The sequence below is a fragment of the Neobacillus sp. NRS-1170 genome, from assembly GCF_050468025.1.
Genome location: NZ_JBITPF010000019.1, coordinates 57,672 through 115,342 on the forward strand (window position 1 = coordinate 57,672; position 57,671 = coordinate 115,342).

Sequence of the window (57,671 nt, forward strand, 5' to 3'; positions counted from 1 at the left end):
CTTCCTGGGTTTGGAGGGGTGTTTACTAAGTGGGGTGGCTCGACAGTAAATCCATCGCCATCGCCATTCGCTGCGTACAGATGATCATCGTCAGACCAGCAGGACGCCCATAAATCACCTTGGCTTTGCGTGTTAATGGTACTTGATTCTTCTATTGCGGCCTTCTTGAAAAATCTGCTTTTTTCATTTTTAACCGGACTCCCTTTTTGATCACGAAGAAAAAAAGCAATAATGAATCCGACAACAATTATGAATGCCATGGCCAGCCATCTTTTTTTCATCTGTAATCTCCCTACGCTCATAAGAAAGATCCTTATAACTATCCTTCATATAAAACTAAAGATAATCAAAGGATCTCGGTTTTCTATTTACTTAATTCCAGTTGTCTTAATTCCATCAACCAAATATTTTTGCATGGAGAAGAAGACGATAAAGGTCGGGATCGCACTCATTAATGCCGCAGCGAGCACAATGCTCCATGATGTTTCATAGCCGCCTCCAACGATGTTTGCCAAGGCAACCTGTACCACCCAAAGCTCTTCTTTTTGGTTAATAATCAATGGCCATAAATAATTGTTCCAGTTTGCTGTAAAAAATCCGATTGTCAGCGGGATAATCATTGGTTTCGATAATGGGAGAACTAGTCGAAAGAAAGTGCCTGTAATCGATAAGCCTTCCATATAAGCTGCTTCTTCCAATTCTTTCGGAAAATCTTGATAGAACTGTTTGAATAAGAAGATTCCATAGGCGTTGAAGATCATTGGGATAATTAACCCGCCGTAGGAATTAGCCAGTCCTAAATTTTTTGTCACCATATAGAGTGGAATCATAATGACGGTAAAGGGAACCATTAGTGTACTGATCATCCATCCAAACACGATATTTTTGCCTGGAAAGTTTAAACGGGCTAATGCATATCCGCTCATGGAGTGGAAAAGCATCGCTACGACTGTTACGGTTATTGAAATAATTAAAGAGTTCCAAATAGCTCGTAAAATATTGGTTTCCAATACAGCCTTAAAATTGTCGAGCGTTAAATTTGCTAAGTTAAAATTAAGTTTAAATACATCTTCCGGAGTTCTAAATGAACTTAATACCAAGAAAACGATAGGAAGAATCATTAGAATTCCACAAGCGAGTGTAAATACAGTTAAAGACTTCTTAGTTTTCCCCACGCTGCTTGTGCACCTCCTAATCCTTTTTCGCATACAATCTTAGTTGCGCAAGTGATAGAACAAAAATAATTAAGAACAATACAACTGCTAATGCTGAAGCATAGCCCATATTTAAGAATTCGAATGCCTGCTTGTATATATAAAGAACACTCACCATTGTGGAATTGGCAGGTCCTCCCTTTGTCATAACCATGATTTGGTCAAATACCTGGAACGAACCAATTGTTGTAACGACCAAAATAAACACACTAGTGGGGCGCAAGAGCGGCAGCGTAATATGCCAAAAAGCTTTCCAGCCTGTTGCACCGTCAATGGAAGCTGCTTCATAATAATCGCCCGGGATTTCTTTAATAGCAGCCAAGAAAATCATCATATTGTATCCAAGATTTATCCAGAGAATAACGATAATAACGGAAATCAGCGCTTGAGAGGTCGATCCCAAAAATTGTTGGTGCTGAAGACCAAATAAATCAAGGAATTGGTTAATGAAACCGTTTCGTGGATCATATAGGAACATCCAAATTACTGCTGAAATAACAGACGTTATCGCGAAAGGCAATAAAAACATCGTTCTTGCAATACCTACAAACTTTTGCTTTATGCTGTTCATAATTACCGCTAAAAATAGCGATCCTGCAAAGAGCATAGGTACATAAATGATCGTGAAAATAAATGTTTTATATACCGAATTCCACCAATCTTTATCTGCTGCAAGTTTTTTATAATTATCAAAGCCGATATAAACTTTCGGACTTAATGCATTCCAATCGTGAAGGCTAACATAGAACGCATACACCATCGGTACAAATATAAATACGGTTAATCCCAGTAAATTTGGGAGTAAGAAACCATATGCCGTCAATGCTTCATTCCTTTTACTTCTTAAACCTTTTAGCTTCATTTGCGATCCTCCTCGTCAGTATCGAGGTAATAAGAATGTAAGTCCGAGAGACTTATAGAAAACCGCCCGGACTTACAATAAATTTACTTCTTCTTTAGAGCCTCTTCAATTTTCTTATCTGCTTCTTTCGCAGCATCTGCACCTTTTACTTTACCAAACATTACCTTCTGCATCGCTTCACCGACTGCGTCTACAACCTCTGGGCCGTAACGTGGTTCTGGAATAGCAGAATTGTAGATTTCATCTGTAAATACTTTACGTAATCCTTTGTCGTAGATGGCTTTCCCTTCTTCGATAACGGATTGTCTTGGAGAATAAGCAAACTTAACTTCAGTAGCCCATTTCAAGGGACGAGATTTGTCTTCAGCAAAGCACCACATGATAAATTTAGCAGCTTCTTCTACATTTTTACTCTTTGAATTAACGGCCATCTTCCAGCCGCCAGCATCTGTTGCAGCTTTTCCGCCATCTGGAGTCGGAATTGGTGCAAGACCAATATCAGTATCTTTAAATTGGTTTTCAAGCACTGGAATCGCCCATGTACCTACAATCGTCATCGCAGCCGTACCCGTTCCGATATTTGCTGCATCCCATGGTCCGTACTGTAATTTAGACGGTGATAGACCATTTTGGAAGAAAGATCCCCAATAGTCTAACGCTTTTACGACTTCTGGTGAATTAAAGGTAGATTTTGTTCCATCCTCGCTCAATACATTTCCACCTTGCTGCCATAGGAAAGGATACCAAATAAAGTTTAGGTATGGTCCTTTATCAGTAGGAAGAACTAGACCAGCCACTTTATCAGTTGTTAACTTTTTAGCGGCAGCTTGTAACTCATCCCAAGTTTTAGGCACTTCAACACCTTTATCGGCTAACATCTTTTTATTGTAGTATAAACCTAATAATTCTAATTCATATGGAAGGGCAAGAACTTTGTCCTTATACGTTACAGCATCGATGGCAGCAGGGAGGAAATCTTCCTTTGCACCTTTAGGAAAGTATGGATTTAAATCAGCCATAATTCCTGATTGCGCATACTTTGTGAAGTCACCAGGGCTTACCATGAAAATGTCTGGGCCTTCTTCGTTCGCAAACGCTACTGGTAATTTTGTTGTTGTGTAATCACTTTGGTTAAACGCTGTGTACTCAATTTTCACTTTGTCTTTATGTGCGGCGTTGTATTCCTTGACTAAGTCTTGGAAAAATTTCTTTTCAGCTTCGGAGTGGAAATCCCAAAATTTAAGTGTCACAACACCATCTTTTTTCCCATCTCCTGAAGAAGATGTTGAACTGCTGCAGCCTGCTTGAACAACTAGCAATAACACAATACTAAAAATCAAAAACGACTTCCAGAATTTCATATCAGTTGCCCCCTCTTTAAATTACATTTTAATAGATTTATGCAAACGTTTACAGACTAATTATGTTTTTTGTCGAAATTCCCTCCTTTCAATAGGTCTGAAAACTTCCAATCAATTAATCTTCTTAATTATTATTTGTCACTGAGTCATCAACATGATGCCTCAGAAATTCCACTACCTCTGATGCCCTTGGGAGCGATGGAATGGCTCCTTCTCTTGTTACCGTAATAGCGCCGACTGCATTGGCATATTCAACTGCATCCTTCAGCGGCCTTCCATTGATGATCCCTACTGCAAGTGCTCCGTTGAAGGAATCTCCTGCAGCTACCGTATCCACGGGCTGCACCTTTAAACTAGGTACATGGATGTTTCCTGCCGGATTTACAATTAATGCTCCTTTTTCTGCCAGTGTGATAATTACATTTTGGACTCCCTTTTCCAAAAGGACTTTTCCAGCGGCTTCTGCATCTTCTAGAGTAAGAACCTTTATTCCGGTTAGTAATTCCACCTCTGACTCATTTGGAGTTAAATACGTTACATTTCTTAGTAATTCATCACTTAGCCTTTGGGCAGGTGCTGGGTTTAGGATAACTGGTACTTGTACCTCAGCAGCAAGGGCAACAGCTTGTTCAATCATGTTAATATCCATTTCAAGCTGAACCATTAATAGCTCCGAACTTTGAATAAGGCTTTTAATACTATTCAATTCGCTGGAATAGTAATGTAAATTTGCCCCTGGAACGACTACAATGCGATTATTTCCATTTCCCTCCAAAGTTATCGACCCAACTCCAGTCGGATATTGAGTGTCACGCAAAATATTCGCCGTATCAATTCCCTCACTCTTTAAGGTCGATAGAAATTCATCCCCGAATGGATCGGAACCAACTTTTCCAACCATCGTCACATCTGCCCCAAGCCTTGCTGCTGCTACTGCTTGATTAGCCCCTTTTCCACCTGGAAATTTGGCAAAGCTCTGACCGATTACGGTTTCTCCGCTATGCGGAAAACGTTCTGTCCGAACGACTAAATCCATCATGAAACTTCCGATCACTAAAATCCCCATATCTTTCTCCATCCTTTAAGATTATTGACTCGATAATTTTTTCCCTAAGCTGCCACCGGGATGGTATAAATGAAAATCTTCTTTTTTGAAACTTTTTGACATAGACAGTGCAACGGCAAGCGCATCACCAATGACAAGGGTAACAGTTGAGCTAGTTGTAGGTGCTAACCCCAAATGGTCTGCTTCCGAAGTATATTGATAGGTCAGGGCTACATCACAGAATTGTGAAAGTGATGAATCAATCCTAGATGTAATGGCGATCGTTTTACAGCCAATTTTCAGTAATGAAGGCAAGAGTCCCAATACCTCGGATGTTTCACCGCTATTTGAAATTAGGATGACGACGTCTTCCTTTTGAATCATCCCTAAATCGCCGTGCAATCCTTCTGTACTATGAACAAAAAATGCCGGTGTTCCCGTGCTGGCTAGCGATGCGGCCATCTTTTTTCCAATATGTCCGGATTTTCCTACACCGCTGACAATCACCTTACCCTTACACTCTGCTAATAACGCTAATGCTTCGGTAAAACTCGGTCCAATTTGCTCGGACAATGCTTTTATCGATGCAGCCTCTACTTCTATTACTCTTTTAATTTCATTTAATAGATCCATACTCTGGCTCCTCTCAATTTTTTGTCAGAATATCAGATAATGTGTAATCGTTTACACATAGCTTAAAAAATTTTCCCCTGGACTAAAGGGAAGATAAAGACTTTAATCGAAACAATGTGTAATCGTTTACACATTGTGTAAAAAAATATACACCGGTCCATTCTAGATGTATTTCCATAGATTATAAGATTTTTCCGAAAATACATGTAATCGTTTACACATTCATCTTATAAAAATTTTTTAAAAATTTCAATACTTTTTTATAAATTTTTGCACATTCAAATTTTTCAAGTACAACGGTTTTTAAAACTCTAGAACATTCCTTTACTCGGAAGCGACAAAATCGCCTCCGAATTTAGCTGCCATTATTAAAAATTGGCGTTATCGTCTCAAACACTGGTGTTTCATCGTTATTTACCAACCTATCCAGTAAAATTTCGCCCGCTCGAATTCCCATTTCATAAGGAGATTGTTTAATACTAATGATTTTCGGCTTCTGGATAAGCTGCTCTGCGTCATTTTGGCCATAAGATGCAATAATGAGATCTTCAAAGTTGGCTATCCCCTGCTCTGCCAGCTTAAGAAGAACACCAAATGTCATGACGTTATTAAACGACAGGATGGCTGTAGGCATTTCTGGCAAGCTTAAAAAATATTCTGCGGCCTTAAATCCACCATCTGTGGTGAATTCCCCATCATAAATATACTCAGGTTGTGATGATATCCCATATTCCTCTATAGCCTTCATGTACCCTTCGAAACGTTCATAACCGGTGCTTACCTCCTGAGAACCATTTACTAATCCAATGCGCGTATGCCCTTGCTGAAGTAAATAGGCTGTTAATTGGTATGCCCCCTGAACGTTATCCTCAACAACATAATCGAGGTCTAAATCATTTTTTATCTTTCTATCTACTAAAATAATCGGTACACCAGTACTTTTTATTTTTCGAATCGTTTCTTCATTGCCGCCGGATGTAGCAATAACAATAGCATCTACTCTTTTTTCAAATAGGATCTGGAGCATTTTTTTCTCTTTTTGAGGATTTTCATCACCGCTTGCGAAAATTAAATTATATCCTTTCGGTAGAACGACATCTTCAATGCCTCTAGAAATTTTCATAAAGAAAGGGTTAGAAATATCAGGGATTACAATCCCGATGGTATTCGTTTGATGTTTCTTTAAACTTCTTGCGATGGCATTGGGACGATAATTCAATTTTTTGGCTGCTGCAAGTACCCTTTCTTTTACTTCTGGGCTTGCATAGCCGCTATTGTTTAATACTCGGGATACAGTTGCAATTGATATATTTAATTCTTTTGCGATGTCTTTAATTGTGGTGTTACTCAAAATATCTCACTTCCAATTTGTATTCCTAAAATAATATATGGGGGATCAGCACATTGTAATCTAATCTCTAAATACCGTAATTTTGACGGAATGTGTAATCGTTTACAGTAATTTTATAAAAAAATACCAGCACTTTCAATTCTTATATAAAAATATTTTAAGTATTTTCCACTTTTTGGGCTAATTTTTACTTTTACTTACTATCAAGTACTTGCTGAATTTTTTCATCAGCAATTTTCGCTGCTTCCTTACCGCTCATTTTACCAAAAATGACATTTTGTAATGCTTTTCCAATTGCATCCACAATTTCTGGACCATATTGTGGTTCAGGTGTTGCCGTATTGTAAATTTCGTCTGTAAAGATCTTTCGTAACCCTGTCTGATAGTAATCTTTACCTTCTTCAATTACTGATTTTCTTGCTGGATAGGCCGATTTTGTTTTTGCCCATTTCAATGGTCGGGATGTGTCTTCAGCAAATGCCCACATAATAAAGTCTGCTGCTTCCTTAACATGTTCACTCTTAGCATTTACGGCTAGTTTCCATCCGCCGCCATCCGAAGCGTGTTTTCCTCCATTTGGAATTGGGATGGGAACTAAACCTGCTTCAAAATCTGGAAATTTGTCTTCCAATGTAGCAATCGACCACGTACCGCTAATTTGCATCGCAGCTGATCCAGTCGCGATATTATCAATATCACCTGCACCATATTGTAATTTAGAAGGAGAATAACCCTTTTGGAAAAAGGATCCCCAATAATCTAAGGCCTTCACATTTTCTGGTGAATTAAATGTGGATTTGGTGCCGTCTTCATTTAATACACTGCCTCCCTGCTGCCATTGGAAAGGGTACCAGATGAAATTTAAGTAAGGGCCGATATCCGTTGGCAGAACAAGGCCAGCAACCTTATCAGTTGTAAGTTTACGGGCAGCATCGAATAACTCTTCCCAAGTTTCAGGAACCTTTACATTAGCATCTTTCAACATTTTCTTATTGTAATACAAACCTAATAATTCTAGCTCGAAGGGAAGCGCAAGGATTTTGTCCTTATAGGTTACTGCCTCAATAGTTGATGGAAGAAAATCATCAATGGAACCCTTTGGAAAATATGGTGTTAGATCTGCCATTATTCCGGCATCTGCATATTTTTTAAAGTCACCTGCACTTGTCATAAAAATATCTGGACCTTCATTATTTGCAAAAGCAACAGGTAATTTTGTATTAGAGTAATCATTGGCATTACCTGCAGATGAGTATTTTATTTTCACTTTATCTTGACTAGCATTATATTCATCCACTAGTTCTTTAAATAATTTTTGATGTATAGGATACTGGAAGTCGGTAAATTGTAGAGTTACAACTTTTTTAGATTTAGCTGAGGATTCTGATTTAGATACATTAGTAGAGTTGGATGAACAGCCAGCTACCATAATAATGAGCACAAGTGCTAAATTAATAGCAGCTATTATTTTTTTATTCCATTTCATTTTTTCTCCTCCTTTAATTTTCTTCTCCGTAAACGTTTTCAAACCCCGAAAAACCACCGGCAAGTCAAGGGCTATGTTCCCGCAAAAATGGTTTGTTCCCTCATCTTTTATCACCTCCCTAAATATGTAAACGTTTACACATTCTTCTAAAAAAAATAGTGGATATGTGATTGTCATTCAATCGTTTTACATGTTATGTAATCGTTTACACATCTTAATATATAACTTTTTCCATTTTATTTCAATACTTTTAAAAAAACTGATTCCCTTTTTGGGAATCAGTTTTCTTGTTTCATATTCATAATCATTTGAATCATACCTTCAACCAGTGCAGGTACTTCCTCAAAAGCACTTTTCATATGGAGACGTTCCGTACGTTTATGTGCGTCTTTTCCAAGTGGACCAACATTTAAAACGGGGGCTTGGAGCTGTGTCATCTCAGCGAATGGGATGCTGTAGCTGCTGCCCCATACCGGGGTGTTTGCTTTGAAGGTAGTCCATCCTTCTCCTTCATCCCTATAATTCACATAGCTTAAATCGCTAATCCCATTGAAATAATGGATTTGTTTTACCGGCAAATCAAATTTTGTCAGCCCTTCCTTCTTTACGTAATCCACACATTGTTTCACGAGTTCATCCTCCGATGAATTGACCGCTGGATAATATGGAGGTGCAAAAAGCAAGACGATGGCCGGTGCAAGTTCCTGGCATTGGATCATCAATGTATCGGCAATTCGGAAGGATTTTTCCCTGTCATCCCAATCTGGGTTTGCATGAATGCCAACCTTAATTGCCTCCACCACTTTTTCCCCAAACTTTTGGGTGGCATGCTTTAATAAATCTTCGTAACGTATTACACGCACGCTTCCAACCGGCTCTGCAGATAGTTCTTGGCAGACTCGCTTATATGCTGCGTTACAGGCATCAGCGGCATCTTTGGCGACCTTTTCAAAAATACTCATGATTTCATCGGCATTCCGCTTCATTAAAAACACATTGTATAAGGCTGATGCCCGGTAAGGTGTTTGCACTGAATATTCCAGTTTTAGATCCTTTTGCTGAAGGGTGACAGGAAGTGGAGTAGTTTCACCCATTTCCTTTTCTTGCAGCAACGGATTCCATTCCATTCGCTGGGTTAAAAAAGAGGCGATATACGGCGCTGTAATGCCGCTTAGCGGTTCTCCAACATGCGTCTCTTTCCCATAAAAAAGTGCGGACGGCATGATTTTGCCGATTGAACCTGAGTAGATATAATAATTACTATCACCCGGTTCTTGTGTAAATACTGGCTCCCCATTCAAGAAAAGTTTATAAGTAAGCTGATGCTCCTCCTTTAATTCCAAAAGCTTGGTCACAGCTGCACGCATTCCGGACGAATTGACTTCCTCGTCCGGTACGGTCAAAAGAAGAAGATTAATCGGCCATTCCTCGGCTGCAGCTTTTTCAATCATGCCCATATGCATGACAAGACCCATTTTCATGTCCATCGTGCCTCTGCCGAATAGATATTCACCTGATTGAAGATCGTTCCTTGCATCCTCCGGCAGTTCATTTTTTCTGGTCAGAAGGAGCTTGGTTAATTCTTCTGGCTTATAAGCGTATTCCTCAAGATCCCCATACTCTTCTGTATTCACGGTATCAAAGTGACTAATAAGGACGATGGTTTCCTTTGCACTTGTGTGTTTATATATTGCCGTTAAAAACCTCCGGCCGAGGTCGGCATCATGAAGTTCTAAATGATTAGGGTTCTCTCGAAAATAGGTTACTTCGGCGAGCTTTGCTTGTATTTTTGAAGGAAATTCTCGTTCTCCTTCCGTTAATGTCATGCTTTTCCAACTCACTACTTTGCATAGGAGCCTTCGAAGCGCATCCGGCGTCCCCCATCTAAGTTGTTCCATTATATTAATACCCCTTTTATTTTTGTAATAGTGTTAGTTAAAGACCTGATTTTATGTTCACTTCGGTGCTTCTCTTATTCTTAAAGTGATAGAAAATGAAGCAGACCGCCAAAAATCCTATCCCTACTAGTAAACCAACTAGCTGTGTGGGGTCGAAGGCCAGGAATAGTAGGATCGACACGCAGAATACGATACATACTATTGGGATTAATGGATAAAACGGGACCTTGTATTGTAAATCCTCTAATTTACCGCCATCTCGCAAATATTTCTTTCGAAACATCAACTGGGAAAGAGCAATCCCAATCCACGAAATGGTCACTGATATACCTGCAACCGACATAAGCAAGACAAACACCGTGTCTGCAGCAATTACGCTGGTTAACAAGGATAAAAGCGAAAATATCATCGTAAATACCAGGGATGTGAAAGGAACTTTACGTTTTGACAGCTTTCCAAATACCTTCGGTGCCATACCGTCATGCGCCATCGCCCACAGCAGGCGGGTCGATGCATAAATACAAGAGTTTCCAACTGAAAGAATGGCTGTCAGGATGACAAAATTCATAATATCTGGCGCGAATGGAATACCCGCTAAGTCCATCAGTGTGACGAATGGACTTTCCAATAATCCTAATTCCTTATTTGGAAAAATCGCTGATAAAATAACAATTGAGGCCAAATAAAAGACGATAATTCTAAATAGGACGTTCCTAATCGCACGAGGAATATTCTTTTGCGGATCCTCGCTTTCACCTGCTGCAATTCCAATCAATTCCGACCCTTGATAGGAAAAAATAACGTTCATCATGGTCACAAAAAGAATGACAAACCCCGCCGGAAACAATCCTGATGGAGCCAAGTTCTCTAAAAAGGGGGCCGGGCGGCCTTCCAATGGAATAATGCCAAAAATCGCGCCAAAACCAATAATGATAAAGAAAATGACTGCTACTACTTTAATACCCGCAAACCAATATTCTGCCTCAGCAAATCCCTTCGTCGTCAAGGCATTAAGCACGAATAGCAAGGCGATGAAAACGGCACACCACACCCAGACCGAAATATCTGGAAACCACCGTTTCATCAATATTCCCGCGGCGGTAAATTCTACCCCTGCTGTAGTAGCAGATCCAATGAAATACATCCAGCCGAGCGAAAATCCAGCAGATGGACTGATGAACTTACTGGCGTATGTTTGAAACGACCCCGTTACAGGCATATGGACTGCGAGTTCCCCTAGGCACACCATGACGAGGTATAAAATAATTCCTCCAAATAAATACCCGATTAATGCACCGCCCGCACCTGCCTGATTGATGGTATAACCAGCGTTTAAAAACAACCCCGTTCCAATGACTCCCCCTAACGAAAGCATAAACAAATGCCTGCGTTTCATGGATCGATTTAGCTGATTTTGCTGTTCCCCTTGTTCGACCATACCTCTCACACCCCTTGTATTTTAGCAGAACCTAAAATCCCCTTAAAAACGCAGTGACAAGCAGCTTAATCCGCCATCTAACTTGCGGAATTCCGACATTTCAAGTTCTATTGTTTGATAGCCCGCATCGTTCATCTTTTGTTTTGTGATTGGGTATCCGGCCGGGATGATCACATAGTCATTTACTCGAATACAGTTTGCCGCGTATTCCTCTTCCGGCGGGACAATAATTTTTTTATAGGAATTAAAATCTGGATGGTCGATAAATTCTCCTGCCACGACAACTGTTTGATTTCCTAAATAAGAGATTCCTGTCTTTAAATGAAAGAACTTTTCCAGCGGAACAATCGTTGCCTTGTAGTTTTCCAATTCTAATATTGTTTTTAATTGTTCGGCCCCTTCCTGATTTGTGCGTGTTGAAATCCCGATATAGAAATGGTCTTCAATTTGAAGAATATCCCCGCCTTCAAGTGTTCCAGGCGCTTTAATATAATAAATATTTTCATAGAAGGATTTGATAGAAGGCTCCATTGCATGGATTTCTCCATTCCTTGTTGGTGCGCCGGGATTGGAAATGACCGCGAATTTAGATGTCAAAACGGCTGTGTCCTCAACGAAGGTAGAATCCGGAAAATCCGCGTGACTCTGAAGGACTGTTACCTCTGTTCCGCACTTTTTCAAGGCTTCAATATAAGCTTCGTGCTGCTCTAGAACTTTTTCTAGTAAAGGTGTTCCTAAATTGGCTGTCGTTAAGCCGTTGATGTAGTTCTCTCCAGGTACTCTGACAATAGTATTTTTAAACATAATTATTTCCCCCTTTTTATTAATCACGGACCACTGGACATGTAAGGCATGTCGGTCCGCCCGTTCCTAAATAAGAAATTTCATTGCCCTCATATTCATAAACTGTTGCCCCGGCCTCTACTAATTTTTCCTTTGTATAAGGGTTTCCAGAAACCATCACACAAACGCGCGGCGCTAAAGCAAGAACATTGCAGCCGAGCCGATGATATTCCTCATCCGGCACTTCAATGAGCTGAAAGCCACGTTTGATGAGCAGCTGTCGTAAAAAGACCGGCATTAACCGCGAATAAACAACGGCTAAATTGTCGTCGACAATACTTATAAATGACATGAGATGAAGACATTCTTCTTCCCCTTGATCATGAGGGAGCTGCACGACGATACATTCATCGACTAAATCCCTAGTCATTTCCTTGATTTGTTCAATTGCCTCATCATTTGTTCGATAGCCGCGGCCAATTAATAGAGTGCGATCATCGAGCCAAACAATGTCTCCCCCGTCTGCCGCCGCCTCACCTGAGAGCTCACCTAATATAGGAATATTTTTTTCTAGCAAAAAATTTTTATAGGCTTCTGCCTCAGGCTGACGTAATTTTTTCCCTGATTTTAAAATAATCGCGCCATTTTTCGTAAATTTAACGGGATCATGGGTATAAAGCGAATCTAAACCTACACTTTCTGAAGCAGGTAAAAATTCAATGTTCTCCACATGTTTGTTCATAATTTCAAGAAATTGTTCATACTCTTGCTCTGCTTTGGTAAAATCAGGCTCACTGATATAATTGAATCTCTTCCATTCCTTATTTAAATGTTCCTGATTAAGAAAGGCGTCCTTTGGATGCTTTACGATGACTCGGTTAAGCTTTTTATGCATCGATGCTGTCATGAATTTTAAATTCCCCCTTCCATTTTTCCGCATAGTGGAATATAATTCTTATTAACGGAAAAACTTATATTTATGATATTAATGCAGCTTTTTTTGCCTGTCAATATATTTAGAATTAACTGAAAAATTAAATTATTCTTAGGAGATGAAGTGATGCAAACAATTGACCGTGCCATGCACGTAATTAAAGTTCTTTCTGAAAACGACACTAAGAAGTGGTATTCCATTACTGATTTATCCAAGGAGTGCGAGCTCCCAGTCAGTACTATACATCGTTTGTTACATTCGATGATTCAGCACGGATTAATTCAACAGGAAGCCGAAACAAAGCTTTATTCAATGGGGAATGCCTGGTTGGAGTATGGCTTGCAGATGTATGATACCTTTGATTTTGTCGGACTTATCCGCCCTGAAATGGAGGCATTGATGCACGAGTGCGAAGAAAGTGTTTATTTTAGTAAACCCATTGGCCTGGAATCGTTAATCGTGGAAAGAATTGACTGCCCACATAACCCAATCCGTATTTATGACCAGCTGGGAATACGCATCCCTATGAATATTGGTGCCGCCAATAAGGTCATGCTAGCCCATATGCCCAAAAATGAAGCTTTAAAAATCGTCAAAAAGTTGACTCCTTTGGAAGAAGAAAAAGATTCTCTTTTACAATTATTGATCAAGATTCGCAGCGATGGATTTGGAGAAAGTCACGGCGAGAGGACAAAAGGCACTTCATCTGTCGCTGCCCCAATCTTTGACCATTCCAATGAATTGATTGGTGCTATCAGCATCGGGTATGTCAGCTTTAATGTAACAGAAGATAGAGAAAACTTTTTAAGAAATAAAGTGATGGAATACGGAATGCGTATTTCTACTAAATTGGGAAGAAAAAGAAGTTAGTGGTTTGTCCACTAACTTCTTTTTATAAAATAGGAATTTGGATAGTTTTTCTTAATTATTTTTTTACAAAAAACAACAATTGCTGTCTCACATCTTTTTCTTTTATTATTTGAAATATTGTTGTATCTTTGATAGGAATGAATAGAATTTCGAAAGGCGAAACGTATGTGGAAAAACAGAAATGTATGGATTTTATTAACGGGAGAATTTATCGCTGGTTTAGGTTTGTGGTTTGGCATCATTGGTAATTTGGAATTCATGCAGGATATGCTCCCCTCAGACTTCTTAAAATCGCTCCTTCTAGCGGGTGGACTGCTTGCTGGAATTGCGGTTGGGCCATATGCCGGCAGACTTACTGATCAGTCGAGTAAGAAAAGGGTTATGCTTATCGCTGGTTTTGTAAGGGCAGTCAGTGTAATCTTTATGCTCATTGCCATTGCGACTGATTCTATATGGTGGATGGCCGTTTTTCTAGTCTTGCTTCAAATTTCAGCAGCTTTCTATTTTCCTGCCCTTCAAGCAGCCCTCCCGATGGTCGTTTCTGATAAGGAACTTCTCCGGTTAAATGGTGTTCATATGAATGTGTCGACTCTTTCCCGTATTATCGGAACAGCATTGGCCGGATTATTGCTTGTCATCATGCCGCTATCGATGCTTTATGTGAGTTCACTGGTTGCATATATCGGATTATTCATCCTTACTTGGTTCTTGAATATTGATGAAAGCAAGGGAATTCAGCAAGTTACGAAAAGCACTTTAGAAAAGACTAGTTTTAAAGATGTTTTTCCGATTATAACAAATCTGCCAATTGTCTATATGACCCTCATCATGACACTGGTCCCCGTACTGTTTCTCGGAGGATTTAATCTTATGGTGATTAATATCAGTGAAATTCAGGATAGTTCCGCCATTAAAGGGTGGATTTACACGGCGGAGGGTATCTCCTTTATGATTGGTGCTTTCTTCATCAAACAAATCAGTGATAGAATTACCCCCTATTTCATTCTATTTGCTTGTTCATTTTTGATTGGGCTATCGGAGGTAATGCTCTATTTAGCAAACCTTCCGGTGGTAACAATTGCTGCCTTTGTGTTATTTGGATTTTCTGTCGGCTGTTTTTTCCCAACAACAGCTACTATCTTCCAAACAAAGGTACCGAAGGATTTCCATGGACGATTCTTCTCTTTCCGAAACATGCTTGACCGAATTAGCTTCCAGATCGTTCTTCTTATTAGTGGATTTCTGTTAGATTTGATTGGTCTTCAACTCATGTGCGTCCTTTTCGGAAGCCTATCTCTTACCATGACCGCTATCTTTTATTTAAGGCACCAATACCTGCAAACCCGTACCCGCACAATCGAACAAGAAAAATAAAACAAACCGGCCCCATCCACTGTTTGTGGTTGGGGCCGGTTTAAACTTATACTGTCCATCCATGACGGACAAATACCATAGAATGTCTTTTTTTGGTGTCAGGCACCATTAATGACACTTTTAACTACTATCATCACTCTCTAAAAGTGATTGGTGGAGAAGATTGGTTTCAGTTCTTTTTCTGGTTCGATATAGGCTTTGGCGCTGTTGACGGCGGTGGGGCCTTCTGAGAAGCCGCCTGCGATTAGGTGCAGTTTGTTTTGATAGCTGGCGATATCCCCTGCAGCAAAGATTCCAGGTATATTCGTTTCCATGAAACTGTCCACTTTAATACTGCCATTTTCGAATTCCAGCCCCCACTCCTTGATCGGACCCAGGTCAATCGAAAATCCATGATTCACAAGAACTTCGTCAACAACGATGTCCTGTATTTCTCCCGTTTCAAGGTTCTTCACACGAACGCTGTTCAGCTGGTTCTCTTCCCCATGCAGTCCCTCCATTACAAACGGGGTCAGAATGGTCGCTGTTGAGTTCCGGAGGTTCGAAATATTCCTTTCCAGTCCTGAAAATTCATTACGGCGGTGAACAACCGTTATGTGCTTCGCAATCGGAAGCAGTTCGTTTGCCCAATCCACTGCTGAATTGCCGCCGCCAGAAATTAGTACATGTTTGCCGGTAAAATCCTTGAGTCGTTCCACCGTATAATGCAGGTTCCGACCCTCATATTCCTCTGCATCTGCAAGGTCAAGCCTGCCGCTCTTCAACGTACCGAAACCTGTCGCTAAAATAATGGTGCGGGTATGATGCTTTTCACCATTATGGCTGGTTAAAAGAAACGTTCCATCCGTTAATCTTTCTAACCCAACTACCTGCTGGTTCAGAACAATCGTCGGCTCAAAGGTTCTGGCCTGTTCCTCGAGCTGCCGGATCAATTCCTCCCCTTTAATGGCAGGAATGCCCCCGATATCGCGGATCATTTTTTCCGGATAGAAATAGGAAACCTTTCCGCCCAAATACGGCAAAAATTCAATAATCTTCGTTTCCATTTCTCTCATGCCACAATAAAAAGCGGTGAATAGGCCAGCAGGACCTCCGCCAATGATGGTTACGTCGAAAAGCTTCATCTCATTCCACATCCATTCCCACTGCTATATATTCACTACACTTTTTCTCCCGCTGGTGTTCCTTTTGAATTAAATCATAAGAAAGGCAGACAGGCTTCTTCGTCCGTGGATCCTTGACTATCTCGGCATTAATTTGAAAAACGATTTTTAAAACTTCATGGGTCATGACTTCGTCAGCTGTACCTTCTTTTACTAATCTCCCCTCACGCATAGCAACCATATGATGGGAAAAACGTGAGGCATGATTAAGATCGTGAATGACCATCACAATCGTCCGTCCTTCTTCCCGATTCAATTTTTCCAGCAGCTGCAAGATCTCCAGCTGATGCGCCATGTCCAGATAGGTAGTAGGCTCATCGAGAAGCAAAAGGTCCGTTTCCTGTGCAATGGCCATCGCAATCCATGCACGCTGACGCTGTCCCCCTGATAGTGCGTCAACAGGATGATCGGCGAATGTTGTTAATCCAGTGACATCCAACGCCCATTGAATCACCTTTTTATCCTCATTCGATAGTCTGCCAAAGCCGCTTTGATGCGGGGAACGGCCAAACGAAATCAATTCGTAGACAGTTAAACCGCTAGGTGCTTCCGGACTTTGCGGAAGCACGGCCATCTTTTTGGCGATTTCTTTGGTCGGGATTTTGTGAATCATTTTTCCGTCCAGGTAAACAACCCCCGATTTGGCTGGATGAACTCGAGCGATTGTTTTTAAAATAGTCGATTTCCCGCAGCCATTAGCGCCGATGATGGTGGTAATTTCCCCTTTCTTTATGTTCAAATTCAATTCTTCTACAATGATTTTATCTCCATATCCTATTTGAAGATTCTCTGTTGAAAGTGAGACCACGCTCAGCTCCCCCTTTATTTTGCTTTCATAAGCAGGTAAATAAAATACGGTGCACTAAACACTGCCACAACAATTCCAACCGGTATTTCGGTTGGAGCGAGCAGATTTTTGCCGATCGTATCTGCCAATAGCACAAGTAACGAGCCTAAGATGGCGGTCACCGGAAGAAACAGCTGATGCCTTGGACCGATTAATCGTTTCGCTATATGCGGCGCGACCATTCCAAGGAATACGATGCCGCCCCCTGCCGCCACACTAAAACCTGAAAGCGCCACGGCAATGACAAGGAGCAGACGCCTTTCCTTCTCTACCCTGACCCCGAGCCCTGTTGCGACCTGATCGCCTAAATTTAATAGATTTAAGATATGCCCTTTAAAAATCGCAAATGGCAGAAGCACTAATATTAACGGGGCTAGAACACCAACCATTTTCCAGTTTGCTCCCCAAATATCACCGGAGAGCCAGACCGCCGCCTGCATAAAGTTTTGCGGATTCATTTTTAATTGAAAAATCATAATCGCGGCCCCAAAGCCGGAATTCACACCGATACCAACTAATATCAACCGGACAGGATCAATTCCCCTTTTCCAGGCTAGAACGTAGATAAGCAGGGCCGCAATACATGCGCCGACAAAGGCGAAAAGCGGCATTAAAAAAGTTCCAAAAGTACTAATACTGTTCATGGAGCCTTGGAAAAAATAGATAAATAAAATTACAGCGAAACCAGCTCCGGTGTTAATTCCCAAAATCCCCGGGTCAGCCAAATCATTTTTGGAAACTCCTTGAAGAATCGCACCGGCAACGGCTAATCCGGCACCGATTAATAAGGCTAAAATCATCCTTGGAAGACGAAAATCTACCAAAACGAGCTGGTCACGTGCAGTTCCCATGCCAATCAATGTCTTAAACACATTGATTGGAGCAATTCGCACCACCCCTAAATTTAAGCTGATGATAAAAAGAATGATCGTAAGCAGCAATAGGATGCTGATGGTTGCGATAAATTTATTTTGCTTTGCTTTCAATACGTTCATTAAAACCCTCTCCTTTCTCCGCGTGCCAGATAAAGGAAAAAGGGAACTCCGATGATAGCGGTAATCGCACCAACCGGTGTTTCAAACGGTGCGTTCACCATTCTCGCAGCGATATCCGCCAATACGAGCAATAATCCTCCTAAAACAGCGGAAATCGGGATGATCCAGCGGTAATCCGAGCCGATAATAAAACGGGTAATATGCGGGATGACCAGCCCTATGAAGCCGATGGCCCCCGCTACTGATACCGCTGCCCCTGTCAGCACAAGGACAACGATGACTCCAAGTAATTTGACGAGAAGGGTATTTTGTCCAAGCCCTTTTGACACCTCTTCTCCCAGGCTCAGAATCGTAATCGATCGTGAAATATACATAGAAAGCAAGAGTCCGAGCCCGCCAGCGACAAGCAAAATCTTCACGGAGCCCCAATTCATTGAAGTTAACCCACCGGCATACCAAAAGCTCATGTCCTTCGCCACTTGAAAATGAAGTGCAATCGCGCTCGAGAAGGCGCTCAGCATCGCTCCGACCGCTACTCCAGCAAGTGCGAGCTTAACCGGTGTCAAACCTCCTTTTGAATAAGCGCCAATCATGAAGACGAGCATGACGCCCAGCCCCGCTCCCACAAACGAAGAAAAAGTAAGACTTAAAAGGGTCGCTGCAGGGAAAAATGCAAGTGTAATGACTAAGGCAAAGGCAGCTCCATCGGTCACCCCCATGATTGATGGTGAAGCGAGCGGATTCCGTGTCAGTCCTTGCATGACAGCTCCTGACACAGCAAGCAATGCCCCAACCATTACTGCTCCTATCGCTCTCGGCAAACGGATTTCTTGAATGATTTGATGAGAAGTAACATCAGGATTGAAGTGCAAGACTGCTTCCCACACTGTCGCAAATTTGATATCTGCCGCACCGTAAGCAATCGATAATCCGATGGAAAGGATAATTAAAATAAGCCCAAAAATGATAACACCAGTTCCTTTTAGGAATGTTCTTTTTTTCAGATAGGGTATAGAACTACCTTCTTGTTGTTTGGCATTTTCACGCAAAAATGAACACCCTTTCTCATATGAAAAAACAAATAATTATTGAGTCTATAAAAAGCTCCAGAAATAATGATAATCATTATCATTAAGTATAAAGAGCAACTACTAATATTTCAATATATTAATAGTAGAAATACCACTTCCATAAAAATCCTTCAGAATCTCTTCACAAGATTTAAGAAATCTTGTTATTTTAATTATTGACTATCAACTTGAAAATGATTATCATTTGCATTAACAGAAGATTTTCACTATCAGGAGGAAAAACAATGTTTAAGAATCGCCTTTATTTATCTATTACGTTCTTACTTTTGTTAGTATTTGCAACCGCGTGTGGTAATGCAGATAATAAGGATACTAGCAAGAAATCAGAAGACAAAAATGTGGAAGTGAAATTACAGGACGCCATGGGTGAAGTTACGATACCAGCGAATCCTAAGCGTATTCTTGCCCCTTATTTAGAGGACTCTTTAGTGGCTTTAGGGGTAAAACCAGCGGCTCAATGGTCGATTGGCGATACCGTATTAGACTATTTGCAGCCCGAATTAAAGGGTGTTCCAAAGATTGGCTGGGATCTTCCATTGGAACAAGCAATCAGCAACGACCCTGATTTAATCATTTTCAGTTCTCCTACTGCGATTCAAAAAGGACAATATGAGGAATATAAAAAGGTTGCTCCAACCTACGTGTTTAAGGACGAGATTAGTGCAGACTGGCGTAAACAGCTTACACAGATGGGCGAAATTTTAAATAAGCAAAAGGAAGCCAAGGATGCTTTAGCTAAGTATGATTCCAAGGTTTCTGAGGCAAAATCCAAAATCCAGAACGCTATTGGAGAGGAATCAGCCGCCATCATTTGGGTAATGGGCGACAAATTTTATCTGATGGAAAACAATCGTTTCAGTGCAAATGTTCTTTATAGTGATCTAGGCATTAAGCAGCCTGACTTCGTCGAAGGATTAGGAAAAGCTGCGGTCCAGTGGGACCCAATTGCGCTTGAAAAATTACCTGAAATTAATGCAAACCATATCTTCTTAGTCAGCAAAAAAGGGGAACCCGGATTAGACATCTTAGCGAAGAGCTCCATCTGGAATGGTCTTGATGCAGTGAAAAACGGACACGTTTATGAAATGAACGACCCAAGCAACTGGACCATCAACGGACTAATCGCCAGCGAAAAAACCATAGACGAAGTCGTTAAAGCTTTAACAAAATAACAACCGTGTAAAGATTACAAATGGTGTCAGGCACCACAAAAATACATTCGTCCTCTTGTGGAGGACACATAAAAATACCTGCCCTCTTTCTTATAGGGCAGGTATTTTTATGCTATTTTACTGGACAAAATACTTCGTAAACAAGTTGGGAAAATTAAAAAAGGGTGTCAGGCACCATCTGTGGACAAATGTCCACGGGTGGTGCCTGACACCCTAAAATACCATCTAGTATTCTTTTTTTTGTTTTGAGTTTATCCAGGCTTGGAAAGGGGAGTAGTTGTTGTCGGGGAGTACACGAATCATTGGGATACTTAGTTTTTCTACAGGCAGAGCTAATTGATCATAAATGAATTGGTCATCGAAGCCAATTTTTGCTGCATCGTCTTTTGTACAGCCATAATAAATTGTCTTTAGCCTGGACCAATAAATGGCACCGAAACACATCGGACATGGCTCGCAGCTTGTGTAAAGCTCGCAATCTGTCAATTGATAGCTATCTAAAAATTTACAGGCCTCTCGAATCGCTTGGATTTCGGCATGTGCTGTCGGATCATTCTTTGCAGTTACCTGATTACGGCCGACACCGATAATTTGGCCGTTTTTTACCACTACTGCACCAAATGGCCCGCCGTTATTAGTAATCACATTTTCATAAGCAATATCCACGGCCATCTTCATAAACATCTCTTCTCTCATAAACTACCCCCATCCTTTTTCAAATTCCCTTAACATAATTTATTATCCCTATGCAGGAAAAAGAATTGTAAATTTATTAGACCCAAACACTTTTAAAACTAAAAAAACTAGCTTTCTCATTTAAAGAAGCTAGTTTTTTCTCCTATTAGCATTATTTATTTCTCTTTACTTTTCTTTTTCTTTGGTACTTTTTCAGGCATAGTTTCAACCCAGGTTACGGACTGCTGAATCCATTCCTTTATTTTATCAGGCTCTTCCCTCCATTGTTCTGGCAGCGCGACATACTCTTTCATCGGCCTGCCTGGCATAGGTGAAAACTCCGTTGCCCCTTCTTCCTCTAAAAGACGAAGACGATCTTGTTCTTGTAGTCTTACGAAAATTTGCGGGCCAAATAATCCCGCGAACATATTGCCATTAATAAAGCTCGCTAGGTTGCCGAACATCGGTTTTATATTGATACGGGGATCCACGGGAATAACGGAAGAGAAAAATGCTTTTGAGTCTTCATCTGGGCGTGGAAATGACATACGTACTCACTCCTTTTTTCGTTCTTTAAAGTCACCACTTTTAGTCATTCTACCTTTCATTGTGCCCAATAAGTCTAAGCAATAGGCAGAAAAATTATCGGTGTTGCATAATATGTAAGATTTTATGCTAGGAAAATATGAAACAATATAATTGCTATAAATTCACACAAAAAAGTTGTTCGTATATATCTGAAATTTTGTACAATGGTATTATAGGTTAATTTTGCCCAAATATAATAAGTTTTTGGACAATAATTCTAGGGCTATATTTTTGATCACAGTTGTGAAAGGACTTGAACGATAATGCTGAAAGCTAGGGTTTACGACTTATCCTTATTTTTCATTTCATTGGCCATAGCTTTTGGTTCATCTGAAATTCTGACCGTTAATTCCTATTATATAAAAGCCCTGATTATTTTCTGGTTTTTTTCTGTTCTTTATTTTCGCCTCCGGGTATTTTATAAAAATGGCAGTACGAATATTGAATATGGCATTAGCTATGACTTATCCATGGTCTTGTTCGCTGGACCAATTGGTTTACTAATATTTGAAACGATTTATCGCTTTACAGTTTATTCATATCGGAAATGGACCAAAACAGCTGATCCTAGTGAATTATCTGATACTTTTTATAACATTGGTTGCTTTGTCATAACGAACTCGATTGCCTATTTCCTGTTCCAGCATTTTATTGAAAGGTTTCAAACCGTCCCTTTCGGCTTTTGGATTCTGATGTTTCTCTTAGTCTGTATTTCCTCTTATCTTTCAGGTACTTTTATGGTTATTGTTTTTGTAATATTGGGAGAATTAAAATCCTTCAAAGAAGGAATCGACTTTATTTTTAGGGGGATTAGCTTCTTCGACTATGGGAAAGTGGCTGTTTCAAATGGATTGCTGCTCTTTTTTCTCCAAAATAAAAGCTGGGAAATGTTAATTATCATGTTTATTTTGAATTATATCGTTAGCCGCTCCTTCTATTACAAATCCCAGAGTATACAAAACAAGGTTGAACGGGACCAATTCGAACAAATGGCTTATACGGACTTTTTGACCGGGGTATTTAATCGTACCTTTATGGACAAAAAAATGGCTGAGCTCAACCAAACGGGTGAAAGTATTGGGATTGTCGTGGCCGATATTGATAAATTTAAAGGCATTAATGACAGCTATAATCATGCGGTGGGCGATAAGGTCATACAGCACTTTGCTGCAACTTTAAAAAGCTATCTAGATGTTGATGATTTTCTGTTTCGAAGCGGCGGCGAGGAGTTTACTCTCTGCCTCAGAAAAAGAAATTTCGATGAATCGTTAAGTTTGGTAAATAGAATGCTTGGAGGGATTGCAAACAATTCCGTTGCAGTAGAATATAACGGAGAACAGCTTTTTATCTCCTATTCTGCTTCATTTGGACTCTATTACTACAAAGTAAACGAACACATCTCCATGGAAAAAGGCTATATCCTTGCCGATGAACTCATGCTCCAATCCAAACAACTAGGAAGAAACAAAGTATCCGTCATCAACGGCTTACTAAACGAAAAAGTGGTCTAACCTATGCAGCATGGGTAGACCACTTTTTTTGTTGTTGGTGGTGTCAGGCACCATTAAAAGACATTTTCACTTTTTTGTACGCCTGGAGTGGACATATAGTAACTTAGACTGCCATCAGGCTTTTTATGTATTGGTCAGCGCGTTGGATCATCATTTCATCGGTTAGTCCTGTGAATCCGAAGTCTGTCCAGCCTGTATATACTTGTGGAGGTCCAGGGAGTACTTCGATTAAGGAAAGGATATCCCAATATGGATCATATTTGAATCCTGTGGAACCGGCGTGCCTTTGATATGCTGATAAGAATGCATCCGCTATGTGACCGCCATATAAAAGAGTTAAATTCAACCGGCAGTGGCCAACATCAATCCCTGCAGGACCCCGGCAGGCATTTACCCAATCGACTACACCACTGACTGCATGTCCATCCCACAAGACGTTTGTCGGATGATAATCCCGATGGATGAAGCACTGCTTAGTGTAGGGACGAGGTCCTTTTACTATATTAATAGCCTTTTTCCATAAGTCTGGACAGCTTGTCCAAGTAGGGATATCCAAGGAGTTAACGTCCATGTAGGTGTTGTAGGACCATGGAAAATCCCCGGCATCCACTGAGTGTATCTGAACTAATGTTTTTGCAAGGCCGTCCAGCCATAGATTCATGTTAACCGGACTTAGGTCCACACTGCCTCGAAGTCTAGTCATCAGCACAGCTGGCACTTGACAGGAGGTACCGGTTTTATCATATGCAACGATTTTAGGTGTCTGAATGCCCGTTCGTGCTGCCCATTGTAGACTCTTTGCTTCATGCAGGGCCAAATCTGGCTCTGCCAATACCCATTCTTCATTGTCGATTAACCGTAAAACGAGCTCTGAGACCCCTTGTTCACCATGTAGTGATAGACCGTAAACACTAGAAGACGTACCGCCTTTAAGCAGACTGAAAGAGTGTACTTTTGCCTTCCGATCTACTGAATCTATGACCCATTTAAGAACATTATCCGATAATTTGGATGCATAATCATCGAACATAATCAGTCCCCCTTTTATATTAATCTTCTTCCGATTCTATTCTTTAAATTAATATAAAATGATGGAACAATCAAACAAACCACAAAGTAAAAGAAATTCGGTGTCAGGCACCAATGTCCGCCTATAGTGGACAAAACGAAGAATTTGTCCATAAGCGGTGCCTGACACCGTAACACCGTTTAATATTTTTTTTCACGGCAGTTTTTACAGACTTTGATTTTTTCGTTTGTTTCTGTTGTGTGTGGGTACAAAAGCTTTATTCTTGTTCTCCCGCACAATGGGCATGTCCCCCGGCCGTTTGATGGCAGGTAGCTGATTGTTTTCCCCCGGTTCCTCTTCGCCATTTCCATCCATCCCTATCCAAAAAAATCTCGTTTCTTTATCTAATGTTGAACAGGCTTAAAGATTGATAGGCAAATAATTGTTTTTGTAACTAAAGTAAATATTGTGACGCCACTCATTACAAAAGTACTCTACCCTTTAAAGTTTTTAGATTCTCCATTAAAATGAGCCGCACTTATTGCAATAAATAGCTTCCAAAATACTATAAAATTCTACAAGAATCTACATAAAAAATAACAAATCCCATACTTAATGACTGTTTAAAGATATATAGAAATAACGACCCTTAGTATACAAACATTAATATACCCATAAAATTCCTAATCCTTATAAAACTTTTATAATAGGGATTTATCCCTATTAAAATACTATTCTAGAATCAATAGAAATATTTCGCTTTCTGAAATTTTTGTAAAACGAATATACTTTTTCATTCTAAATTTCCGACAAAATATACAGAATATTGAATTTACAATGGGCTTGTATTATTAAAATTTGATGAGAAAATTTTTGGGGGTGCAAGTATTTGGTTAAAAAGAAGTGGAAACGAAATCTAATGGTCATGTCCGCTATCACCGGACTAGGATTCACGACTCTATATCCTGGTCTCACCACGAAGACACAAGCGAGCGGGCTGCCCGATCAGCCTCTGCCAAAAGAGGAATCTGTCTCTATTGTTCAGTTGGAGGTTCCTAATCAAAAAGCAAAGGACAAGCTGTTAGAACTTGGAATTGACCTTGCGCACAGGGCCAGCGAACACAGTGGAATTTTAGAAGTAGACGCCGTTGTTACACCAACTGAGCTTGCCATGTTAAAAACCTTTGGAATCAAGGTAAAGGACACCTTAATCACAGAAAAGGAATGGAAGACTAGAACAGCAGAGAGACAGACTTCCGTACAGCAGGAGGCGAATCTGACAGCTGCTGAAGATTCCGTTAAAATTCTTCGGGCAAACCATTACACGAATCAATCTGAAACCTTCCTATATGTTGAAGCAAAAACAAGTGCTGGTGCTGCGGCAAGTACGGCTCTTACAGCCACCTGGACAGAAAATGGAGTTGAAAAATCAGCAACCCTTGAAAGATTTGTTGACTTAGGTGAATATATGTACCATTGGCTTGAAATACCCGTCAGCTCCATTCCATCATCTGTAAAAATCACAAGCAATCTTGGCGGAACTGCCACGAGTACCGTTACTCAGTGGCTAGGTGTAGACAAGCCTGGAAATCCAAAGAAACACTATGTCAAAGATTTTGTCGACCATTATATGGCTCCTGCTGAGCTATATGAGCGAGCCAAAAAATTAGCAAAAAATTTTCCTGATTTAGTAGAAATCATTGACATGCCGAATAAAACAAACGGCTATCGCCGATTGGCCCAGGCGACCGTGGGCAGCTCTACTAATTCCTCTGTTGTGGTAACTTCAAAAGCATGGGGCCATGAAGGCGGAAATGATATAACAGTAGAGTTCCGAAATCCTGAAACCGGCGATTCTCCTTTGAAAGTAACAATAGACGGTAAAAAGATTTTAGTGGATTTGGCTACAGATTCTTCCGCTATTGTTACAAGTACAGCAAAACAAGTAGTGGATGCCCTTAATTCTGATGCCAAAGAACTCGTATCCGCAACTACATTACGCGGCAATGCTGGTTTAGGAACGGTTTCCCCTGCAACTGCAACGTTAACTGACGGATTAAAAGCTCCTGCTAGCGTTTCCCGTGATCCTTTTACAGTAAAAGCAATCCGTATTGGAAAACACCGTGATGGTTCAAAGCCAGGTGTGCTTGGGTATGCTCAGGAGCACGCCCGTGAATGGGTAACACCTCTCGTGACAATTGAAACGGCTGAACGGCTGCTCCGAAACTATGCCTATGATGGAGAAACGAAGCAACTCGTTGATAACCTGGATATTTTCCTTGTTCCAACGGTAAATCCTGACGGAGCTAATTACAGCTTCTATGATTACAATATGCAGCGAAAAAATATGACCAATTATTGCGGTCCAACCGAATCGGACCCAGGTTACCGAAATTCTTGGGGCGTCGACCTAAACCGTAACCACTCAATCGGATCTGCTTTTGATGGATTTATTGGCGCTTCCACGTCACAATGCCGAAGCGGCACTTACGCTGGAACAGCAGAAAACTCCGAACCGGAAGCTAAAAATATAGTCTGGCTCGCTGATAAGTTTTCAAACATCAAATTCGCAATGAATATTCATAGCTATGGTGGGTATTTTATGTGGTCACCAGGTGCTTATGATGCAAATCGTACAACGCTGCCGCGTCCGACTGCAGGTGAAGAAGCCTTCTATTGGGCAGCCTCAGATACCATTCTTAACGATATTCAGGATCACAGGGGCACAGTCATTCTCCCAAGCCGTACAGGTCCAGTACCAGATGTACTATACTCTGCAGCAGGCAACTCTGCCGACTACCTATGGTATGCAAAAGGCATTTATGCATGGGATTTTGAAGTCGGAGCAGATTTATGGGATAAAGAAGCACAAACCTGGAAGCCCGTTGGATTCCAGCCTGCATTTTCAGAAGGCCATGAAGAAGCCATGGAATTTGCCAACGGTTTAATTGGCATGATTAAAGTGGCTTACAACAATTCGAAGGATCACCAGCCGCCTTCCTCAAAAGCTGTCCCTGGCAATGGTAAATTCTCCGTTCCGGTTGAGGTCAGCTTTGAAACGAGTGAGGCATCAACTATTTACTATACACTCGACGGCAGCCGTCCAACTTTTAAATCCGAAAAAATCAAGTTAAGTGGAATTCGTGAAGATGCGGAAACGTTGAAAGTTGATAAAACCACTACTATCAATTGGTTTGCGGTTGATGCAGCCGGAAACATTGAAAAAAATTACAATCCACTTAGCAAAGGAAATAACTTTAACTCTGTAACTTTAACAATAAAGTAATAATAGATTGGGAGGTTGGCCTTTTATGGTCAACCTTTTATCATATCAAAAAAGTAAAAGCCCAGTTCTCTGCTGAACCGGGCTTTTCTTAATCGATAATGTTTTATTTTTCAAAAATCGCATTTGATAACAGGCGGAATAGGTAATCGGTATGATCACGGAAGCCTGCTTCTAAACCGATCAAGGTAACGTCTTTATTTTTCTCTTTTACCATTATTGCCTGTCCCTTTGCAGTACTATTGTTTTTCCAGTGTCCTGCCAAAAAGAAATCGTCTGAGTCTGCAAGAGTTGCTGCAACTTCATCATTATCTGTTCCTGTATACCAGACTGGACGATATACGAAACCAAGGTCATTCTGCCCGTAACCAGCAGTTAAACCAGAACCTTCATAGCTCACCTTTACAATTCCGTTAGAGTTAGACCCGCCAGGATTTATCGTGTCATCCGTAAGGCCAAGTGTGAACGTTGCTTTTGAAGCACCTGCACCAACCGCAATGTACTTACCGCCAGCATTCATAAAATTATTTAGATTAGCTTTAAAAGAATCTAGCTGACTGGCATTTTGGAAACCAAATTCTTTGTTCGCTGCTGATAGGTTCGTAGAAATTAAACTCTCTGTACCGCTATATACAAAAACATCGAAGCCATTTAAGCCATTTTCTGCAACCTCAACCGGTGTGACTTCAGTCACCTGGAAGCCAAGTCGTTTCAATGCAAGCTTTGTTCCGCTGTGGGATTGTTGTTTCCCCATCCCTCCGTCTTTCAAAATGGCTACTTTTAAATTATTAAGTGTGGCTGCATCCGCAGGAATAGTAGCTGTTGATCCCACCTGCAAGCCTGATGCTTTAACCGCGGCAGAGATTTGATTTGCTGCGGCTTCTGTGTAGAAATTACCCTGTTGGTCACGTTTTACAGCAACACCTTGTTGAAGCAATGTATTTACTAGATTAACAGCTTTTACGGAGCTATTCGGAATTAGATATGGGCCTTTACCGGTAACAGCACCTTGTTCTGTGACCTGATTTACTTTGGTGGTTGTCACATCCACTGAATTTTGTGTTGGCAGCGCTTCAAAGCCCCAAAGTTCTGGCAGGCTCCATGCCGAGATATCATACATAGCTGGTGTATCATCTGTAATATCTTCCCCATCCCAAAGCATTGTATTGGCCAACCCTGCTTTCGCCTGATCCATTTTTACAATATACGTTCCTTTAGGATACGTTTTTCCATCTGCTTCAAACGCTTTTGCAGCTTGGACGACTTCGATATCGTTGTTTAATAAGTGGTTAACAGCTTTATCTGTTACTGTAGGGTCCTTTTCATCAACAGGCAGAATATAAGCTTTCGGGAAGAATCCATCTGGATGGAAAGGATGGTCAAAATTGATGCCGCGTTTAAACATTTCGATTTGATCGGTTATCATTGCCTGTTTATTTGCGGTTGCAAACTTAAGAGCACCCATAATGGCATTATACTGCCAGCGGACACCGTCCCAGTCATTTGTTGGCGCTTCTAGCGTATGACCATAGGCACCATGGTACATTGCATACATTGGTGTAAAGATTGGCGGATAATCATCCCAGCCAGCCGCATCATCACGTTGAGGAACGTAAACACCTTTCATGCTCTTGTAGAGATCCCCTGTAAAATCTGCTTTATCTGCCATGATATTGGCTTCCATTGCCTCAGCCTGCTTATAAGCCCACTTGTTATATAGGTCGTACTCATAGTTTGGATTATGCGGCGGTGTACAAGGCTCAATTAATCCCTGGCGGTTTGGTGCGTAATTCTTTACATATCCATGTGTATCTAGGAATACCATCGGATTCCACTCTTTAATAAGACCTACGGTTTCCCTCGTTTCCGGCTGTGACTGTGTGATAAAGTCACGGTTCAAATCGATCCCTTCTCCGTTAAAACGAGTTGCATTAACACGTCCATCAGGGTTTTGCACAACATTAAAAATGAGAATATTATTTTCCAAAATTCCCTTTGTTTCTTGGTCATTTTGTGTTGCAAAACGTTCTATCAATTGTAGAAGTGCATCGCTTCCTACAAATTCAGTCCCATGAATGGAGCCATTAATCATAATAGGAACTTTAAAGTCTGGATTTGCAGCAATCCAATCCTGGGCCTTCCCTGGATTTTTAAACATCTGCTTCCTAAGTGCTTGGATTTTGCCAAACTTACCTTGTGTAGTTGGATCAGCAATCGTGACAACATATAGTGGGTGCCCATCCGCTGACTTTCCACGGACTTCAACTTTAATTCTATTAGATTGTTTTGCAATTTCATTTAATTTTGTACCAATTTGTGAGAACTTCACAAAATCATAGTTCTCACTATTAAACTTGCTGCCATCCTGTTCTTCGTATGTATTGACGTTTGTCCATTTTGGGCCTTCAGCAAAACCTGTTGACCAAGGAACCATTGAAATTAAACTAACAGCCAAAATACTAGCAGCAGCTTTTTTCTTAGTGCTTTTCTTCATGATTAACCCCCATATATGTATTTTTATAATAAAATATGTATTTTTATTTACGAAAATAGTATATTAATAATTCCAAAATATAGCATCCTACTAATTCCCTGTACAAATAAGGAAATTTTTTAGGTACAAGGATATATATAAATATACAATCATCACGGCCATTGATAAGAAATTCTTTGTACACTGTATACGCACAAATGTCCAAAAATGGTGCCTGACACCATATTAAAAGGAATATTTTCTAAGCAGGCGAATATAACACATTAGGGAATCTATATGGACATTTAATCATTTGAAGGGAGATTGTTTATGAATCAAATCATTTGTGGAAACCTGGCGGAAACGAGGATGCAGTTATTAGATGAAATTACTACATTAAGTTTTGAAGAATTGAATACTGTTTTACGAAGTGATACCTGGAGCGTGGCTCAAGTTTGCCATCACCTTTATTTAGCAGAAAAATCATTTGTACATGGGATTAATTATGCTCTAAAACAAAAGGACAGCCCAAAGGTCAAACCAAGATCAATCGATCGTATTTCCGATCGGACAAGGAAAGTCGACGCACCAAGTTTCATCATACCTAGTGAAGAATCCTTTGAAATTCACCACATCCTCAATATGCTTAAGGAATCGAGAACGATGCTGCTAAACGTTTTAAATAAGATTGAGAACGATTCCATTTTGCGTGATAAATCAGCAAAACATCCTCTCTTCGGCGAACTCCCCCTTATTCAATGGATTGAGCTTATCTATTTACACGAACAACGGCACATCGAACAAATCAACGAAATAAAATCTCAAATTCTTTGATTTATGGTGTCAGGCTGCACGACTATAAAATCCTTCCCATATGATAGGAATAAGAACCGAAACAAAACTTTCAATTGGAAGGGAAAGATGTGGTGCTTTAAATGAAAAAATCCCAAGCTTATCATCATTCGTTTCAAAATCTTCAGGAGAATGGGATGTCGTTTGAACAGGTCTTTGAACGGATTGTCGAGTTCATGAAGATAAACCCAAATGGGAACTACCGTTTAATGGTCGGCACAGATTCACAAGTTCATAGATCCACGACCATATTTATTACTGGTATCGTGATTCAAAATGAGGGACATGGCGTGTGGGCGTGCATTAGAAAGGTGATTGTACCAAGGAAAATGACGCATTTACATGAAAGGATTTCCCTCGAACTTTCGTTAACAGAAGAGATTGTGTCTATGTTTACGGAAGATAAAAAAAATGAATTGATTAGCATTGTCCTCCCCTATCTTTATCAAGGGGCTACATTTACAATAGAAGGTCATATCGATATCGGTGCCGGCAAACGTAACAAGACCAGTGAATTTGTAAAAGAAATGGTTACGCGAATCGAATCCATGGGAGTTGAACCAAAAATCAAACCGGACGCCTTCGTTGCCTCCAGCTATGCAAATAGGTACACTAAATAGGTGTCAGGCACCGCAAATGGACATTTGTCCACGGGTGGTGCCTGACACCCTTTATTATATACACTCTAATTCTACTTTGACTATAGTGCCAACACCGGACTGGCTTTCGATTTTCATTATGCCGTTATGTTCCTGTATAATTTTGTTGCTGACGGTAAGTCCTAGCCCGATTCCCTTATCCTTTGTGGTATAAAAAGGAGTTCCTAGAAAACCCATGAGCTCTGTATCGATCCCAACACCTTCATCCCTAAAACTAACAAGTACCCTTTTGTCCTCTATTTTTTGGATATTAATATGTACATTTCCTCCGTTTGGCATCGACTCAATGGCATTCTTAAGGAAATTGACAAACACTTGCTTTAATTGGTGCGGACTGCAAAGTAACTCAATATCATCTAATGGATACGCTTTTTTGATTTGAACATTATGCAGTAAAGCCTGCGGGTGCAGAACATTAATCGTACTATCTAAAATCCCTATTAAATTTTCCTTTTCAAATTGAATGGCCTGCGGTTTTGCTAAGGACATAAACTCATTTACAATCATATCAATTCGGTCTAGTTCGTTCATAATAATAGATAAGTAGTTCTCTTGCTTACTCTTCTCACTCGTACTTTTCAATAGTTTTGAAAAGCCTTTTAATGAGGTTAAAGGATTGCGAATTTCGTGTGCCACACCTGCAGCGAGCTGGCCAATGATCGATAGTCGGTCTAAATTACGAAGAGCATCGTCATTTTTTACCCTGTCTGTTATGTTTCTTCCAACTGCCACAAATGAATCAATTTCTTTTTGCTCGTTATATATCGGTGAAATATTCGTTTCAGAAAAGATTACATCGTTATCACCGGTTTTAATCCTTATTTCAAACAGCTGTGGTTCCCCAGTATCGATTAAGTTTTGAACCACGGTTTCAAAATATTCTTTATCCTCAGGAAAGATAATATCATCGACATTCCGCCCAACTAATTGCTCAGGAGTAAACCCAATCCCTTTCTCATGAGATGGGGATGCATAAAGAATCTTTTTATCTTTCGTATAAACCTTGATCATATCTGAGGTGTTTTCAGTAATTAGTTTATATAGCTCCCGCGTTCTTTTCAATTCCCTTTCAGTATTCAGGTGCTCTGTTACATCACGGTAAATGGCCATTATCGCGATTATATCACCATTTGAATTTCGAAAAGGTGAATAGGATACAGCGATATCAAGGACACTTCCATCTTTATGGAACCGCTGTGTTACGATATTATGAAAAGCTTTTCCGAGTTTGACAGCTTCTATTATTTTGACCACTATATCAGGATTCGGGAATTCCGTAAATCTCTTCCCGATGATATCTTCCTCCGTATAACCAAATATTTTGGTATACATTCGGTTTACACGAATAAAACGATTGTCCATATCGACTAAACAAATTCCGTCGACTGTACAATCAAGAAAAAGATCGATTAACTCATCTGGATTATAGATGACAGATTCATTTGCTTCGCCAAATATCTGAAAACTCTTCGACATAGAGATCTCCCCAAACAATCAATTATTCTCACTCATCATATCCATTTTACAGAATTATACGATAAAGAAAAGAGAAATTTTTTGAATATTATATGCGGTGTCAGGCACCACAAAAAGACATTTCAACCAATTTTGTCCACCGTAGGCGGACATTGTCATTTCTGTTTTCTATTAGGGAAATTTTTTATTTTTGTTTCGGGGAAGGATAAGATTGGAAATGTGTCTATTAATAACACGGAGGATATTTCTTGATTACTTTAATCAAACCACTGTTAGTGAACATTACGATTTTATTTTCTTTTACTTTTAATGCAAACCTATTTTTTCCTTTCCAAACGAAGATTCCTCTTTCTTTTAAGCAACAATTCATTTTGGGTTTAATCGGTTCATTTGGTGCCCTTTTTTGTATGTTTTATCCTATCGAAACTTTAGGGGACACCCATTTTGATTTAAGAATGTGTGCAATTATCATTCTAACTCTATATGGGGGATGGGTTCCAGGTAGTATAGTTCTATTATGCGTCTGCATTTTACGGTATATTATCGGAGGAAAATTCCTTATCATTGGAATCATTGTTTCTATTGCCTCATTCGTAAGTGCCATTTTACTTAGAAGTATTTTTCTTAAAGCCCAGTCGAAAGTTACCGCAGGGTCCCTAGTCATATTTTGTTATTTTATTGTGTATATCACGATTCTTTACTTTAACGTCCATTTATTAGACCTGGCATTTTATCTTGTTTACTTTATTGCCTTTTATTTAACCACCGTTGCCTTAATTTATGTGATTGAACACTTGATAAAAATAAACAAGCAGTTCGAGGAGATGGTTTATCTCGACAAATTAACAATGATTGGACAATTGACGGCATCCATTGCACATGAAATTAGAAATCCGCTTTCAACAGTCAGAGGATTTATCCAATATTTAAGCACAGATACCAAGGATGAACAATTAAAAAAATTCTCCCCCTTAATTATGGAAGAGTTAGACCGAACCAACAGCATTATTACAAACTATTTAAAACTGGCAAAGCCAGAACCCTTTCAGCTTTCCGTCATTTCACTAAATGATGTCATAAGTGACTGTGTCCAATTAATGAGACCACTTGCTTCCTATTCAAATGTCATCCTTGACTATGAAAATAAAGAAAAATATTTTGTGCAAGGAGATGAACACCATTTAAAGCAGTCACTCATGAATGTGATAAAAAATGGGATAGAGTCTATATCTAAAAAAGGCACCGTTCATATCACTTTAAATGGAGATCCTCTCAAAAACATGGTTGAGATTAGAATTAAAGACAACGGCAAGGGAATGACTCCTGAACAGTTAAAGATGATCGGCCTCCCCTTTTATAGAACAAAGTCAAAAGGGACTGGCTTAGGCAGTATGGTTACCAACAAAATCATCCGTGAACTGAACGGGTCAATAGAATATGAAAGTGAAATCGATAAAGGGACGGTTGTGAAAATTGTTTTTCCATTCCTGCATGAAAAAAAATGAGGCAGTTTCTATTAAAAAAGAAACTAGCCTCTTTCTTTTATCCGTATTGGGGGTACTTGAAGGTATGTCATCATCCGCCAAACCCACTCGAACGGGCCGAATCGGAAAAAACGCAGCCACAAGGTGGTAAAGATAAACTGGATAATATAAATAGCCACGCACAGAAAAAAAGACTGAATATATGTGATTCGGTTAGATAAATCAAAAATCTCCCCTGCCAGCAAAATAAAGGCTGTTTGCGAAACATAGTTCGTCAGCGCCGTCCTGCCATAGCTTTTTAAAGGAGAGAGAACCTTTCGCACAATTGGAATTTGCAATAACAAAATGAATACCCCAATATAAAAAGCTGAGACAACTGGACCGATTGTGATTCCAATATTGATGAACCTTTGTGTCTCAAGGTTATTCGCAGCCGTCATTACCGGTAAATGCTGATACTGATAGATTAATCCTAAACCACTTAAGACAAACAAAATGCTAGTAAAAATAACGGCCATTTTCAAACGATGAGAAATCCTTTCAAACACCTGAAACTGTCCTGCAGCGATTCCTAATAACATAAGTGGAACAACCATGAAAATTTTGTTCGAAAAAATACTTAATACAATCAGCATGGTGGTTCCGAACACAAGGTTAACGATCTTATTTGCTTTATAGAAAGGCAAAATAAACAAGCTGCAAATAGCATAAATGGATAAAGCTTCCCCCTGTTGAAACTGTACATGGATTAGGCCAAAAATAAACAAAGCGAGGATCCTTCGCAGAAACAAAGCATAACCATTTTTTCCTTTCGCATTTGCCCTGCTGATAAAAAGATAAAACCCGACACCAAACAAAAAGGTAAAGATGGTGTAAAAACGGCCCTCCACAAAAAAATAGAGAACCCTCCAATACGAGGCATCCAGTGAACCAGGTTCCGGCGGCGTTACTGAAAGCAAAGGAATAATATTTACGAGGATAATTCCCATAAGGGCAAAGCCTCGTAAATAATCCAGCATATCAATCCGATTACTTATATCCATCGCATTCCTTCCTAAACGGTATCTGACACCCATAATCGTTCGACTGTCACTTCATTATTGTCCAAAAACTGCAAAAGAAACACGTCCGGGTTACTTAAATTTTGCCAGTCCTCAAAACCAAAGTCTGGCTGGAAATTCTTTAAGAGTAATGACATTAAATTCCCATGGGTCACGATGAGGGTATTTTTCGCCTCACTTTTCATAATGTCCTCGACCACACTTACCACACGGTTCATTGCTTCCCTGCTTGACTCCCCGCCATCAAATTTTAACTCCAGGTCATCAAAGGTTTCCTTTAGCCTTTCAAGCCAGTCAGGCAGATTTAGGGCACTCAATATCCTCTCAGATAACCGTTCATCGAGCTCAAGTTTCATTTCTTTCTGAGTTGCTAAAGGCTGTATCGATTGAATAGCCCGGACAAAAGGACTCGAGATGATTCGTTCAATATCCTTATTTGAAAGAAATCTCGCTAATGTCTCGGCCTGTTGCACCCCTTTTGCCGTTAACAGCGCCTCCAGCTGCTGTCCCTCTGCCTCACAATGCCTAATTACATAAATGCTTTTCATTCCCAATTCCCCCCTAAAACTCATCATCCTCATCTTGAGATTCCACTGAATTCATCGATGCATTGTAGATCCTCTTTGCTTCGTACCGATCAGCCACCTGCAGCTTGTTGAGAATATTGGAAATATGATTGGCCACCGTTTTCGTGCTTAAATGCAGCCGTGCACCAATTTGGGTGTTCGTATATCCCTGTGCAATCTGCTCCAGCACTTCGGTCTCCCTGCCGGTTAACTCACTAAGCGCAGGATTCAGAACTTCTTTTTTCTCCGGCATCGAAAAATAGTTCATCATCCGTTCTGCAATATCTGAACTAAATACGGCACCTCCATTTCCCACCATCCGAATCGCCTGCATGAGCTCCATTTCGCTAGCATCCTTTAAACAATAGCCCCTTGCTCCTATTTTCATTGCCGTGAATACCGACTTATCATTCTTTAGCATCGTGACAATTAATATTTTCATCTTCGGCAGTTTTTCTTTAATGACCCGCGTCGCCTCGATCCCGTTTAAACCGGGCATGCGAATATCCATGACTACTACATCAGACTTAAGCTTCAAAGCCATTTCGACTGCTTCATCACCAGTCGCCGCTTCTCCAATCACTTCCAAATCTTCAGTTGTTTGAATGAGATTTCGAACTCCGCTGCGAAATAACGGGTGATCATCTGCCAATAAAATTCTCATGTTAGTTCCTCCCCTTGTAAAAATGGAAGCAGAGCTTTAACCCGCGTCCCGCCTGTATTTATTTTTCCAATAAAACAATAACCCCCAAGCTCTGAAGTCCTCTCCCTAATCGATTTCAAACCGAGCCCGCCACTGCAAGACGGTTTAATATGGTTGGGCAGACCAATCCCATCATCGATTACCTCAATCTCCAAATCTCTTTCTGAAATCACGCTAATCAACACTGAGCATTGGGCTGCCTTGGCATGCTTGACCACATTGACCAGAGCTTCAGTAATGATTCGGTAAGCCGCAACCTCAACAGCGGCCGGCAACAAAGGCATTTGGACAGGAGCACTGAAACTCACCATCAATGGAACTGACGATTTTTTCATTTCATCGATTCTAGCTTGAATGGAGCCAATTAAACCAAATTCATCTAAAGTCGGGGGCCGTAAATCATGAACCATCGTGCGGATTTCACTTACAGTCGTCCTGATAACATTTCTTAGATCCCCCAGAAGCTCAAGCGTCTTATCCGGATTCTTTTTCACATACTGCTCAGCCGCTGCCACATTAAAGGATAATGAAAGTAGTTTTGGGGCAAGGTCGTCATGCAGATTCCTCCTTATTTGCAGACGCTCTTCTTCACGCGCGAAAACCAGTCTCTCTCTAGATGCTTGCAAATCAGTGGCGAGGACCTGCATCCCCCATGTCATTTTTACCGTTTGAACAATCGGTCCGGCCTGGCGGAGCATGACGTCCATCAGCCTCAAATCCTCTGCCGTGAAGACTTCTTCAGCCGATCGGCTTGATACATTCAGAATCCCCAACTCCTCACCTCCATGAACGATGGGAAAATAGTGTACATCAAACACAGCAGCTCCCGATGAGGCAGCCATTTTTTCTTCCCCATTCACCTTTATCGAAATACCAACAAAGGGAAGCCTTAGGGCATCTTTGACTATTTCCGACACAACCTGAAGAACCTCCTCAGGTGCTAATGGCTTGCTGAGATGGTCGCCCAATTCCTTCAGCACCGCATAAGGATCATCATGCCTCCCCTTCATCAGCCGATTCACAATCCGCTGCAGCCTTTCTTTTAAAGGTGAAAAAAGAACAGCAACTACTGCGGTAGAAATAAGGGAAATGATAAAACTTCCTTCTGTTTTAAATAAACTGCTTAAATACATGACTAATCCGGAATATAGAAGAATAATAGAAAGGGACAAAGCACCGTATAAAATAGTACGGTTCACAAGCGGGTCAATATCCCACAAACGGTGCCTTAAGATGGCCAGCACCAATGTCAACGGAATAATCGCCACAACCGCATACAACGAAGCGCTTAAATAAATATAGGAAACAGGATTTTCTGCATAAATGGGGTAAACAAAAAAACCGCTGAGAATAATCGATCCGATGAAAGAAATGGCAACCCCATAAACAACCCATTTTGTTTGCTGCTGTTCCACTGAGCCGGAAACCTTTCGATAACGAAAAATCTGCGAGAAAATAGTGACTGCAATCATAAGCAAATAGTAGATTAGTCTTGCCATATTTGACCAGTTCAACAGATCAAACTTTGTCCCTGGCATCATTAAGCTTAAAATTTGGATGACGCAGAATGGAACAAACACAAACAGTGTCCAGCGCGGGACAAGCCTGCCATTTGGAAAAAGCAGCAAAAAGAGAAATAAGGATATCCTTCCGATCCCCGCAATTACCTCTGGAGCCCATTCCAATACGCCTCCCTCAGATCCCATATAGATAAGTGACGTGAACGTGGTTCCATATGCCACAAGGGCAATAACGGCAAGAAACCCCATCCCACCGCGCTTATTTTTTAAAAAAATAATCGAAGCGGCAAAGTAAAAAAGAAAGGCGAATGTACTTTCTATGATGACAAACCATAAGGAGTAAGTTTCCGGTGTTAAGTGATAGGCTGCTAATTTCTCTAACGTTGTCGGCGGAGCGGGTGCCAACGAACTGCATGTGTCCAACACACACTCTAAACGAAGTATTTCGAAATATTGAGGGATGTTATTTAAGAAAAAAACAATCGTAAAAACGCTAAACAGGAAAACGAATGATTGCAAGAGCAGTAATTTAAGATCCTTCCTTTTTCGCAACAGTCCTCTACCTTCCATTTTCAACATATAGGAAAATTATAGCAACGACTGGCCTTTACTGTATAGCGTCGTTTCCCGATTTTCCCTATAAAAGTTCCCAATCTATTTAGGTATGGGCTGCCCTCGTAAATAGGAATAGCCGCTTGTTATGATTGACATGTAAATAAGGAACCTAAGGGAGCTGGGAAAAATGACGTTAGAAAAAGTAGTTAAGTGGCTAGGCTTAATTTGTATTTTAGCAGGAATTGCAAGAATGGGGATGACACCGTCAGGATTAATTTTTGGCGGGGACAGCAAGCAGGAAATAACCTTCGCCTTGATCGCCAGTATTTTAATGGGGGTTAGTTCGATTAATCTCTTTCTAGCACAATCGAAGCAAACAGGGGTTTTGGGTTTTATTGCGGCCATCTTTCTTTCAGTCGGCAATATCATATTAGCAAGCGGCTTTTATGGCTTCTTCGCCTATGGACATTTACCGAAACCGGGGACGTTCGTTAATATCGCGGAATCGCTCACCTATCCTGGACTATTACTAGGCACACTCATCCTAATGATTGTTACCTTCCGCGCCAAGGTCTTTCCGCGCTGGTATATCATGATTTTTGCTTTAATGCTGCTGTCGTTAGGAATTCCGTTCCTCGGCGACTGGTTTGCCTTCTTTTGGGGACTGACTTACGTTGCGATGGGCTATACCATTTTAACAGGAAAGTACAAAAACATAACAGCACAGACAGACAAAACAACATCTAATGTAAGCGTTAATTAAAGCGAAAAGCCCCCAAAAGCATGGGGGCTTTTTACTTAATATTCCAATCGATAGATTAAAAATCTCTCATTGGGATTATGTTCATAAACATGAGGCAATTTAATTTCCTGCATCATTTCAAAAGCCGTCTGGTTTTCTAAAAAATAAATATAATCCTCAGAAGGATAATATAAAACTATTTCTACATCACGCACTGCTTCTTCCACAGACCGCAAAATATTGTTGATAATATTCCGGAAAACTTGAATCGAAAACGGATTAAAAAAATAAAACCGATTTTCTGATGAATTAATCTGGTATTCCTCAGCTAGGCAGCAAACAAAGTGAATATGATCCATTCCGTTATGTTTCCTTGCATAACTTTTTCGATTTTCAATCGCATCTTGAAAAAGTGATTTGTCCAACTCAACCCCGAGGACATGGGCATGAAATAAATAATGAATGTAAAAATTCAATCGCCCTTTTCCACAGCCAAAGTCCACAATATAATCGCTGCTTTTTAATTTGTAATGATCAAAAAGCACCTCTAATGCACTATACGGAGTTGGTTCATAACGATGATAATGCAAGGATTTGTGGACATCCTTTGGATATCCCTTCGTTTTAATATTAAACAATTTGTCATAATAATGTTCTTTCATAGTTGACTCCTGTGTATGCATGATTAGGCTGATTGCAGTGGAAATGTATGTTACTAATTTTTTACTCGTAAGGCTTTCGCTGAAACCGAAGAAAGCTTAACGGATAATGGGAAGGCGCAAAGAAGCAAGATAATGATAAAACCAATAACTCCCCCCCAGCCATATTGAGCCCAGAAAAATCCACCGGCCGACCCTGCAATACTTGAACCACTGTAGTAAAAAAATAAATAAAGCGAGGAAGCCTGTGCTTTTCCCGTTTTCGCTCTTATTCCGACCCAGCTTGAGGCAATGGAGTGAGCGCCGAAAAAGCCAAAGGTAAAAACGGCAATCCCGATTACTTTTAATACTAACGGTTCACCTAGGGTTAATACCGCACCTGATAGCATAATCAAAAGTCCAAACCAAAGGACTTTGCGGCGTCCGAGCGAATCGGATAATCGTCCCATCCAAGTTGAACTGAAGGTACCTGTTAAATAAACGATAAAAATCCATCCAATAATGGTCTGGCTTAACTGATAAGGCGGCTCCAGCAATTGAAAGCCAATATAATTAAATAAGGTAACAAAGCTACCCATTAAGATAAACGCAATTCCAAATAAGCATAATAAAGCAGGATCCCTCAAATGACGGAACAAAGAAACAAATAAACCCTTTAAATTCAAAGGTTTTGGTTTAAAATTTCGAGATTCCGGCAAATTCAGCCAAAACCAGATACTTAGCAATAGGCTGATGACACCGATGCTGCCCATGGCAATCCGCCACGAAAAAAAGTCCGTCACTGAGCCTGTAATAATTCTCCCAGCCATTCCTCCGATGGAATTGCCGCTAATATATAGGCCCATTGCTGTACCCAAACTATTTGGTTCGACCTCTTCTCCAAGATAGGCCATCGCAATGGCGGGAAGGCCGGCAAGAACAACACCTTGGAGTACACGGAATGCCAGTAATGACCCAAAATCAGGGCTAAAAGCCGTAAAAATAACGATGAGAGAGGATAAAATTAATGAAGCCCCCATGATAATCTTTCTTCCCCATGCCTCAGAAAAGGAACTGGTAATCAGCATGAATACGGCGAGGGTAAATGTAGTGACTGATAATGTTAGACTTCCCGTGGCAGCCCGCACTCCAAACTCTTTTGAAAAAATCGGCATAAGCGGCTGTACGTCATAAAGAATGGAAAATGTAATAAATCCCCCGGCAAAAAGGGCAAGATTTGCTTTCCGAAATGCCGTTGTCCCCTGTTGCAGCTTATTCACAAAAACCCTTCTCTCAATAATATGTTTCATTTTCACCTTACTCCTATAGTGAACATATTTCAATGAATTAGCAATACTGCCCCTTCCCAAAGAAAAAACGGCATGATTCCTCTTGTTTCAGAGTCATGCCGTTTTTATTTATTATGATGAAATCTGGCGGATAGCCAATTCATCCCTGATTACCTGTGCTGGATATTGATAAACAGATGGACTTCGCAAACAAAGCTTTTCCCAAGCATCTACACAAATCGGATCAAAATGGGTGCCCTTGTTTTCGATTAAAAATTCCATCGCCATCGAATGGGGCCAAGCTTTACGGTAAGAACGTTCTGATGTGAGGGCATCATAGACATCAGCAACTGCCATAATTCTAGCAAATAAGGGTATGTCGTCGCCTTGTAATTGATCCGGATAACCGCTGCCATCCCATTTTTCATGATGTGAACGGATAACTCCCAGCTCTTCCATCATAAAGCCAAGCTCCCTGCAAATCTCGTAGCCATCTAAAGGATGCTTTTCGATAATAGCCCTTTCATCAGACTGCAGCTTCCCAGGTTTGTTTAAAATCGCATCGGGGACACTAATTTTTCCGACATCATGAACCAGCCCCCCCTGAACAACCGCGCGCAGCTGCTCCGGTTTTAACCCGAGTTCTTCTGCAAGCTGCAACGCATACAAGGTAACCCTAAAGGTATGGCCTACTGTATAGATATCCTTTTTTTCTGTAGCATTCACTAAGGCTTTGACACTTTGTCCAATACTGTTCATCACTCGTTCGAAAGGGTCGGTTGTATAGAGCGAGCGAATCGATTCCGCCAAAGACCCTTTTACACCATACTGTTTGATGAGTCCGGTGATCATAACAATCATCGAGGCGAGTAATAAGAAATGATATATCCACCAGCTTAGGTTCCATTCCTCCCCTCTTACCATAATAAGCTGAGAGACTATGAACCAACTGGAACTATATACAATCGATAATTGTAACGGAAATCGTGTAAATAGATAGGATTGATAATAGCGATAAGCTGTCATGCCATTTAATAACAGAATGACAATCGTCAAAATCACATTTAATGGCATTACATGTAATGGAATATCATGGGTAAGATGAGGATTCAGGATCCCGATGATTGAAAAAATGACTAAAACTGGCGTCCATAATGGAAGCAGCCATCGCTGCCTTTTTGCTAAAAAATTTACAAGAGGGTTGTCCGAAGGGAGTGAAGACAACCAAATCCAAACCGTTGCCAATAACATGCTTAATTGGGCTGCAATGGCAGGCAAATGGTAGTTATCGAGAAAGATATCCGGAGTTGCCAGACCATGAATCGAAAACATAATCCCAAGAGAGAAGAAAGACAGTGACAGAAAACTAACTTTTATATTGCGGATTCTCACAGCGGCAATCCCTACAGCAATCGCGATGATACTTGCTAGAAGAGATACGAGACTGACGATATAAAAATGCCCCCTTGGCATCCGGAAGAATTCATCCTTTAATATTCCCTGATGAAGAGCTTCAAATAATAAATAGGGAAATGACGCAGCAATCAACGGCCACAGAAAACTGTAAGACTTCATAACCATCCTCCAAAACGAATAGATATTCAATCATATGCTGCAGCACTCTAATTAAAACTAAAACCCAGTCTAATGACTGGGTTTTTTTAAAAACATTAATTATTCAACTTTAAAGTACCTTACTTAAGAACGCTTTGGTACGCTCATGCTGAGGGTTACTGAATATTTCATTTGGTTCATTTTCTTCTACAATATATCCCCCATCCATGAAAATGACTCGATCGCCAACTTCTCTAGCAAATCCCATCTCATGGGTAACAACCACCATGGTCATGCCTTCTTTTGCGAGCTGTTTCATGACCTCCAAAACATCTCCAACCATTTCTGGGTCTAGTGCTGAGGTTGGCTCGTCAAATAGCATGATTTTCGGATTCATAGCCAATGCTCTTGCTATAGCAACACGCTGTTTTTGTCCCCCGGAAAGTTCCCCCGGATAGCTATTGGCCTTTTCACGCAGGCCAACTTTACTCAGCAGCTCAAGTGCCATTTTTTCCGCTTCTGCTTTCTCCACTCCAAGGATTTTAATTGGACCCATCGTGATATTTTCTAACACTGATTTATGCGGGAAGAGATTGAACTGCTGGAAAACCATCCCAACCTCTTGCCTTACTTTATTAATATTGATTTTCGAATCCGTGATATCATGGCCGTTAATAACCACCTCGCCGCCTGAAATCTCTTCAAGGCGATTTAAACAGCGGAGGAAGGTACTTTTTCCCGATCCGGAAGGACCGATCACACAAACTACCTCTTTTTCTTGGACTGCGGCATTAATATCTTTTAAAACCTCTACTTTTCCAAACGATTTTCTTAAGTTTTTAACAGTGATAATACTCATCGAAGCTGAATCCTCCTTTCGATGAAATTAGCTAGAATGGTTAATAAATAGATAATGATAAAATAAATCACACCGACAGCCAGCCAAATTTTGAAAGCTTCAAAGGTTGCCGATGCCTGAATTTGTCCTTGCTGAGTTAAATCGGCTATCCCAATAACAGATAAAAGAGACGTATCCTTTAAGCTAATAATAGACTGGTTCGTAATGGTAGGAAGCATTCTTCTAAAAGCCTGCGGAAGCACGACATAGCGCATGGTTTGGGAGGCTGTAAAACCAATCGATCTTGCGGCTTCCGTTTGCCCCTTATCAATTGACTGAATACCAGCGCGAATGATCTCAGCAAAATATGCCCCTGCATTGATGGCAACCGTGATAATCCCAGCTGTTGTACTATTTAATGACACTATATGAAGGGAATTGACACCGAAATAAATAAAGAATAATTGAACAATAAATGGTGTTCCGCGTATCGCGTCAACATATATCTTTGCAATCCAGTTCAAAATCTTTATTGGTGCTAATCGTAATAAGGCCACTACCAACCCAATTAAAAAACCTAGAATAATAGCTATTACAAATATATAGAGGGTTACTTGTAGCCCTTTTAATAAAATAGGCAATGCTGCAGAAATTATATCCATCCTAATCATCCCCTTTCAAAAAGAAAGCGCGCAGGTTCGCGCGCCTTAGGTTTGGCTTATCTATTATTCACCAAGATAAGTTTTAATGATTTTATCGTAAGTTCCATCCTTCTTCAGCTCAGCAAGACCTTTATCAATTTTTTTCAATAGGTCCTGGTTTTGTCCTTTTAGTACGGCAATTCCATATTGGTCTCCATTTAAGCGGTCACCAACGATTTTTAAGCCAAGGTCTTTTTGGGCAATAGCATAAGAGATTACTGGATAATCTTCAATAAGTGCATCAGCATTTCCGTTTGATACTTCTTGAAACATTGCCGGGCTGTCGTTAAATTGAACAACATTGATTCCTAGCTTAGTTGCATTATCCTGTGCATATTTCGCACCAGTAGTTCCTTTTTTAACAGCAACAGTTTTACCTTTTAGGTCATCAACAGATTTAATAGTTGAATTATCATTTTTTACAACCACTGTTAATCCTGCATCAAAATACGGTGTTGAGAAATCGACTACTTTCTTTCTTTCGTCCGTGATACTCATACCAGCAATAGCAACATCTAATTGATTTGCTTGCATAGCTGGAATAATTCCGCCAAAGTCCATTGGAGAAAGTTCAATTTTGAAGCCTTGGTTTTTCGCAATCGCATTGATTAAATCAATATCAATTCCTTTATAATCATTTCCTTCTTTAAATTCAAATGGAGGATAAGTCGTATCGACACCAACTTTATATACTTTGCCGCTGCCTTTTTCTTCTTTCTCACCTGCTGTATCACTGCTTCCACAAGCAGCAATAAAGATTGCTAGAATCAGAAACAAGCTTAATAAACCCAATTTCTTCATTTAAGTCACCCCTATATTTTTTGATAATTCTTTTTAGCAGAATATATTGAAATTCCCTTACTAATATAGCATAGTTATTAATCATTTAAAAAGTATAAATTATTGGAATATAAATTCTTTTTAGTGAATAAATATAACAAGGGCGTGCTGCACCCTTGTCGCTGCTATATTTTAAGAGGTTTTACAAATATTAATTTGAATACATAATAAATTTTGAATAATATTGTTAAATTAAAAGCCCTACTACTTTTTATGTAATAGGGCTTTTTTCTATTTCATTGTCTCATTTCAGATACTGCTCTACATGCCACATCGTACATTACTTCGACACCTTTTTCCGAAGCCTCAAAGCTATAAGCATTTTCCATGTCAATTCCAAGGCTGTCCGCCTCTTTCTCCGCATCCATGTTTGCACCGAGGAAGATGAATTCCCAGTTATATTTCTCCTGTTGGTGTTGGATTAGCTCTTTCACCTTTTTATAGGTGAATTCACGGCTGGCATTTTCCATCCCGTCAGTTGTGATGACAAAAATGACTTTTCCAGGTCTTTTATCCTCGCTTTTGTTGGATAATCGATAACCAACATCTAAAATGGTTTTCCCAACTGCATCCAGCAGTGCGGTGCAGCCCCTAACATAATATTCCCTATCCGTTAATCTGGCTTTATGGGCATCGATGCCATTCCATAAAATTTCATACCGATCATCGAAAAGTACGGTTGTCACGATGGTTTCGCCTGCCATTTGCCCCTGTTTTTTAATAAAAGCATTAAACCCGCCAATCGTATCACTTTCAAGACCACTCATCGACCCGCTTCGATCCAGCAGGAAAATAATTTCTGTTAAATTCTTGTTCATTCCTATCATCCTTTCCATTCGTTTATACTATAATAATATTTGAGTTCATCCATTATTTGGTCGCTTCAGAGGCGACATTTTTGGAGGGGAAGTTATGCTGGATAAGCATCTTTTAATAGAATTGCAGGAATATGTAGAGACACACTTGAACAGAGTGGTTTTTAAAACGGAAAGTCATATTGAAGGAATTATTTTTTCTGAGGATATACAAAATAGCGAGATTGAGGATTTTATTAAAATCAAGCGTAAGCCAACCTTTAATCAGGCATTGTTCGCCCTTATTGATAAAAAAGGGGCTAGTGACTCTGAAGTCTACAAAAAAGCAGGAATTGACCGCAGGCATTTCTCCAAAATTCGCTCGAACCCTGAATATCGGCCTAGAAAAAATACCACGATTGCTTTGGCGCTGGCTCTTGAACTAAATAAAAAAGAAACCGATAAACTGTTAAGTTCAGCCGGTTTCTCTTTGTCTGACAGTGAAACATTTGATTTAGTCATTCAATTTTGTCTCGAGAAAAAAATATTTGATATCCATTCCGTCAATCACGCCTTGGACTACTTCAGTTTGAAACCGTTGGTTGGCGTGGTAGAGTGAAGGGATCGCCCCTTTGCTTTTTTAAGTTAATCTAATACTATACGTTCGCATTGCCTCCAAGCTGCCTTCATACTCAAAAATTCCATATTCGATTAATTTTCTAAGTCTATATTCCAAAAAGTCATCTCCGACATATTGTTCAATGCGTCCATACACTTCGCCGATTAATCGAAGCGCATGAAAAAATACTTTTTTCTTTCGTTTGCCCGATAACTTTTTGGCCATTTCTATGATAAATTCATCATAGTAATTTTCTGAAACACTTACTATTTCACCATTTTCCCACAATCTTAATGTTCCACTCACTTCAGATAGATTTAACCACTCAGTTTCAAAATGACTCCGTTCATCCACTGTCAAATACCTAGAGCTTTCTTGTACAGATTCGTATATAGCTTTCAAATCTTCTAAAATGATTCCACTAGAGTAAAATGGAGCATATTTTTTCGCTTTCTTCTTAAATAGGTCCCCATACACTTTTGCTGTATTAATAATCGAAATGCTATTTGTTCTTGCCCTTAACAAGTACAGGACAAAAAGAAGTCCCGTTTGCTCATGGGCATTTTCGGATACCCATATTTGAATCGGGACTTCATTAGGAATTGCGTTGATTTGTATTATGGCTCTTTGGAAGATCTCATAATATTCCTCAAACTCTTCTTCATGATTATGAAAGCTGTTTTTAGTCCATTCAAATCTTGTTTTATTGCCATTTTCTTCATGCAATTTCTTAATCGGCCCAACTGCAAAATTATCTTGAAACGTAATAACAGGCTCTTCTTTATCAAATCCCATTTCTTTCAAAATCGATTTTAGATAGCCATATCCAAAGAGTATGTGGACTTTTTTAATATTTTCTTCTTTTAGAATTTCTAAAGGATCTACAGGTTTTTCAGGATTTAAAATATATTCATAAATTCTCTTCATGTCATCAGAAAACTTTGTTAATGAATATGCTTTATCCTCCAAAAAGCTAATATTTATGAGAATATGATACAAGTATGATCTTACGTCCCTTTCAGGCATATCCTTTACTACCTTTTTCAGTTCGTCAAAATCCATTTTGAAAACCTCTTATCATCTTAACTTGCTTTAAAATCTAAACTGTCATTTTCCAATTTGATAATGTCAGCCAGTTTTCTTGTTCCTCATAATTAGGCATGATTTTCCCAACAAGTCGCCAGAAGGAGCGGTCGTGATTCAGATGGACCATGTGACACATTTCGTGTACGACCACATAGTCGATTACCTTCTGCGGTGCCATTGCCAGCCTCCAATTAAAGGTTAACTTTTGCCTTGAATCACAGGTCCCCCAAGTAGTTTTGCTATCCGTGATACGTATAGAACGCGGCTTTGTTTTGAAATTTCTTTGATATCGGTTGATACTCTTCTCTACCAAGGCTTTGGACTGCTGATAATAGAAGCGCTTCATTGCGTGTTTTATTTTCTCATCTTCAAGCTGTTTCACATATATATGTAACTTATCACCTTCAAACACCACATAGTCCTGCTCGATATTTTTCTCCTGAAAAATCTGGATCGGATAGGTGTTCCCTAAATAAAGAAAACTCTCACCAGGCTCATAGACCTTTTTCTGCGGTCCTTGCAGCCTATCTTTCATTTCTTTTAATTTTTGCTGAATGAGATCCCAATTATCCTCTAATAACTGAAGCACCCTTTCATCAGGGGTCCCTTTTGGAGCCTGGACTTCCACATTTCCATAACTATCTATCATAATCCCTATAGAGGTTCGGTTTTTGTACTTTATCTCAAAACGTATCGTCTTACCAGAGTAGGTATGTATCATAACTTTAATGCACTTATTCCCTGTATTTAATCGCTAGACCTTTTAAGAAATTCCTAGCAAATTTATCTCCGCACTCCTTATAATTCTTATGTCCTTCTTTCCTTAATAAAGCGCCGAGTTCTCCTTTTGACACTGTGATTCCTGCATTTTCGAATATATCCAGCATATCCTCAGTAGTTAACGATAAAGCTATTTTTACTTTCTTTAACAGGAGATTATTAACGTTTACGCTCTTTGGTGACACCTGTACAGGTGTTTCAGGCTGTCCTGGTTTGGGTTCTTGTTTTCCTCTTTTAAAAATAATAAAGCCATTTAAAAAGGAATCGAACATACTGTTATTACATTTGATTTGATCGTCGTTTTCCAGTTCATCTTCATCTGATTTTGTAAGAATCTTTATCACTTCTGGAACGGATACTTCCGCACCGCCAAGCTTAAATATTTCAGCCATTTCTTTATTTTTTATTTCCAGCGCATATCTCAAGCGAATTAAAATATCATTATTATCCACAATAGACCTCCGATTTTAAAATAATGCCTGTCACCAAAGGCAACAGGCACTATTATATCAAGCTATCTTGGTGTAATCCAGCAGCTAAAAGAATGGATGCTTATGAAAAAATTCTATTTCGCATTCGCATCTGGCTGATGAATCCCAAATATATTTCCTTCAGTATCAATATAGTATCCCTGCCATGCCATTCCAGGCAAGGCGTACTTAGGCATCGCTACCTTGCCGCCATTCTCCAGAATTTTGGACTCCGTTACATCGTAGTTTTCCACACCCATTGTACAAGCATAACCATTTAGTGCTTGACCTGGTTCTGGCGGAGCACTTTGACGCTGCATTAATGCACCATTGATTCCAGGCTGATTTTCATCGCCAGTCACGGCTCCAAAGTAAGGCATACCCGCATAATCACTCCAATCTTGGAATGTCCAGCCGAACACCTCACCGTAAAACTTCTTAGCCCGTTCCATGTCACTCACATGGACTTCGAAATGTACTAATCTCCCCATAATTGCCTCCCATTTTTAATAATAAATTCTCTTAAATCATTCAATGCTCGCTTTCAATTTCCTCTCTATTATCGTGAAAAACTTGTAAAAATATTCAATCATATTTTAACTTAATATGTTATTCCAACGAAATCTTCACAACATCATCCAAATATTTTGTTGTATTATATCCATAAATCTCCAGCCTTTTAGGAATCACTTTTTCTCCAGTATTGATCCCCCGTAACTCCATGCTTTGAACGGTTAAGAAATAGCGGGGCTGCTCGATTTTCTCGTATGGGACAATCGCACCGTTACCATATTCCACCCCGTTTTTATCAACGAGTACTCCTTCAGAATTCATTTCCATTGAACCAAGATTATTTTCATCTTCACTCAAAATATTGAAGTTAAGCGCCTCATACGCTCGATTCTCAATTTCATAATTGCTTATGACAACAATGGTAGGCTCTCCAACTTCCAGCTTGTCGATGGAGATTTTACTTCCCGCATACTGAAAAGTTTGAGGATACTTCTGAGTAATATCCAATTCGATGTTTTTATTATCATCAACCGTTAAATTTACAGATTCAAATTGAACGATAACCTCTTTAGGTTTTTCTTCAATAAAAGGGTCAAAGTGTGTTTTAAGAGTAGTCCAATTCATGTCTTGATGTGAATCCATAAAAGTGCTGCCATACATATCAGCTTTCACTTTTTTATTGTTCACTTCTAGACTGTCAAAATTAAGAACGTCTATACGCTTACCTGGCCGTTCATTATTAATAGCATATTGCAGAATCGTCGCTGTTGGAGCAATGATTAGTTTATCAAATCGAACCGGGATCCCCTCGACTTCTGTTTCTTGATCCAATGCATATTCGATCGAAGGCTTTTTTGTTACAGGGATCTCGAAGTTCCATACCCCTGTATTATATTCAATGTTCTCGTTTGCCCTCAAACCATTCTTGTCAGAGGAATCACGATTCAATTTCTGAAGCTTTGTGATCTTAAATTTGATGGTCCCGTTATCCGATTTGAGTGGCAGCAGACCAACCTTTCCACGATACACATTCTTTTCTTTATTATTTTCATTTGATTTAAGGTCAGGTGGATAGTACCTTGGATATGTTTCACTATTCATGATTTCATGTTCGTTCTCCACAGAAAAACCCTCTTGAGGCTCTATCACATATTGATTGTCTTCAGCTGTATCTTCTATTTCATAAAAAACAAGCGTCTGAACATCATCAGCAACCGCGCCTTTGATTTTAATTTTCACTCCATCGCTTTCCGCTTCCAGGTTTAGCCTTTCACCCAGGTCCTGCTGCAGAAAGGCACGCAACTCTTGATCTTCTTCAGTCCATGTATAGTAGACGTTGGAAAATAACCCCGTAAAAACTTCTATACCTATTAATATTGCGATAACATATGCAAGAACAATGCTCATTTTTTTACGTTTCTTGTTCTTCTGTTGTCTGTGCTTTTCTTTTTCTGCCAGCCTAGCTTTGACGTTCTCCATGAAATCAGTTGGCACATGGAAATCCTCCAACCGTTCATAAAGATTCGACATGGTTAACATGACATCCTGAAAGGCAGCCAAATCCTCCTGACAGTCTTGACAATGAAAAATATGTATCTCTAAACCAATTTTTTTTGATCGATCTAGAGTTCTTTCTAAGTAATCAATGTAATCCTTATGATACTCCTTACAGCCATTATAGGGTGTTCCATCTCCCATTTCTTTTCTAAGTGACTGGATTCCGGAAAACAAAAGCTCTTTCATCTTTTCCACTGAAACTTGGAGAAGTTGTGCCGCTTCCTCCTGAGAGATTCCTTTTACATATGTGAGGACCACTGCTTCTTTCTCGTACCCTTTCAATTGATCAAGCGCTTTAAATAAATCCTTATGTTGTTCACTTTCCTCTGAAGCTTTTAAACTACTATTATCAGAAAGCTCCCTGCAGGCATGAATGAAAATGGATGTAACCCATGTTTCGAATGATGTTTCCCCTTTAAATCGCGGCAGCTCCTTGTGGACTTTTATAATGGACCGGTAAAAAAGCTCTTCCATTTCCTGTTGATTATTAAGATAGGACCAACCCAGAGTATAGAACGAATGTTTATGTTGATCGAACCAATCGACGATGGTTCCCACACCTTTTTCTCTTATCGGAGTGATTGAAATGGGATCTATTTTTGCTGGAATCATAAATGTGTCCCCCCTTTAAAATTCTCTTTAAACGAAAGAGCATGACTCATTTTTTCCTATATTTACCTTCATAATAGCATAAAAAACTCATTTGCAATTATTGCAAATGAGTTTTCTATCGTTGACTTACATTAATTGTTTCTCTCAAGACATTGGTAAACCGCCATCATATCTCGTTTATTCAACTCACGAATTCGATTAAATATTGGAATATCAGCAACATCCTCCGTTTGTAAGCTTTCAGCCACAGTATCTCTTACTTTACCAGTGAGCCATGTTTGCACATCAATACCATCGACCATTTCCTTTCGTCCTTCTTCATTGATGCCACTTGCATAACAGCTAACGCATGGTACAGATAATTTATAGACCCCATCATGGAGATTATCTTCTGAAATGACTTTCTTCCCTTTGCAGAATGGGCAGGGATGACTTGCTTTAATCTTATTGATTTGGGTAACAATCTTTTTATAACCAAACGCTTCATAGACATACGTTAGTTTTTTGTATTTTCCATTGGTAAAATACTTATCAATAATGGTTTCTCTTGTTTCGGCAATATTGGCAAAATCACAGATGGTAATCTGGTTTTTATGGCAAATGGCTTCGATATTGCCTTTAATATTGTCCCAGAATGGCAAGGCATTTTGTAAAACCACTTCATAGCCGGCAAAACTCGCCAACTCCAGTTCCAGCATTTTCAGCCTCACTTGTGTCTCCCTTGACAGAAAAGAAACATCCTCAGTCACCACCATATCACCGCCAACAATGGATTTCAGTTTTTCCAGTTGTGGCAGCTTTCCTACCGTTTTGATGACTTGATCAATTGGTTGATGGATAATCTCACGGATATCTATGTCACCAAATCTTAGCTTTTTATGATGGTTCAGCACGGTGCCTTGACATACTGGACAAGTAATCATCTCTTTTGACGCTTTCATATGCTCCTTAATAATAGATTTCGAAATGAACATATACCGCCCAATGATGATATTGAAGCCTTCCCATGTTCTTGAAGCCTTGCCTGCTTTATCATAAAATGACTTTTCCCAATAACCATATAAAAAGGTATGCCTTTCATCCTCTGTCATCTCATTATAGCTTTTACTAATATCTTGACCTAGCTCATTCTTGATCTCATCAAATAGGAATTGCAATTTGGGATATTGAAAGTATTTTAATACCTCCATCACGTCTGGATGCAATAAACCATCCCAGAATGGCGCGTTTTTATCCTGGATGACCACATCAATATCAAATTTCTCAATTACCCTGCGGCCAGAGCAGCTTGGACAATGATTTTCTTGATAATAGAAATCGAAGCTTCTTGTATCTTTATTGGTCGGATGTGCAGCCACAATATGGTTGATCAAACCGCCAATTTCATAAAGAAAACTATATTGACTATACAAATGCCTTTCAAGATCAATGGCGATGACGGGGGCGATGGTTTCAGATTCGTATTCACCATAAATCAAACGGGCCATTGATGATAAACTTTTTAAGATGCCGCCCTTATAGACGTTTTCTGCATTTTTAAAATAGCCAATATGATTTTCTTTTAAGTAGGTAATGCCATTTTTCGAAGCTAGTGTTGAAGAAATATGCAATGAAGCAACACCATAAGTACCGTTTTGTTCACGATAATAATCATCATGACTGACAACATCAAGATGGCGAACAGGTTCAAGCTGTCTTTTACCAAAATCAGCGATAAAATCAGAGCTTTCCAGCATATAGGCGTTATGTTCAATCATCACGATCGAAACAGATTCATCTTGGAGAATGCCCCTGACACTATCAATAAATTGGTTTAAAATATTTTGTGACAACCCCTTTGAAGGCTCGTCAAAAATAAACAGCGTATGCGGGTTTCTTGAGTTTGCAAACAGCTCAGAAACTAAATGGACACATTGAAATTCCCCAGTAGATAAGGACTGTGTTTTTCTTTCCAACGTCAAATAACCAAGTCCTAATTTGATCAATAAGCTCAAACGTTTATGAGCGATGTCTTCCTTTGGCAGTTCCTCAATAATATCTTCAATAGAGCGCTGAAAAATATCATCAATTTCGTCACTGTATTTGGTGAGTTTCTTTTTAATATCCAGAAATGTCGCTACCGTTGACCGGCTGGTAATCGATTGATTTCGGTCCTGCCCTACCATGACCAGTTTATCTTTTGGATATCGCTTCAGGAAATCCTTGGAGATACACTCATTTACAAGGGTCGATTTACCACATCCAGACTCCCCCGTAAACGTTACAAGTCTATTTTTGGGAATCTGAATTTCAGCCATTTGAATATTACGACAGTAAAGATCATGAAATTGATAGTATTCTGTTGGCGATGCTTGATTTCGTTCCCAAAAAACAGGTTTTGGACGAGGTGATTCCTCGACAATTTTTCCGCCGTATTTACCACTGCCTGGCCCAAAGAACAATGGCTCATCAGCTGTATCGAGTACCGTGTCAGAATGATCAATCAGCCAAATTTGATTTTTATAACCCAATTGTTTAATCTGTTCTAAAATTTTCAATAGGGTTTGGTGATCAAGACCAACGGAGATTTCATCAATAATAATCACTGTATTAACACTTGCCGCCATAAATTCTGCCAAGTAAAGTCTTGTTAATTCCCCTCCTGACAATGTACCCATGATGCGATTTAATGTTAAGTAACCAATATTCATATTGATGATATTTTGGAGAATATGCTGCTTCGCTTCACTAATATGTAATTCCTCTGCTAAGGAAAGGATGGATTCAATGCTTAGTTCATTGATGTCGGAAATACTATGAGGTTTTTCAAATAATTCGATTTGTTTCTGCTCAACTTCTTGATTATAGCGCCGGCCCTTACACTTTGGGCATTCGACATTTTTGGTAGTTCCGCGTCCTTTACAAGCCGGACACCAGCCTAATTCATTATTAAAGGAAAAAACTTCTGGCGAAAGATGAAAGTATTCTGCAAGCCTCTCTCTAATCTCTTTAAAAACGCCGGTATGGGTGCCAATCGTTGAACGCGGATTCGAAGAAATCGATGATTTCCCTAGAAAAAGTACTAAAGGCATATCTTCCATCTTAATGGCACTAAAATTCGTTTCCATTATATTTGAAAACAAATACTGATATTCAGCCTTAGGCAATAAGGAAACGAGACGTTTCTTGGATTCTTCACCAATGGTTTGACAAAAGGTGGTTTTACCAGACCCGGACAAACCAGCAATTCCTAGCGATTGATCCTCCGGCAATAGGCAATCTAAACGGTTTATATTGTTGGCAATTAATTGATTGATTTTCATCAGGTTTCCTCTCTCTCCATTCTCTAAATCTAGTATTGCCATGTTAGCACAACTTCAAATAAATCTGCTTGAGTTTTTTTCGAATCAAAACGGCTCAGTTTTATACTGAGCCGTTTGTTTTTCCTATACGTTAGCATAGGTTTGGTCTTACATTTCTAGCTTTTTAAGATCTCGCTCATTTTCGCCCAACCATATTTCGCACCATTGAACGCTTGATCTTCTTTTTCGAATCCTGCTTGTTCAAGATGTAAGTAGGTTGTTCCATCCTCTTCCTTCAATGTCCATGTGACTGTAGTGTTGATTGGGCCACCTACCCATGTGTAAGATAACTTATAAGGCTCAAAATAGGGCTATTATTCTTTTTTCTCATAATATAAGATTCTTACAATAAAGGAAGATTTTTTATGGAAGGTTTGAATGATGTGTTTTTTTGGGAGATAAGAAGCAATTCATAGGATTGAATTAAGCTTGAAGGGAAATAGTTACATATGAAACACGTTAGCCAAAATACACTTTTACACTCTCTTCTTTTTGTGCTGTTGCTAAACAGTTTAGTATGAAATTAAGGATTTGCTTTTGATCCCAAGGTAAGCAATCTTTTTCTGATAGGGAATTATTATTATTAAATAATTGATTGTAGTCATTCAAAGCTTTTTCAATTTGTAGTCTTGAAAAGGTAGAACTGCCGCCTGATCCACTAACTCCTGCATAGTAATTATTTGAATCAAGTAAACTGTACAGTATGATTGCATTATAATTCCCCATGCTAAAACGGGCATAAGCAATTTCTTCTCCCGCTTTATTGTATCCTGATATATCATGACCCATTTAAAATCCTCCTTGTAAAATAAATTTGTAAACCATAAATGATATACTTTTCCTTTGCAAGCTTTTAAATGAAAATAAATAGGTTACATGATTTACCACTCCTTTCACTTTTGTTTATAAATTAGGAAATTTTTGTTGAAAGCTAATGGAAGGAAAAAGGATGATATGCTAGAAAAATGTGAAGAATCAATTAAGAGGTTGTTCATGAACGTTGCATAATTTATTTGTTGTTAACATTCTTTAAGGATTTCATGAAATCATCGTTATGATGGGGAAAATTATGAGGGACAGAAACACCAAAATTTGAATAAATAATTTTTTTATTGTCTTGATTCCATTTTGCTGCCTCCCTACAGAAAAAATAATATCACATTACATTTCAAATGAATTTAGTCTTATCTAAAGCTTTTTTACAATTATGTGAACACTATCTTTAGTTAATAACTAAATTTAAAGGACCTTAAAAAGGCAACTCCCAAAGGGTTAGTTGCCTTCCTTTAAAAGGAGCTGCGATACACACTCCACATGCGTGGTCATCGGAAACATATCCACCGGCTGCACTTCAACGGTTTTATAGCCACCGTCTTCCAAAATTCTTAAATCTCTCGCTAACGTTGCTGGATTACAGGAAACATAAACAACTTTTTTAGGCTTCATATCAATAATCGTCCGCAGCAATGCCTCATCACAGCCTTTGCGTGGCGGATCGACTACAAGTACATCTGCAACAATGCCTTCCTTATACCACTTAGGAATCACAATCTCTGCTTCCCCGACCGCAAACTCTGCATTCTTAATCCCATTCAATTCTGCATTCCGTTTGGCGTCCTCAATTGCCTCTGGAACCACTTCTACGCCGAAAACCTTCTTCGCCTTTTGTGCTAAAAATAATGAAATCGTTCCGATTCCACAATAAGCATCAATGACATTTTCCTCTCCGCTTAAGTTTGCATACTCTAGCGCCTTATCATAGAGCACCTTCGTCTGAACCGGGTTCACTTGGTAAAAGGATAGCGCAGAAATCGCAAATTTCACGTCGCCAATATAGTCATAGATGACTTCGTTCCCCCATAAGACAGTCGTTTTTTCTCCTAAAATAACGTTTGTCCGCTTGGAATTGACGTTATGGACAATCGACTTAACTTTTGGCAGGCGGGCGATAATTTCCTCTACTAGCTTTTTCTGCTGAGGTATTTCTGAAGTCTTTGTGATAATCACGACCATCAGTTCACCAGTTTGTTTTCCGTACCTTGCCATTATGTGCCTTAGTACACCTTTATGCGATTCTTCCTGATAAGCGGGAATACCAAGTTCGCTGCAGATTTCCTTCATGACCTGTACCGCTTCGTTCACTTCCGGAAGCTGAATCACACTTTCATCCGTATCAACAATTTCATGGCTCCTTGGCTTAAAAAATCCAGCAATCAGCTTGCCATCTTTTTCCCCGACCGGTACCTGGGCTTTGTTCCGGTACTGCAAAGGGTTGTCCATCCCTAGAATCGGATGGACGATAACATCCTCGAGTTTACCAATACGCGTCAATACCTGACGAACTTGATTTTCCTTATATTGAAGC

50 protein-coding genes and 1 pseudogene (2 of these 51 cut by a window edge) are annotated in these 57,671 nt (G+C 39.7%); 10 read left to right on the forward strand and 41 right to left on the reverse strand.

The genetic code is table 11. The features are described from left to right. From ACIFOT_RS07855 to ACIFOT_RS07910, 12 genes are all read right to left on the reverse strand, one after another. On the reverse strand, positions 1-281 hold the start of the coding sequence (locus ACIFOT_RS07855) for a DUF4185 domain-containing protein (protein WP_430063729.1). Its footprint begins 898 nt before the window's first position; only the first 281 of its 1,179 coding nucleotides appear in the window; it begins with the start codon at positions 279-281; its stop codon lies beyond the left edge, outside the window. A gap of 87 nt (positions 282-368) precedes the next feature. Further along, a complete protein-coding gene (locus tag ACIFOT_RS07860) occupies positions 369-1,175 on the reverse strand; it encodes a carbohydrate ABC transporter permease (RefSeq protein WP_223594489.1) in 807 nt (268 codons plus the stop codon). 16 nt (positions 1,176-1,191) lie between these two features. After that, the gene (locus tag ACIFOT_RS07865) at positions 1,192-2,076 is read right to left on the reverse strand and encodes a carbohydrate ABC transporter permease (RefSeq protein ID WP_430063730.1); all 885 of its coding nucleotides are present in this window, start codon (positions 2,074-2,076) and stop codon (positions 1,192-1,194) included. A gap of 83 nt (positions 2,077-2,159) precedes the next feature. Further along, positions 2,160-3,437, reverse strand: a complete 1,278-nt coding sequence (locus tag ACIFOT_RS07870) for an ABC transporter substrate-binding protein (protein WP_430063732.1) — start codon at positions 3,435-3,437, stop codon at positions 2,160-2,162. A 124-nt stretch (positions 3,438-3,561) separates the two neighbouring features. After that, a complete protein-coding gene (gene rbsK / locus ACIFOT_RS07875; RefSeq protein WP_430063734.1) occupies positions 3,562-4,503 on the reverse strand; it encodes a ribokinase in 942 nt (313 codons plus the stop codon). Positions 4,504-4,524: 21 nt separating this feature from the next. Further along, positions 4,525-5,115 carry a KpsF/GutQ family sugar-phosphate isomerase gene (locus ACIFOT_RS07880; RefSeq protein WP_430063735.1) on the reverse strand — a complete coding sequence of 197 codons (591 nt, stop codon included), beginning with the start codon at positions 5,113-5,115 and terminating at the stop codon, positions 4,525-4,527. A 355-nt stretch (positions 5,116-5,470) separates the two neighbouring features. After that, positions 5,471-6,466, reverse strand: coding sequence for a LacI family DNA-binding transcriptional regulator (locus ACIFOT_RS07885; protein WP_430063737.1), 996 nt, complete (start codon positions 6,464-6,466; stop codon positions 5,471-5,473). A 193-nt stretch (positions 6,467-6,659) separates the two neighbouring features. Further along, positions 6,660-7,952, reverse strand: coding sequence for an ABC transporter substrate-binding protein (locus ACIFOT_RS07890; RefSeq protein WP_430063739.1), 1,293 nt, complete (start codon positions 7,950-7,952; stop codon positions 6,660-6,662). Between the two features lie 278 nt (positions 7,953-8,230). Next, positions 8,231-9,850, reverse strand: a complete 1,620-nt coding sequence (locus ACIFOT_RS07895; protein ID WP_430063741.1) for a M20/M25/M40 family metallo-hydrolase — start codon at positions 9,848-9,850, stop codon at positions 8,231-8,233. Positions 9,851-9,887: 37 nt separating this feature from the next. After that, positions 9,888-11,288: an amino acid permease gene (locus ACIFOT_RS07900; RefSeq protein WP_430063743.1), complete on the reverse strand. Its 1,401-nt coding sequence runs from the start codon at positions 11,286-11,288 to the stop codon at positions 9,888-9,890. Between the two features lie 42 nt (positions 11,289-11,330). Further along, complete coding sequence (locus ACIFOT_RS07905) at positions 11,331-12,092, reverse strand: dimethylarginine dimethylaminohydrolase family protein (RefSeq protein ID WP_430063744.1); 762 nt, start codon at positions 12,090-12,092, stop codon at positions 11,331-11,333. A 19-nt stretch (positions 12,093-12,111) separates the two neighbouring features. After that, on the reverse strand, positions 12,112-12,978 hold the full coding sequence (locus tag ACIFOT_RS07910) for a dimethylarginine dimethylaminohydrolase family protein (RefSeq protein WP_430063746.1): 867 nt from the start codon (positions 12,976-12,978) through the stop codon (positions 12,112-12,114). Between the two features lie 153 nt (positions 12,979-13,131). Between ACIFOT_RS07910 and ACIFOT_RS07915 the strand changes: the two genes are divergently transcribed. Further along, positions 13,132-13,875: an IclR family transcriptional regulator gene (locus ACIFOT_RS07915; protein ID WP_430063748.1), complete on the forward strand. Its 744-nt coding sequence runs from the start codon at positions 13,132-13,134 to the stop codon at positions 13,873-13,875. A 165-nt stretch (positions 13,876-14,040) separates the two neighbouring features. Further along, positions 14,041-15,249, forward strand: a complete 1,209-nt coding sequence (locus ACIFOT_RS07920; protein ID WP_430063750.1) for an MFS transporter — start codon at positions 14,041-14,043, stop codon at positions 15,247-15,249. A gap of 140 nt (positions 15,250-15,389) precedes the next feature. Here the strand turns inward: ACIFOT_RS07920 and ACIFOT_RS07925 are convergent, their stop codons facing one another. Genes ACIFOT_RS07925 through ACIFOT_RS07940 form a run of 4 tightly spaced genes read right to left on the reverse strand, consistent with a single transcriptional unit; the run spans position 15,390 to position 19,267 of the window. Beyond that, positions 15,390-16,385, reverse strand: coding sequence for an NAD(P)/FAD-dependent oxidoreductase (locus tag ACIFOT_RS07925; protein WP_430063752.1), 996 nt, complete (start codon positions 16,383-16,385; stop codon positions 15,390-15,392). Continuing rightward, positions 16,375-17,220 carry an ABC transporter ATP-binding protein gene (locus ACIFOT_RS07930; RefSeq protein ID WP_430063754.1) on the reverse strand — a complete coding sequence of 282 codons (846 nt, stop codon included), beginning with the start codon at positions 17,218-17,220 and terminating at the stop codon, positions 16,375-16,377. The genes ACIFOT_RS07925 and ACIFOT_RS07930 overlap by 11 nt, the downstream gene beginning before the upstream one ends. 14 nt (positions 17,221-17,234) lie before the next feature. Further along, complete coding sequence (locus ACIFOT_RS07935; RefSeq protein ID WP_430063828.1) at positions 17,235-18,245, reverse strand: FecCD family ABC transporter permease; 1,011 nt, start codon at positions 18,243-18,245, stop codon at positions 17,235-17,237. An 8-nt stretch (positions 18,246-18,253) separates the two neighbouring features. Then, positions 18,254-19,267 (reverse strand): FecCD family ABC transporter permease, encoded by a 1,014-nt coding sequence (locus ACIFOT_RS07940; protein WP_430063829.1) that lies wholly within the window; start codon positions 19,265-19,267, stop codon positions 18,254-18,256. Between the two features lie 302 nt (positions 19,268-19,569). Here ACIFOT_RS07940 and ACIFOT_RS07945 point away from each other — a divergent pair, with 302 nt between their 5' ends. Further along, a complete protein-coding gene (locus ACIFOT_RS07945) occupies positions 19,570-20,517 on the forward strand; it encodes an iron-hydroxamate ABC transporter substrate-binding protein (RefSeq protein WP_430063756.1) in 948 nt (315 codons plus the stop codon). A 225-nt stretch (positions 20,518-20,742) separates the two neighbouring features. On the opposite strand, the gene ACIFOT_RS07950 is transcribed toward ACIFOT_RS07945, so the two are convergent. Together ACIFOT_RS07950 and ACIFOT_RS07955 are read right to left on the reverse strand one after the other, a co-directional pair. Next, complete coding sequence (locus ACIFOT_RS07950) at positions 20,743-21,213, reverse strand: nucleoside deaminase (RefSeq protein WP_430063758.1); 471 nt, start codon at positions 21,211-21,213, stop codon at positions 20,743-20,745. A 155-nt stretch (positions 21,214-21,368) separates the two neighbouring features. Then, entirely contained in the window at positions 21,369-21,740 is a 372-nt protein-coding gene (locus ACIFOT_RS07955) for a TfoX/Sxy family protein (RefSeq protein ID WP_430063760.1), read from the reverse strand. A gap of 303 nt (positions 21,741-22,043) precedes the next feature. On the opposite strand from ACIFOT_RS07955, the gene ACIFOT_RS07960 reads away from it, so the two are divergent. After that, positions 22,044-23,291: a GGDEF domain-containing protein gene (locus ACIFOT_RS07960; RefSeq protein WP_430063762.1), complete on the forward strand. Its 1,248-nt coding sequence runs from the start codon at positions 22,044-22,046 to the stop codon at positions 23,289-23,291. Between the two features lie 103 nt (positions 23,292-23,394). Here ACIFOT_RS07960 and ACIFOT_RS07965 read toward each other — a convergent pair whose 3' ends face one another. Then, a complete protein-coding gene (locus ACIFOT_RS07965; protein WP_430063764.1) occupies positions 23,395-24,321 on the reverse strand; it encodes a phosphotransferase family protein in 927 nt (308 codons plus the stop codon). Between the two features lie 868 nt (positions 24,322-25,189). Between ACIFOT_RS07965 and ACIFOT_RS07970 the strand changes: the two genes are divergently transcribed. Then, complete coding sequence (locus tag ACIFOT_RS07970) at positions 25,190-27,586, forward strand: M14 family metallopeptidase (protein WP_430063766.1); 2,397 nt, start codon at positions 25,190-25,192, stop codon at positions 27,584-27,586. Positions 27,587-27,689: 103 nt separating this feature from the next. On the opposite strand, the gene ACIFOT_RS07975 is transcribed toward ACIFOT_RS07970, so the two are convergent. Further along, positions 27,690-30,077 carry a M14 family zinc carboxypeptidase gene (locus ACIFOT_RS07975; protein ID WP_430063768.1) on the reverse strand — a complete coding sequence of 796 codons (2,388 nt, stop codon included), beginning with the start codon at positions 30,075-30,077 and terminating at the stop codon, positions 27,690-27,692. Between the two features lie 309 nt (positions 30,078-30,386). Here ACIFOT_RS07975 and ACIFOT_RS07980 point away from each other — a divergent pair, with 309 nt between their 5' ends. Further along, positions 30,387-30,890 (forward strand): DinB family protein, encoded by a 504-nt coding sequence (locus tag ACIFOT_RS07980; protein WP_430063769.1) that lies wholly within the window; start codon positions 30,387-30,389, stop codon positions 30,888-30,890. 101 nt (positions 30,891-30,991) lie between these two features. After that, positions 30,992-31,528: a ribonuclease H-like YkuK family protein gene (locus tag ACIFOT_RS07985; protein WP_430063771.1), complete on the forward strand. Its 537-nt coding sequence runs from the start codon at positions 30,992-30,994 to the stop codon at positions 31,526-31,528. A gap of 54 nt (positions 31,529-31,582) precedes the next feature. Here ACIFOT_RS07985 and ACIFOT_RS07990 read toward each other — a convergent pair whose 3' ends face one another. Continuing rightward, positions 31,583-33,043 (reverse strand): PAS domain-containing sensor histidine kinase, encoded by a 1,461-nt coding sequence (locus tag ACIFOT_RS07990; protein ID WP_430063773.1) that lies wholly within the window; start codon positions 33,041-33,043, stop codon positions 31,583-31,585. A gap of 248 nt (positions 33,044-33,291) precedes the next feature. On the opposite strand from ACIFOT_RS07990, the gene ACIFOT_RS07995 reads away from it, so the two are divergent. Continuing rightward, positions 33,292-34,548 (forward strand): ATP-binding protein, encoded by a 1,257-nt coding sequence (locus tag ACIFOT_RS07995; RefSeq protein WP_430063775.1) that lies wholly within the window; start codon positions 33,292-33,294, stop codon positions 34,546-34,548. 23 nt (positions 34,549-34,571) lie between these two features. Here ACIFOT_RS07995 and ACIFOT_RS08000 read toward each other — a convergent pair whose 3' ends face one another. Genes ACIFOT_RS08000 through ACIFOT_RS08015 form a run of 4 tightly spaced genes read right to left on the reverse strand, consistent with a single transcriptional unit; the run spans position 34,572 to position 38,929 of the window. Continuing rightward, positions 34,572-35,570: a DUF418 domain-containing protein gene (locus ACIFOT_RS08000; RefSeq protein WP_430063776.1), complete on the reverse strand. Its 999-nt coding sequence runs from the start codon at positions 35,568-35,570 to the stop codon at positions 34,572-34,574. A gap of 11 nt (positions 35,571-35,581) precedes the next feature. Next, on the reverse strand, positions 35,582-36,136 hold the full coding sequence (locus tag ACIFOT_RS08005) for a histidine phosphatase family protein (RefSeq protein WP_430063778.1): 555 nt from the start codon (positions 36,134-36,136) through the stop codon (positions 35,582-35,584). A gap of 13 nt (positions 36,137-36,149) precedes the next feature. Then, entirely contained in the window at positions 36,150-36,818 is a 669-nt protein-coding gene (locus ACIFOT_RS08010) for a response regulator transcription factor (protein WP_430063780.1), read from the reverse strand. Next, entirely contained in the window at positions 36,815-38,929 is a 2,115-nt protein-coding gene (locus tag ACIFOT_RS08015; RefSeq protein WP_430063782.1) for a histidine kinase, read from the reverse strand. The genes ACIFOT_RS08010 and ACIFOT_RS08015 overlap by 4 nt, the downstream gene beginning before the upstream one ends. A 190-nt stretch (positions 38,930-39,119) precedes the next feature. On the opposite strand from ACIFOT_RS08015, the gene ACIFOT_RS08020 reads away from it, so the two are divergent. Further along, the gene (locus ACIFOT_RS08020) at positions 39,120-39,695 is read left to right on the forward strand and encodes a hypothetical protein (protein WP_430063784.1); all 576 of its coding nucleotides are present in this window, start codon (positions 39,120-39,122) and stop codon (positions 39,693-39,695) included. A gap of 35 nt (positions 39,696-39,730) precedes the next feature. Here the strand turns inward: ACIFOT_RS08020 and ACIFOT_RS08025 are convergent, their stop codons facing one another. The 7 genes from ACIFOT_RS08025 to ACIFOT_RS08055 all read right to left on the reverse strand — a co-directional run bounded on the left by ACIFOT_RS08025 (position 39,731) and on the right by ACIFOT_RS08055 (position 46,352). Then, complete coding sequence (locus ACIFOT_RS08025) at positions 39,731-40,336, reverse strand: methyltransferase (RefSeq protein ID WP_430063786.1); 606 nt, start codon at positions 40,334-40,336, stop codon at positions 39,731-39,733. A gap of 53 nt (positions 40,337-40,389) precedes the next feature. Continuing rightward, a complete protein-coding gene (locus tag ACIFOT_RS08030; RefSeq protein WP_430063830.1) occupies positions 40,390-41,592 on the reverse strand; it encodes an MFS transporter in 1,203 nt (400 codons plus the stop codon). Between the two features lie 141 nt (positions 41,593-41,733). Then, positions 41,734-43,176 carry an HD-GYP domain-containing protein gene (locus tag ACIFOT_RS08035; RefSeq protein WP_430063788.1) on the reverse strand — a complete coding sequence of 481 codons (1,443 nt, stop codon included), beginning with the start codon at positions 43,174-43,176 and terminating at the stop codon, positions 41,734-41,736. Between the two features lie 109 nt (positions 43,177-43,285). Beyond that, on the reverse strand, positions 43,286-44,014 hold the full coding sequence (locus ACIFOT_RS08040) for an amino acid ABC transporter ATP-binding protein (protein WP_430063790.1): 729 nt from the start codon (positions 44,012-44,014) through the stop codon (positions 43,286-43,288). Then, entirely contained in the window at positions 44,011-44,655 is a 645-nt protein-coding gene (locus ACIFOT_RS08045) for an amino acid ABC transporter permease (RefSeq protein WP_289986307.1), read from the reverse strand. Before ACIFOT_RS08045 ends, ACIFOT_RS08040 begins: the two co-directional genes overlap by 4 nt. Before the next feature lie 63 nt (positions 44,656-44,718). Continuing rightward, entirely contained in the window at positions 44,719-45,495 is a 777-nt protein-coding gene (locus ACIFOT_RS08050; RefSeq protein WP_430063791.1) for a transporter substrate-binding domain-containing protein, read from the reverse strand. Between the two features lie 275 nt (positions 45,496-45,770). Beyond that, entirely contained in the window at positions 45,771-46,352 is a 582-nt protein-coding gene (locus tag ACIFOT_RS08055) for a vWA domain-containing protein (protein WP_430063792.1), read from the reverse strand. A gap of 94 nt (positions 46,353-46,446) precedes the next feature. On the opposite strand from ACIFOT_RS08055, the gene ACIFOT_RS08060 reads away from it, so the two are divergent. After that, the gene (locus ACIFOT_RS08060) at positions 46,447-46,947 is read left to right on the forward strand and encodes a hypothetical protein (protein ID WP_430063794.1); all 501 of its coding nucleotides are present in this window, start codon (positions 46,447-46,449) and stop codon (positions 46,945-46,947) included. 21 nt (positions 46,948-46,968) lie between these two features. Here ACIFOT_RS08060 and ACIFOT_RS08065 read toward each other — a convergent pair whose 3' ends face one another. From ACIFOT_RS08065 to rlmD, 9 genes and pseudogenes are all read right to left on the reverse strand, one after another. Next, on the reverse strand, positions 46,969-48,009 hold the full coding sequence (locus ACIFOT_RS08065; RefSeq protein ID WP_430063796.1) for a DUF1835 domain-containing protein: 1,041 nt from the start codon (positions 48,007-48,009) through the stop codon (positions 46,969-46,971). Between the two features lie 37 nt (positions 48,010-48,046). Continuing rightward, a complete protein-coding gene (locus ACIFOT_RS08070) occupies positions 48,047-48,754 on the reverse strand; it encodes a M48 family metallopeptidase (protein WP_430063798.1) in 708 nt (235 codons plus the stop codon). A 13-nt stretch (positions 48,755-48,767) separates the two neighbouring features. Next, positions 48,768-49,265 carry a DUF1456 family protein gene (locus tag ACIFOT_RS08075; RefSeq protein ID WP_430063800.1) on the reverse strand — a complete coding sequence of 166 codons (498 nt, stop codon included), beginning with the start codon at positions 49,263-49,265 and terminating at the stop codon, positions 48,768-48,770. A gap of 113 nt (positions 49,266-49,378) precedes the next feature. Beyond that, the gene (locus tag ACIFOT_RS08080) at positions 49,379-49,774 is read right to left on the reverse strand and encodes a VOC family protein (protein WP_430063802.1); all 396 of its coding nucleotides are present in this window, start codon (positions 49,772-49,774) and stop codon (positions 49,379-49,381) included. 118 nt (positions 49,775-49,892) lie between these two features. Continuing rightward, positions 49,893-51,965 carry a sigma-70 family RNA polymerase sigma factor gene (locus tag ACIFOT_RS08085; RefSeq protein WP_430063804.1) on the reverse strand — a complete coding sequence of 691 codons (2,073 nt, stop codon included), beginning with the start codon at positions 51,963-51,965 and terminating at the stop codon, positions 49,893-49,895. 131 nt (positions 51,966-52,096) lie between these two features. Further along, positions 52,097-55,267, reverse strand: coding sequence for an ATP-binding cassette domain-containing protein (locus ACIFOT_RS08090; protein ID WP_430063806.1), 3,171 nt, complete (start codon positions 55,265-55,267; stop codon positions 52,097-52,099). Positions 55,268-55,422: 155 nt separating this feature from the next. Then, a pseudogene (locus ACIFOT_RS08095) lies at positions 55,423-55,596 on the reverse strand (SRPBCC family protein); the annotation flags it as partial. A 169-nt stretch (positions 55,597-55,765) separates the two neighbouring features. Next, on the reverse strand, positions 55,766-56,095 hold the full coding sequence (locus ACIFOT_RS08100) for a hypothetical protein (RefSeq protein ID WP_430063807.1): 330 nt from the start codon (positions 56,093-56,095) through the stop codon (positions 55,766-55,768). A gap of 483 nt (positions 56,096-56,578) precedes the next feature. After that, positions 56,579-57,671, reverse strand: partial view of a 23S rRNA (uracil(1939)-C(5))-methyltransferase RlmD gene (gene rlmD / locus ACIFOT_RS08105; RefSeq protein ID WP_430063808.1) — the 3' portion only. 287 nt of this gene lie beyond the right edge of the window; only the last 1,093 of its 1,380 coding nucleotides appear in the window; the start codon falls outside the window, past its right edge; its stop codon occupies positions 56,579-56,581.

Coding starts and splice junctions, on each gene's coding strand:
- ACIFOT_RS07865 (WP_430063730.1), bottom strand. CDS start 2,076: ATGAAGCTAAAAGGTTTAAGAAGTAAAAGGAATGAAGCATTGACGGCA.
- ACIFOT_RS07870 (WP_430063732.1), bottom strand. CDS start 3,437: ATGAAATTCTGGAAGTCGTTTTTGATTTTTAGTATTGTGTTATTGCTA.
- rbsK (WP_430063734.1), bottom strand. CDS start 4,503: ATGGGGATTTTAGTGATCGGAAGTTTCATGATGGATTTAGTCGTTCGG.
- ACIFOT_RS07880 (WP_430063735.1), bottom strand. CDS start 5,115: ATGGATCTATTAAATGAAATTAAAAGAGTAATAGAAGTAGAGGCTGCA.
- ACIFOT_RS07890 (WP_430063739.1), bottom strand. CDS start 7,952: ATGAAATGGAATAAAAAAATAATAGCTGCTATTAATTTAGCACTTGTG.
- ACIFOT_RS07895 (WP_430063741.1), bottom strand. CDS start 9,850: ATGGAACAACTTAGATGGGGGACGCCGGATGCGCTTCGAAGGCTCCTA.
- ACIFOT_RS07900 (WP_430063743.1), bottom strand. CDS start 11,288: ATGGTCGAACAAGGGGAACAGCAAAATCAGCTAAATCGATCCATGAAA.
- ACIFOT_RS07905 (WP_430063744.1), bottom strand. CDS start 12,092: ATGTTTAAAAATACTATTGTCAGAGTACCTGGAGAGAACTACATCAAC.
- ACIFOT_RS07910 (WP_430063746.1), bottom strand. CDS start 12,978: ATGACAGCATCGATGCATAAAAAGCTTAACCGAGTCATCGTAAAGCAT.
- ACIFOT_RS07915 (WP_430063748.1), top strand. CDS start 13,132: ATGCAAACAATTGACCGTGCCATGCACGTAATTAAAGTTCTTTCTGAA.
- ACIFOT_RS07920 (WP_430063750.1), top strand. CDS start 14,041: ATGTGGAAAAACAGAAATGTATGGATTTTATTAACGGGAGAATTTATC.
- ACIFOT_RS07925 (WP_430063752.1), bottom strand. CDS start 16,385: ATGTGGAATGAGATGAAGCTTTTCGACGTAACCATCATTGGCGGAGGT.
- ACIFOT_RS07945 (WP_430063756.1), top strand. CDS start 19,570: ATGTTTAAGAATCGCCTTTATTTATCTATTACGTTCTTACTTTTGTTA.
- ACIFOT_RS07950 (WP_430063758.1), bottom strand. CDS start 21,213: ATGAGAGAAGAGATGTTTATGAAGATGGCCGTGGATATTGCTTATGAA.
- ACIFOT_RS07955 (WP_430063760.1), bottom strand. CDS start 21,740: ATGTCATTTCCACGCCCAGATGAAGACTCAAAAGCATTTTTCTCTTCC.
- ACIFOT_RS07960 (WP_430063762.1), top strand. CDS start 22,044: ATGCTGAAAGCTAGGGTTTACGACTTATCCTTATTTTTCATTTCATTG.
- ACIFOT_RS07965 (WP_430063764.1), bottom strand. CDS start 24,321: ATGTTCGATGATTATGCATCCAAATTATCGGATAATGTTCTTAAATGG.
- ACIFOT_RS07975 (WP_430063768.1), bottom strand. CDS start 30,077: ATGAAGAAAAGCACTAAGAAAAAAGCTGCTGCTAGTATTTTGGCTGTT.
- ACIFOT_RS07980 (WP_430063769.1), top strand. CDS start 30,387: ATGAATCAAATCATTTGTGGAAACCTGGCGGAAACGAGGATGCAGTTA.
- ACIFOT_RS07985 (WP_430063771.1), top strand. CDS start 30,992: ATGAAAAAATCCCAAGCTTATCATCATTCGTTTCAAAATCTTCAGGAG.
- ACIFOT_RS07990 (WP_430063773.1), bottom strand. CDS start 33,043: ATGTCGAAGAGTTTTCAGATATTTGGCGAAGCAAATGAATCTGTCATC.
- ACIFOT_RS08000 (WP_430063776.1), bottom strand. CDS start 35,570: ATGGATATAAGTAATCGGATTGATATGCTGGATTATTTACGAGGCTTT.
- ACIFOT_RS08005 (WP_430063778.1), bottom strand. CDS start 36,136: ATGAAAAGCATTTATGTAATTAGGCATTGTGAGGCAGAGGGACAGCAG.
- ACIFOT_RS08010 (WP_430063780.1), bottom strand. CDS start 36,818: ATGAGAATTTTATTGGCAGATGATCACCCGTTATTTCGCAGCGGAGTT.
- ACIFOT_RS08020 (WP_430063784.1), top strand. CDS start 39,120: ATGACGTTAGAAAAAGTAGTTAAGTGGCTAGGCTTAATTTGTATTTTA.
- ACIFOT_RS08025 (WP_430063786.1), bottom strand. CDS start 40,336: ATGAAAGAACATTATTATGACAAATTGTTTAATATTAAAACGAAGGGA.
- ACIFOT_RS08035 (WP_430063788.1), bottom strand. CDS start 43,176: ATGAAGTCTTACAGTTTTCTGTGGCCGTTGATTGCTGCGTCATTTCCC.
- ACIFOT_RS08040 (WP_430063790.1), bottom strand. CDS start 44,014: ATGAGTATTATCACTGTTAAAAACTTAAGAAAATCGTTTGGAAAAGTA.
- ACIFOT_RS08045 (WP_289986307.1), bottom strand. CDS start 44,655: ATGGATATAATTTCTGCAGCATTGCCTATTTTATTAAAAGGGCTACAA.
- ACIFOT_RS08050 (WP_430063791.1), bottom strand. CDS start 45,495: ATGAAGAAATTGGGTTTATTAAGCTTGTTTCTGATTCTAGCAATCTTT.
- ACIFOT_RS08055 (WP_430063792.1), bottom strand. CDS start 46,352: ATGAACAAGAATTTAACAGAAATTATTTTCCTGCTGGATCGAAGCGGG.
- ACIFOT_RS08060 (WP_430063794.1), top strand. CDS start 46,447: ATGCTGGATAAGCATCTTTTAATAGAATTGCAGGAATATGTAGAGACA.
- ACIFOT_RS08065 (WP_430063796.1), bottom strand. CDS start 48,009: ATGGATTTTGACGAACTGAAAAAGGTAGTAAAGGATATGCCTGAAAGG.
- ACIFOT_RS08070 (WP_430063798.1), bottom strand. CDS start 48,754: ATGATACATACCTACTCTGGTAAGACGATACGTTTTGAGATAAAGTAC.
- ACIFOT_RS08080 (WP_430063802.1), bottom strand. CDS start 49,774: ATGGGGAGATTAGTACATTTCGAAGTCCATGTGAGTGACATGGAACGG.
- ACIFOT_RS08085 (WP_430063804.1), bottom strand. CDS start 51,965: ATGATTCCAGCAAAAATAGATCCCATTTCAATCACTCCGATAAGAGAA.
- ACIFOT_RS08090 (WP_430063806.1), bottom strand. CDS start 55,267: ATGAAAATCAATCAATTAATTGCCAACAATATAAACCGTTTAGATTGC.
- ACIFOT_RS08100 (WP_430063807.1), bottom strand. CDS start 56,095: ATGGGTCATGATATATCAGGATACAATAAAGCGGGAGAAGAAATTGCT.